This window comes from Streptomyces sp. NPDC054932, assembly GCF_053610205.1.
Window position 1 is genome coordinate 1 of sequence record NZ_JBSGXU010000062.1, and the last position, 40,752, is coordinate 40,752.

General features: G+C 70.8%; 44 protein-coding genes and 2 pseudogenes. 25 read left to right on the forward strand and 21 right to left on the reverse strand.

Going from position 1 to position 40,752, the window contains the following annotated elements:
- The first annotated feature begins 814 nt into the window (after positions 1-814).
- Positions 815-1,909: pseudogene (locus tag ACWGE1_RS18700) on the forward strand (carboxylate-amine ligase).
- Between the two features lie 372 nt (positions 1,910-2,281).
- A complete protein-coding gene (locus ACWGE1_RS18705) occupies positions 2,282-3,094 on the forward strand; it encodes a helix-turn-helix domain-containing protein (protein ID WP_453421591.1) in 813 nt (270 codons plus the stop codon).
- 22 nt (positions 3,095-3,116) lie between these two features.
- Here the strand turns inward: ACWGE1_RS18705 and ACWGE1_RS18710 are convergent, their stop codons facing one another.
- Positions 3,117-3,497 (reverse strand): hypothetical protein, encoded by a 381-nt coding sequence (locus ACWGE1_RS18710; RefSeq protein ID WP_453421592.1) that lies wholly within the window; start codon positions 3,495-3,497, stop codon positions 3,117-3,119.
- Positions 3,498-3,803: 306 nt separating this feature from the next.
- Between ACWGE1_RS18710 and ACWGE1_RS18715 the strand changes: the two are divergent.
- A pseudogene (locus ACWGE1_RS18715) lies at positions 3,804-3,924 on the forward strand (IS630 family transposase); the annotation flags it as partial.
- 523 nt (positions 3,925-4,447) lie between these two features.
- Here ACWGE1_RS18715 and ACWGE1_RS18720 read toward each other — a convergent pair.
- Positions 4,448-5,662: an FAD-dependent monooxygenase gene (locus ACWGE1_RS18720; RefSeq protein WP_453421593.1), complete on the reverse strand. Its 1,215-nt coding sequence runs from the start codon at positions 5,660-5,662 to the stop codon at positions 4,448-4,450.
- A 71-nt stretch (positions 5,663-5,733) separates the two neighbouring features.
- On the opposite strand from ACWGE1_RS18720, the gene ACWGE1_RS18725 reads away from it, so the two are divergent.
- Entirely contained in the window at positions 5,734-6,294 is a 561-nt protein-coding gene (locus tag ACWGE1_RS18725) for a TetR/AcrR family transcriptional regulator (RefSeq protein ID WP_453421594.1), read from the forward strand.
- Between the two features lie 162 nt (positions 6,295-6,456).
- On the opposite strand, the gene ACWGE1_RS18730 is transcribed toward ACWGE1_RS18725, so the two are convergent.
- The 5 genes from ACWGE1_RS18730 to ACWGE1_RS18750 form a co-directional block, all read right to left on the reverse strand.
- Entirely contained in the window at positions 6,457-6,855 is a 399-nt protein-coding gene (locus ACWGE1_RS18730; protein WP_453421595.1) for a hypothetical protein, read from the reverse strand.
- A 398-nt stretch (positions 6,856-7,253) separates the two neighbouring features.
- Complete coding sequence (locus ACWGE1_RS18735; RefSeq protein WP_453421596.1) at positions 7,254-7,505, reverse strand: hypothetical protein; 252 nt, start codon at positions 7,503-7,505, stop codon at positions 7,254-7,256.
- Positions 7,506-8,003: 498 nt separating this feature from the next.
- Complete coding sequence (locus ACWGE1_RS18740; protein WP_453421597.1) at positions 8,004-8,933, reverse strand: 2-dehydropantoate 2-reductase; 930 nt, start codon at positions 8,931-8,933, stop codon at positions 8,004-8,006.
- Positions 8,934-9,037: 104 nt separating this feature from the next.
- Positions 9,038-9,979 (reverse strand): DMT family transporter, encoded by a 942-nt coding sequence (locus ACWGE1_RS18745; RefSeq protein WP_453421598.1) that lies wholly within the window; start codon positions 9,977-9,979, stop codon positions 9,038-9,040.
- 54 nt (positions 9,980-10,033) lie between these two features.
- Positions 10,034-10,771, reverse strand: a complete 738-nt coding sequence (locus ACWGE1_RS18750; protein WP_453421599.1) for an ArsR/SmtB family transcription factor — start codon at positions 10,769-10,771, stop codon at positions 10,034-10,036.
- A 195-nt stretch (positions 10,772-10,966) separates the two neighbouring features.
- Here ACWGE1_RS18750 and ACWGE1_RS18755 point away from each other — a divergent pair, with 195 nt between their 5' ends.
- On the forward strand, positions 10,967-11,809 hold the full coding sequence (locus tag ACWGE1_RS18755; protein WP_453421600.1) for a class I SAM-dependent methyltransferase: 843 nt from the start codon (positions 10,967-10,969) through the stop codon (positions 11,807-11,809).
- Between the two features lie 19 nt (positions 11,810-11,828).
- A complete protein-coding gene (locus ACWGE1_RS18760; protein ID WP_453421601.1) occupies positions 11,829-12,137 on the forward strand; it encodes a hypothetical protein in 309 nt (102 codons plus the stop codon).
- 11 nt (positions 12,138-12,148) lie between these two features.
- Here ACWGE1_RS18760 and ACWGE1_RS18765 read toward each other — a convergent pair whose 3' ends face one another.
- Positions 12,149-13,033, reverse strand: a complete 885-nt coding sequence (locus ACWGE1_RS18765) for an oxygenase MpaB family protein (RefSeq protein ID WP_453421602.1) — start codon at positions 13,031-13,033, stop codon at positions 12,149-12,151.
- 199 nt (positions 13,034-13,232) lie between these two features.
- Here ACWGE1_RS18765 and ACWGE1_RS18770 point away from each other — a divergent pair, with 199 nt between their 5' ends.
- On the forward strand, positions 13,233-13,634 hold the full coding sequence (locus ACWGE1_RS18770) for a hypothetical protein (protein WP_453421603.1): 402 nt from the start codon (positions 13,233-13,235) through the stop codon (positions 13,632-13,634).
- Positions 13,635-13,689: 55 nt separating this feature from the next.
- Here the strand turns inward: ACWGE1_RS18770 and ACWGE1_RS18775 are convergent, their stop codons facing one another.
- Positions 13,690-13,875, reverse strand: coding sequence for a hypothetical protein (locus tag ACWGE1_RS18775; protein WP_453421604.1), 186 nt, complete (start codon positions 13,873-13,875; stop codon positions 13,690-13,692).
- Between the two features lie 162 nt (positions 13,876-14,037).
- On the opposite strand from ACWGE1_RS18775, the gene ACWGE1_RS18780 reads away from it, so the two are divergent.
- Together ACWGE1_RS18780 and ACWGE1_RS18785 are read left to right on the forward strand one after the other, a co-directional pair.
- Positions 14,038-15,234, forward strand: coding sequence for an FUSC family protein (locus ACWGE1_RS18780; protein WP_453421605.1), 1,197 nt, complete (start codon positions 14,038-14,040; stop codon positions 15,232-15,234).
- A 15-nt stretch (positions 15,235-15,249) separates the two neighbouring features.
- Positions 15,250-15,636 carry a VOC family protein gene (locus ACWGE1_RS18785; RefSeq protein ID WP_453421606.1) on the forward strand — a complete coding sequence of 129 codons (387 nt, stop codon included), beginning with the start codon at positions 15,250-15,252 and terminating at the stop codon, positions 15,634-15,636.
- Positions 15,637-15,663: 27 nt separating this feature from the next.
- Here ACWGE1_RS18785 and ACWGE1_RS18790 read toward each other — a convergent pair whose 3' ends face one another.
- Positions 15,664-16,056: a nuclear transport factor 2 family protein gene (locus ACWGE1_RS18790; protein WP_453421607.1), complete on the reverse strand. Its 393-nt coding sequence runs from the start codon at positions 16,054-16,056 to the stop codon at positions 15,664-15,666.
- Between the two features lie 114 nt (positions 16,057-16,170).
- Here ACWGE1_RS18790 and ACWGE1_RS18795 point away from each other — a divergent pair, with 114 nt between their 5' ends.
- Positions 16,171-16,614 (forward strand): MarR family winged helix-turn-helix transcriptional regulator, encoded by a 444-nt coding sequence (locus ACWGE1_RS18795; protein WP_453421608.1) that lies wholly within the window; start codon positions 16,171-16,173, stop codon positions 16,612-16,614.
- A 559-nt stretch (positions 16,615-17,173) separates the two neighbouring features.
- Here the strand turns inward: ACWGE1_RS18795 and ACWGE1_RS18800 are convergent.
- Both ACWGE1_RS18800 and ACWGE1_RS18805 read right to left on the reverse strand, forming a co-directional pair.
- Positions 17,174-18,346, reverse strand: a complete 1,173-nt coding sequence (locus ACWGE1_RS18800; protein WP_453421609.1) for a UDP-N-acetylglucosamine--N-acetylmuramyl-(pentapeptide) pyrophosphoryl-undecaprenol N-acetylglucosamine transferase — start codon at positions 18,344-18,346, stop codon at positions 17,174-17,176.
- A gap of 163 nt (positions 18,347-18,509) precedes the next feature.
- Positions 18,510-19,784, reverse strand: coding sequence for an MFS transporter (locus tag ACWGE1_RS18805; protein WP_453421610.1), 1,275 nt, complete (start codon positions 19,782-19,784; stop codon positions 18,510-18,512).
- A gap of 135 nt (positions 19,785-19,919) precedes the next feature.
- On the opposite strand from ACWGE1_RS18805, the gene ACWGE1_RS18810 reads away from it, so the two are divergent.
- The 4 genes from ACWGE1_RS18810 to ACWGE1_RS18825 all read left to right on the forward strand — a co-directional run bounded on the left by ACWGE1_RS18810 (position 19,920) and on the right by ACWGE1_RS18825 (position 23,848).
- The gene (locus tag ACWGE1_RS18810) at positions 19,920-20,858 is read left to right on the forward strand and encodes a LysR family transcriptional regulator (RefSeq protein ID WP_453421611.1); all 939 of its coding nucleotides are present in this window, start codon (positions 19,920-19,922) and stop codon (positions 20,856-20,858) included.
- Between the two features lie 160 nt (positions 20,859-21,018).
- Positions 21,019-21,450, forward strand: coding sequence for a hypothetical protein (locus ACWGE1_RS18815; RefSeq protein ID WP_453421612.1), 432 nt, complete (start codon positions 21,019-21,021; stop codon positions 21,448-21,450).
- Entirely contained in the window at positions 21,447-23,255 is a 1,809-nt protein-coding gene (locus tag ACWGE1_RS18820; protein WP_453421613.1) for an alpha/beta hydrolase, read from the forward strand. The genes ACWGE1_RS18815 and ACWGE1_RS18820 overlap by 4 nt, the downstream gene beginning before the upstream one ends.
- On the forward strand, positions 23,252-23,848 hold the full coding sequence (locus tag ACWGE1_RS18825; protein WP_453421614.1) for a hypothetical protein: 597 nt from the start codon (positions 23,252-23,254) through the stop codon (positions 23,846-23,848). The genes ACWGE1_RS18820 and ACWGE1_RS18825 overlap by 4 nt, the downstream gene beginning before the upstream one ends.
- Before the next feature lie 115 nt (positions 23,849-23,963).
- Here the strand turns inward: ACWGE1_RS18825 and ACWGE1_RS18830 are convergent, their stop codons facing one another.
- Positions 23,964-24,590 carry an ATP-binding protein gene (locus tag ACWGE1_RS18830; RefSeq protein ID WP_453421615.1) on the reverse strand — a complete coding sequence of 209 codons (627 nt, stop codon included), beginning with the start codon at positions 24,588-24,590 and terminating at the stop codon, positions 23,964-23,966.
- Between the two features lie 293 nt (positions 24,591-24,883).
- Here ACWGE1_RS18830 and ACWGE1_RS18835 point away from each other — a divergent pair, with 293 nt between their 5' ends.
- The 3 genes from ACWGE1_RS18835 (at position 24,884) to ACWGE1_RS18845 (ending at position 27,567) form a co-directional block, all read left to right on the forward strand.
- Entirely contained in the window at positions 24,884-25,816 is a 933-nt protein-coding gene (locus ACWGE1_RS18835; RefSeq protein ID WP_453421616.1) for a DUF1353 domain-containing protein, read from the forward strand.
- A gap of 418 nt (positions 25,817-26,234) precedes the next feature.
- A complete protein-coding gene (locus ACWGE1_RS18840) occupies positions 26,235-26,906 on the forward strand; it encodes a hypothetical protein (RefSeq protein WP_453421617.1) in 672 nt (223 codons plus the stop codon).
- A 154-nt stretch (positions 26,907-27,060) separates the two neighbouring features.
- Entirely contained in the window at positions 27,061-27,567 is a 507-nt protein-coding gene (locus tag ACWGE1_RS18845) for a hypothetical protein (protein ID WP_453421618.1), read from the forward strand.
- A gap of 216 nt (positions 27,568-27,783) precedes the next feature.
- Here ACWGE1_RS18845 and ACWGE1_RS18850 read toward each other — a convergent pair whose 3' ends face one another.
- Positions 27,784-28,548, reverse strand: coding sequence for an alpha/beta fold hydrolase (locus ACWGE1_RS18850; protein ID WP_453421619.1), 765 nt, complete (start codon positions 28,546-28,548; stop codon positions 27,784-27,786).
- Positions 28,549-29,494: 946 nt separating this feature from the next.
- Between ACWGE1_RS18850 and ACWGE1_RS18855 the strand changes: the two genes are divergently transcribed.
- The gene (locus ACWGE1_RS18855) at positions 29,495-29,656 is read left to right on the forward strand and encodes a hypothetical protein (protein WP_453421620.1); all 162 of its coding nucleotides are present in this window, start codon (positions 29,495-29,497) and stop codon (positions 29,654-29,656) included.
- Positions 29,657-29,719: 63 nt separating this feature from the next.
- Here ACWGE1_RS18855 and ACWGE1_RS18860 read toward each other — a convergent pair whose 3' ends face one another.
- Both ACWGE1_RS18860 and ACWGE1_RS18865 read right to left on the reverse strand, forming a co-directional pair.
- On the reverse strand, positions 29,720-29,893 hold the full coding sequence (locus ACWGE1_RS18860; protein WP_453421621.1) for a hypothetical protein: 174 nt from the start codon (positions 29,891-29,893) through the stop codon (positions 29,720-29,722).
- A gap of 161 nt (positions 29,894-30,054) precedes the next feature.
- On the reverse strand, positions 30,055-30,363 hold the full coding sequence (locus ACWGE1_RS18865) for a DUF7677 family protein (protein WP_453421622.1): 309 nt from the start codon (positions 30,361-30,363) through the stop codon (positions 30,055-30,057).
- Between the two features lie 50 nt (positions 30,364-30,413).
- Here ACWGE1_RS18865 and ACWGE1_RS18870 point away from each other — a divergent pair, with 50 nt between their 5' ends.
- Together ACWGE1_RS18870 and ACWGE1_RS18875 are read left to right on the forward strand one after the other, a co-directional pair.
- On the forward strand, positions 30,414-30,887 hold the full coding sequence (locus tag ACWGE1_RS18870) for an HIT family protein (RefSeq protein WP_453421623.1): 474 nt from the start codon (positions 30,414-30,416) through the stop codon (positions 30,885-30,887).
- A gap of 233 nt (positions 30,888-31,120) precedes the next feature.
- Entirely contained in the window at positions 31,121-32,320 is a 1,200-nt protein-coding gene (locus tag ACWGE1_RS18875) for a serine hydrolase domain-containing protein (protein WP_453421624.1), read from the forward strand.
- On the opposite strand, the gene ACWGE1_RS18880 is transcribed toward ACWGE1_RS18875, so the two are convergent.
- Positions 32,295-32,603: a hypothetical protein gene (locus ACWGE1_RS18880; RefSeq protein ID WP_453421625.1), complete on the reverse strand. Its 309-nt coding sequence runs from the start codon at positions 32,601-32,603 to the stop codon at positions 32,295-32,297. The two genes, ACWGE1_RS18875 and ACWGE1_RS18880, sit on opposite strands and share 26 nt — an antisense overlap.
- Positions 32,604-32,746: 143 nt before the next feature.
- Complete coding sequence (locus ACWGE1_RS18885; protein ID WP_453421626.1) at positions 32,747-33,622, reverse strand: arylamine N-acetyltransferase family protein; 876 nt, start codon at positions 33,620-33,622, stop codon at positions 32,747-32,749.
- 268 nt (positions 33,623-33,890) lie between these two features.
- On the opposite strand from ACWGE1_RS18885, the gene ACWGE1_RS18890 reads away from it, so the two are divergent.
- A complete protein-coding gene (locus ACWGE1_RS18890; protein WP_453421627.1) occupies positions 33,891-34,706 on the forward strand; it encodes a S1 family peptidase in 816 nt (271 codons plus the stop codon).
- A gap of 144 nt (positions 34,707-34,850) precedes the next feature.
- Positions 34,851-35,354 (forward strand): hypothetical protein, encoded by a 504-nt coding sequence (locus tag ACWGE1_RS18895; protein WP_453421628.1) that lies wholly within the window; start codon positions 34,851-34,853, stop codon positions 35,352-35,354.
- Positions 35,355-35,444: 90 nt separating this feature from the next.
- On the opposite strand, the gene ACWGE1_RS18900 is transcribed toward ACWGE1_RS18895, so the two are convergent.
- Positions 35,445-36,032 carry a hypothetical protein gene (locus ACWGE1_RS18900; protein ID WP_453421629.1) on the reverse strand — a complete coding sequence of 196 codons (588 nt, stop codon included), beginning with the start codon at positions 36,030-36,032 and terminating at the stop codon, positions 35,445-35,447.
- Between the two features lie 380 nt (positions 36,033-36,412).
- On the opposite strand from ACWGE1_RS18900, the gene ACWGE1_RS18905 reads away from it, so the two are divergent.
- A complete protein-coding gene (locus tag ACWGE1_RS18905) occupies positions 36,413-37,417 on the forward strand; it encodes a WD40 repeat domain-containing protein (protein ID WP_453421630.1) in 1,005 nt (334 codons plus the stop codon).
- Positions 37,418-37,628: 211 nt separating this feature from the next.
- Here ACWGE1_RS18905 and ACWGE1_RS18910 read toward each other — a convergent pair whose 3' ends face one another.
- Complete coding sequence (locus ACWGE1_RS18910) at positions 37,629-38,036, reverse strand: DUF4345 domain-containing protein (protein WP_453421631.1); 408 nt, start codon at positions 38,034-38,036, stop codon at positions 37,629-37,631.
- 83 nt (positions 38,037-38,119) lie between these two features.
- On the opposite strand from ACWGE1_RS18910, the gene ACWGE1_RS18915 reads away from it, so the two are divergent.
- Positions 38,120-38,731, forward strand: coding sequence for a TetR/AcrR family transcriptional regulator (locus ACWGE1_RS18915; protein WP_453421632.1), 612 nt, complete (start codon positions 38,120-38,122; stop codon positions 38,729-38,731).
- Positions 38,732-38,787: 56 nt separating this feature from the next.
- On the opposite strand, the gene ACWGE1_RS18920 is transcribed toward ACWGE1_RS18915, so the two are convergent.
- A complete protein-coding gene (locus ACWGE1_RS18920; RefSeq protein WP_453421633.1) occupies positions 38,788-40,041 on the reverse strand; it encodes an NAD(P)/FAD-dependent oxidoreductase in 1,254 nt (417 codons plus the stop codon).
- A 319-nt stretch (positions 40,042-40,360) separates the two neighbouring features.
- On the opposite strand from ACWGE1_RS18920, the gene ACWGE1_RS18925 reads away from it, so the two are divergent.
- Positions 40,361-40,729 (forward strand): PRC-barrel domain-containing protein, encoded by a 369-nt coding sequence (locus tag ACWGE1_RS18925; protein ID WP_453421634.1) that lies wholly within the window; start codon positions 40,361-40,363, stop codon positions 40,727-40,729.
- Positions 40,730-40,752 lie beyond the last annotated feature (23 nt).

A 40,752-nucleotide genomic window follows, 5' to 3' on the forward strand; every position in this document is an offset into this window, starting at 1 on the left:
GGCGGGTTGTCGCCCCCGGGGGCGGGCCGGCGGGGGGGGCGCGCGGCCGCGCCCCCCCCCGCCCGGCGCGCCCCCCCCCCCGCCCCCCCCCCGCCGGCCAGCACTGCCGCGATGCCCAGCGTGGTCGCCACACGAAGAAGAGTCGTACGCATCGTTACATACCTCCTGATTGGTGGATCTTTTCCCTTACATCCCTAACATGCGGTCAGGTGTTATGAGAAGAAATGCCCAAATTCGGCGTGCCGTCCAGAGACTTCGCCTGACGGTGCGCGCGGGTCGCAGGTCGACGGCCCACCGGACCTGCTCCCCACCGAGACGGCCGGCGTCCCAGGGGGCTGCGGTGGGGCTCGTGTCGGGAGTGTGGCCCTCGGCCCGGAGCCAGGATCGGCCGTGGCCATTCGGTGAAGTCGTCGGACCGGGGAGCTCCCGTGGGAAGTGCCGCTCCAGAATCGCCGCGCAGTGGTGCAGCCCGACAAGGCGTACGTGTGAGCTCCGGCCCGTGCCCGGGACCCTGCCAAGGAATTCCCTGCTCGGCTTGCGGTCACGGGCCGGAGCCATACGGACCGGCAAAGTCTTCGATCGGGTGAGGGCGTGACGAGTGGGGCTGTCGCGCCCTGCCTGCGGGGGATGACTGCTGACCGGCGGGATGAACTCGGTCCTGACAGGAGCCAGTGCGATGCGGATGAGTGATGGGACATGGCGGGAACGTGCTCGAGGTACTGATGGCCGATCACCGAGAGGCCGAGGAGATGTTCGCACGGCTCCAGGCCCCGCACCCGACGCCGTCCATGGTGCATCTGGGAAGCCGCAACAGGTGATCACGGTCGGCGTCGAAGAGGAGTACTTGCTGGTGGATCCAGCGACCGGGCTGTCGGCGCCCTTGGTCGAGGACGTCCGCCGTACGGCCGGGCTCGGACCCCTCGCTGAGGATGCTGAGGTCCAGCACGAGCTGCTGCAGGCCCAGATCGAGGTGGCCACTCCCGTGTGCAGGACGCTGAACGAGGTGGGGGGGCATCTGCTGCGGCTGCGCCATGCGGTCGCCTCGGCGGCAGAGGCGAGCGGCTGCCGGATCGCCGCCACGGGTGCGGCGCCGCTGCGAGGGCCTCTGCCCGTGCCAGTGACTCCGACGCAGCGCTACTTGAAGATGGAAGGGGAGGCCCGGCAACTGGTTGACGAGCAGCTGATCTGTGGGACGCACGTCCACGTGGCGATTCCCGATCCGGAGATGGGCGTCGCGGTGATGAACCGGATCCGGGGCTGGCTGCCGACGCTGCTGGCCATGTCTGCCAACTCGCCCCTGTGGGACGGGCGGGACACAGGGTTCGCCAGCTGGCGCACCATCGTCTTCGGTCGCTGGCCGGTGACCGGTCCGCCGCCCCTTTTCGATGGCTTCTCCGATTATGAGCGGCGCCTGGAAGGCATGGTGGCGTCCGGAGCGATCGCTGACAGGGGGCAGGTGTAGTGGCAGGCGCGGCTGTCCGACCGCTACCCCACCATCGAGGTGCGGTGTCTGGACGTTCAACTCCGCCCCGATGAAGCCGTCATGTTTGCCGGACTTGTCCGTGCACTGGTTGCCACGGCGATCACGGAGGAACAAGCGGGCACGCCACCGGGCGTGAGCCGGCCGGAGCTGCTGCAGGCCGGCACCTGGTATGCGGCCCGGCACGGTCTGAACAGCACCCTGGTGGATCCACGCGGCCGCCCGCACAGCAGCGGCGACGTGCTGTGCTCCCTCCTGCACTACATCACGCCGGCCCTGGAGGGCGCCGGTGATCTGCGTGAGGTCAGCGCCCTCGTCCACCGCCTCCTGCAGGAAGGCACACCCGCCGACCGCCAGCGCCGCGCCTTGACCGAAGGCGGATTTCCCGGGCTGATCGGACTGATCACCGAGGCGACCACCTGTGACTGAAGCCGAGGCATTGCGTCATTCCCCGGGTACACCGCACCACGTTCTCTGCGATGTCACGATGTCACCGTATGGGAACGCCGCTGATCGCCCTCGCGGAATGTTTATGCATTTGTCGCCGTACGCACCCCCTGTATCTCCTTCCAACGTACGCTGGGGACCGCGCCGCTCGTCGTGCCGCGCTTGCCGCAGAAGAGGACGCCCATCGCCATGCGCCATCAGCCGCATCCGGATCCAGCCGGCGGGGCGAGCTTCCGGACCACCGAGGTGGACGTCGCCCGTGACTGGCTGAAAGCGGCGTACGGAACGAGCCTGCGCATGAAGAATCCTGCCCCGCACAGCTCTTTCCGGTATACCCGCACAGCCGCCGGTCCCGTGTCGCTCAGCACCCTGTCCTTGCCGACGGACTACGCCTACGCCACCGGTCCCCTGGGGGCGGTGGCCATCACGCACGTGGTCGGCGGCCGCATGGCCCGGGAGTGCGCGGACGACGTCACCGAAGCCGGGCCAGGCGACGTCCTGGCGATCTCGCAGCCACACCTCCCCTACGCGGGACGCGTGCACGGGGCCGAGCTGCGCGCCGTCACGGTACCGCTCGCCCTGCTGGAACAGCTCGCGGGCCGTGTGCCCGGAGGGACCGCCCGCCCGCTGCGCTTAACCCGCTTCACTCCGGTCTCCGAGGCCTTGGCCGCCCATTGGAAGAGGACCGTCGCCTACGTCGAGGAGAGCGTCCTGGCCCTGCCCGTGGCGAGCGAACCCCTGGTGATGGATGCCGCCGCCAGGATGCTCGCCGCGGCCGTCCTCGTCGCCTTTCCCAGTAACGCGCGCCCCGAGCCCGTACTCGCGGACACCCGGGACGCGACGCCGGAGACCGTCCGCCGGGCGATCGCCTTCATCGAGGCGGAGCCGGATGCCGAAATCGGCCTCGCCGAGATGGCGACAGCCGCCGGTGTCACCCCAAGGGCCCTCCAGTACGCCTTCCGCCGCCATCTCGGGACGACTCCGACGGCCTACCTGCGCCGCGTACGGCTCGGTCTGGCCCACGCCGACCTGGTCGCAGCGGATCCCTCGCGCGACACAGTCACGGCGATCGCCGGTCGGTGGGGCTTCCACCACCAGGGACGCTTCTCCGCCGTCTACCGTGCCGCATACGGGGGCCATCCCCGGAGCACGCTGGCCGAGCCCTGAGCAGGACCCCCGGTCGGCAGCCCTATGTGTCCGCCCCGCCGCCCGCCGGCGCCGTCCCGGGCCGGACGACCCGCAGATGGTTCCCACGGGTGGCGACAGCGAAGCCCGCCTCGCGCAGAATCACCGCGAGGGCAGTCTGGAGCGCCTTGTGAAGGCCGGCCAGAGAGGTGAAGCGGGAGAGGTCCTCCTCGTGGCCATGGACCTGAACGGTCGGCCGCAGCACCTCACGGGCGACCCAGCCCACCATGACCCCCTCCGGGGCCGTCCACACGCGCAGACCGTCGCCCCACTCCGACGTCGTGTCGAACCCGGCTCGGGTCAGGACGTACCGCACCTGCTCGCAGTCGTTGGTGGTTCCGTCCTCGGGGGGCTCGGCGGCACGTGTGGTCGGTGTGGGTGGCATACGCCTACTTCAGCGACCCGGCGACGCCGCCGAAAGCCGCTGCGCGAAGAGATCCGCACACGACGATCCGAATAACGAAGCAGGCAACACATGCGATTGGCTGGGTACCGGCGCGTTCGGCCGGGTGTGTCTGGTCGACCCGGCCGAGGCGAGCTCGTGCAGTGGCCGAGCTGGGCCTGCACCGCCAGGCCGTCGAGGACGCGGTTCAGGCGCGTCAGCGTCCGAAGCGGGAGCGCTTACTGACGCTTTCGGGTTGTCGTCGGGTAGTGACGGTTGATGATCCCTGCGGTATGCCGGTGAGGTGAGGTGTCCGGAGGGTGGGGCCTGACTGCTGAGCGGCGGGCGTTTCGTGAGGGGATCCGGCTTCAGGCCCGGCGAGAGGTTCGCGGCGGGTGAGAAGACCGACTTGTTGCGTTCCATCATGCGCAGGGCCGCCCCGGCGAGCTTGGGGTCGATGTAAGCGACCGCGTCGGCAAGATGTAGGCGTCGAGGCCGAGTAGAGCACGCACTGCTCGGCCACCTGGCCGCACAGGACGACTTGCTCGGCGTCGCCGCGGCCCAGCAGGTAGGTCAAGGCGTTTCGCAGAACGCCGAGTGATGAAATCCAGCAGGTCCGAGTGTTTGCCGGCGAGGGCCGCCTGGACGATCTTGCCGTGGTGGGAGCGCCGCTGGCCGAAGTTGCTGTTCACGGAGATCACGGATGACCCGTCGGTCCGCGCCCGGTGCAGGAGCGCGCGTATGCCAGGAAGACAGGTGCGCACGGACTCGACGAACGATCACGATGAGAGCCGTACGGGCCATGGTGATCGCTTCTCCCTGAACTCGGCGGCTGCCCGGACCCAGGCACGCCAACCCTGAGGGCACGCCGACGCACGCCGCCTTGGTCTCACCGGGGGGTGGGGGCGGAAGACCCTGCCCACCTGCCCACCGTGACCGCCGCCGGGAGCCCCTCAGCTCGACTTGTCCCGGCAGGTGTCTGTCGGTGAGTCGGCAGGGCGCGAACCGGACCGGTTCAGGTGCTGCGGAACCCAGGTGTGGTGTCGAAGGATCATGCGTGTCGAGGCGCGGGACGGTGTCAGCCGCATCGCCGTGTTCCGCAGGGTGACAGCCAGTGGATGGGAGAGCTGCTGGCCCATGCGCCCGGCTTGTCGAGCAGCCCGCGCGACGGCTTGGCTGCGCGGCCGGCGCTCGGCGTCGTAGCGGGCGAGCGCTGCCTCGACGGTGGGTCCGGTACTGAGGGCAGCGGCCAGGGTGACCGCGTCCTCCAGCGCCTGGCAGGCGCCCTGTCCGAGGTGGGGGGTCATCGCGTGTGCCGCGTCGCCGAGCAGCGCGATCCGTCCGACCCTGTACGAGGGGAGCGGTGTGCGGAGTTCGTTGACATCGTGGTGCAGAACGGCTTCGGGCCGGGTCGCGTCGAGCAGGGCGGGGATGGGGTCGTGCCAGGTGTCGAACCGACGGCGCAGTTCGGCCAGTGGGTCGGCGAATCGCGTTTCGGCAGGGAGGCTGAGGACGGCGTGCCACTCGGCCCGCCCGTCCAGGAAGGCGATGTGCCCGAACTCCGCGCCTCGGCCCCAGGTCAGCTCGAAGTCGGTGCGCAGGTCGACCGCGTGCTCGGTGATGGCGCGCAGCACCGTCGAGCCGCTGTAGCTCGGGCCGGGATGGTCCGGGAAGAGACTGCGGCGGACCTTGCTGCCGATACCGTCGGCCGCCACCACCAGATCCGCGTCCAGGACCGTGCCGCCGCAGCCGACTTGAACCGTTCCGGTGCCGACCTGCTCGACCGAGGTCGCCTCGGAGCCGATCAGCAGTGATTCGGCGGGCAGGGAGTCGCGAAGCAGTCGGTGCAGGGTGGAGCGAGGGATGCCCGTGATCGGCGTGCCCACCGCCTTCTCCAACACCATGCCGTCCATCCGGGCCAGCCAACCACCCCGGGGCGTGCGAGTTCCGCCGCTGTACTGGGCTCGCGATGCATTTCGCACCGCCTCCCCGACGCCGAGTTCGTCCAGTGCTCGCAGGCCGTTGGCGGCCAGTGAGATGCCCGCCCCCGCGTCCTCGAGCCCGGATGCGCGCTCGACCACTGTCACGTCCCACCCGATGCGGCGCAGGCCGATCGCGGCGGCAAGCCCGCCGATGCCCCCGCCGACCACCACTGCCGTGCTGCCCATGCCGAAGCCCCGATTCTTCTACAGATGTAGAAGAAGATCCTATCTGAAGCTCTACAGGTGTAGAAAGGGGTATGGCTTCAGATCGGCGCACCCTCCTCGCGGACTCGGCTATCGACGTACTCGCCGACGAGGGAATCCGCGGCCTGACCCACCGCGCAGTCGACCGCAAAGCCGCCATGCCGCCCGGCACCACCTCGGCCTACTACCGCACCCGAGCCGCACTGCTCACCGCACTGGTCACACGCCTGGTCCAACTCGACCAAGCGGAACTGCAAACGATGCCCGAGGAACTACCGCCCCTGCGCACCGTCGAGGACCTGGTGAACGGCATGGCACTGCTCACCCTGCAGCGACTCACCGGCGAGGGCCGCCGCCGCTCCCTCGCCCGCTACGCCTGCGCTGTCGAGAGCGTGCGCGACCCGGAGCTACGCGAGATCCTCCTGCCCCGCAAGAACGCCGGCCGCGAGGCCGTCCGGCTGTTCCTCGCCACGCACGGAGTAACGGACGTCGAGAGCCGCACTCACATCCTGCTGACCTGCATCGACGGACTGGTCTTCGACCGGCTGGTGAGCGGCGGCGGCGACGTACCGCGCGAGGCCCTCGAAGGACTGGTCGCCGCCGCCCTGCGTTAGGTTCCCGCTCGACGTCGACGAGAGCCACCACGATGGCATCCCGAGAGCGGTTCGCCATCAGCCGGCTCCAGTACCTCTACCTGCGTTCCGAGCCCGGCCACATGTCCTGCCAGGCCGTTCAGCGCCGGGCCCGTCAAAGGGGAACCCGGCCGGCGAGTCGTCCTAGTTCGAGGCCTGCGGCCACACGTACAAATTGCCGCTGACCGACACGTCCGTCGTTGCTCCTCCGCTCATGTGGTCGATCAGCGCCATGGCGACCGCGCCGTCGGTGGTCACCGCGCACACGGCGGCACCGACGGTGAAGCCTCGCTCCTTGGTGTCCCGCCGTTCGAACAGGGGCAGCGCGGCGAAGCCGGTGCCCGCAGCCGCCTTGCAGGCCTCGGCGGAGCGGGGAGCACCTGCCCGCAGGAGACCCACCCGGGTATTCGGTAGAGCCCGCAGCACGTAGTCCCCGATCCCCGTGCAGGTGTCCGGCCAGTACAGCAGTTCGGCGCCGCCAGGGTTCGCCACTGCCCCGTTGTCTTCCCGCTCGACGCGGCTATCGCCGGTGTCGAGGTCCACCAGCTGCTGCTCGTGCTGCGTGCACGGGGCGGGCGCCAGACCCCATGTCGCCTTGCGCGCCGGGCCGTGTCCGTCCGGGGGCGTGAGGTCGGTGCCGGCCGATGGTGTGGTGCTTCCGCTCGGGCCGGGAGTCGCAGTTGGGCCGGCGGTCAAGGTCGGGCTCGGAGCGGGAGGCGCTGGGTCCGTAGGGGGCGGTGTGGGGACGGCCGTCTGCGAACCGGTGGCGGGGGCTGCTCCGTCCTCGGCCAGGGCCATGACCGTGTCCCTGCCTGGCGAGGTGACGTGCTGGAGTCAGCGTGTTCGCTGCCGCGGTTCGTGCAGTGGGCACCGTTGGCCGCCGCCGGTCTGGCTGGGTGCCCAGGTGGCGAACTGCGGGCGCGGCGTGGTGGTCTGCTCGTTCATGCTGCTGCCTGCCTTTCTGCCGGTGCGGAGGCGTGGGTGCGGGCGGCGCGCCGCAGCTCGACGCCGCCGGCCCGCCAGGCGGCGGGGGCCGCCCGGTGGGGGTGGGTGCACAGGGTCCCGGAGAGGATGATCGGCCGGCGCCGCAGCGCGGTCGTACCGGCCCCGGCAGGGGCATGTTCGGCGTAGGTCTGCTGCCACGCGCTTTGGAACGCGATCAGGTCCTCGGGGAAGCGGAACGGTGGTCTCACGCCTCAAGCGAAACACCCGTTCGATCTATTCGATGAGTGTTCCACGCCGGTCATCGGCCGTACGTCTTGTACGAAGCGCGATACGTGTCACTTTTGCCGCCTGGACCGCACCACAGACCCCACGCCGACGGGCCGCCGCGTGCCACCCCGCCCCCCTCCCGGGCGACAGCGCCCCCGCGGACTTCGTGGCCGCCCGCCTCGCCTCAGCCCCCACCCGCTACCGCGCCGTCGCCACCCTCCGGGCCACCGCGGAACAGATCCGCACCCGGACCCGCGGCCTCGGCACCCGCGTACGCCCCGTCGACGCCACCACCTGCCGGGTCGACGCCTCGGACGACTCCCTTGCCTGCGGCGCCCAAACCCTGGCCGTACTCCCGGCCGTGTACACCCTGGACGCGGACGACGCGGTCCTGGCACACCTCAGGGCCGCCGCCCAGCGCCTCGTCCAGGCCGCCTCTGCGGACGGCGCTTCCTGTGGCGACTGGAAGGTAGGACACCTCAGGGGCGTCCCGCGGCGAGGCGGTGTTCGTGGACGCGCAGCTGCAGGGCGGCGAGGTCCAGCAGGGGAGTGGGCACCCCCAGCGTGCGGGCGCGGACGGTGAGGTCGGTCAGGACGTGGTCGGCCTCCGTCGGCGCTCCGGCGACGAGGTCGCGGTACAGGGACGGGGTGAGCGGGGAGCCGGGAGTCGTGAGGGTCGAGGTGGTGAAGGCGAGCTCGGCCGCGGTCAGCGGGTGGCCCGCGGCCTGCGCCACCGTCGCGGCTTCGGAGATCAGGGCCGCCCCCAGGGCGGACCCGCCCGGAACGGCGTTCACCTCCCCGACCGTGCCGCGCATCAGGCAGGTCAGGGAGACCAGGGTGGAGATGAAGACCCACTTGTGCCACATGGCCGCGAGGATGTCCTCGGTCGCGGGCGAGTCGATGCCGGCGCCGGCCAGGACAGTACGGATCGAGTCCACCCGGGCCGACGGCCGGGCGTCGAGCTCGCCCGTCAGGATGACCGCGGGCGGAGCCATGCGGAGGATGTCGCCGTCCTCGCTCAGCGTGGTGACCACCTTCGCGACCCCGCCCAGGACCGCTCCTTCCCCCAGGCGCGCGACGAGCGGGTCGAGGTGGGCGACCCCGTTGAGAAGGGGGACGACGGCGGTCCCGGGGCCGACGGCCGGTTCGATGTCCGCCAGGGCGGCGTGCAGGGCGGTCGCCTTCACGGAGAGCAGGACCAGGTCGTACGGTCCGCCCACGGAGTCGGCCGTCACCAGATCCGGTGTGAGGTGGAGTTCCTCCCCCTGCCCGGCCACGCGCAGGCCGCGGGCCGCGAGGGCCTTCGCGCGGGCGGGCCGGACCAGGAAGGTGACGTCCTGGCCCGCTGTCGCGAGCCGGGCGCCGAAGAAGCCGCCGACGGCGCCGGCGCCGACCGTGAGGATCCTCATGAGGGGTGCCTTTCGAGGGGAGGGGCCGGAGGCAGAGGTGATGCGGGAGCGGGGAGCAGCGAGCAGGGGAGCGAGGCCGTCGCGGGGGAGAGGGGCGCGGTCGGTCAGGTCCGGCCCGCACCGAGGGGGCTGTCCGCGACGGCGGTCCGCCGGGAGCGCGGGGCGTACCGGGAGACCGCCACCCCGGCCAGGCAGAGCACGCCGCCCAGAAGGGTCAGCCAGGCGGGCACCTCGCCCAGCAGGGCCCAGCTCAGCAACACGACGATGGCCGGGACGGCGTACGTGGTCGCGCCCAGCTTGCCGGCGGGCATGCGTGCCAGGGCGTAGGTCCAGGTGGTGAAGGCAAGGGCGGTCGGGACCACGCCCAGGTAGACCATGTTGAGGGTCGCGGACACCGGCGCCTCGGGAATCTCCGCGAGCAGCCTGCCCGTGAAGGGCAGGCAGGCCACGGCTCCGATCAGGCAGGCGTAGGTGGTGACCTGCAGTGGTGTGGCGTGGGAGAGCGCGGGCTTCTGGGCGATGACGCCCGTCGCGTAGGCCACTGCCGCGAGCAGGCACAGGACGACCCCGAGCACCGAGGTGGATCCACCCTCCCCGGACGACATGGACAGGCCCACGACCACCGCTCCGGCGAAGGAGACGGCCATGCCCACGAGCAGCCGCGGGGGCAGGGCCTCGCCGAGGAGGCGGGCCGCGAGGAGCGCCATGAGGATCGGCCCGGTGTTCACGAGCAGCGATGCCGTACCCGCGTCGACCAGGCGCTCGCCCCAGTTGAGCGCGATCGTGTAGCCGCAGAACCACACCACACCGGACACCACGATCCCGCGCCAGGCCTCGCGGGGCGGCAGCCCCTGGCGGCGTACCAGGACCAGGACGACCAGGACGAGCGAAGCGGCCAGCAGCCGTCCGAGGGCCAGGGCGCCGGGCGAGTACGCGGCCCCGGCGCTGCGGATGGAAACGAAGGCGGAGGCCCAGGCGAACACCGTGAAGGTGACGGCGCCGACCGTGAGGACGCCGGGCGGGATCGGACTCGAGCGGAACGTCATGACCCCCACCCTACGACCGCAACATTTCGGTGTCGACCGAATTAATGGCCTGGGTCAGCTCCACGCCTCCAGCGTGATCCCCAACAGCTCGCCGAAGGCCCGCTCCCCGGCATCGGTCACCTCGAGGGCCCGCCCGCCGCCCGCCGGGCGCACCACCCATTTCTCCTCCGACGCCCGCGCGCACAGGCGCGCCCCGGCGAGGCCGCCCAGGTGGCGGCGCCGCTCGGTCCAGTCCAGGCAGGAACTCGCCAGCCGCCTGCGCCCTTCGCCGGCGAGGCTGATGCCCGTCTCGGCGCACCAGAGCCGGCCGGCCTCCGTCAGTTCGAACACGTCCTCCGTGCGCAGCAGCCCGCGCCGCGCCATCGCGTCGGTCACGGCCATGCCGAGCCGTCCGGCGAAGTGGTCGTAGCAGGTCCGGGCGCGGGCCAGCGGGTCCGGTGCGGCGACCACCGGCACGGCGTGCGCCGCGTCCCGGTCCGGAATCGCGTGCGAGGCGAGCTCGTCGACCAGGCGCGCGGTCGCCCCGTCGGCGATGCGCACGTAGCTGTGGCGGCCCTGACGCTCGGTCACGCAGATCCCCGCGTCGAGCAGCCGGGTCAGGTGGCCGCTGATGGTGGAGGGTGCCACCGAGGTGATCCTGGCCAGTTCGCCCGCGGTCCAGGCGCGCCCCTCGAGCAGCGTCATGCAGATCGCGGCCCGCGTTTCGTCGGCCAGGGCGGCGGCGAAGGCGGCCAGGAGGGCCGCGGGGGCCGGTCCGCCCACGGACGCCGACCCGGGATGCATCTCGTTCATACGTCCAGGATGCCCCATGATTTCGGTAAACAGCGAATAATCCGTAGGGACTGCGGGCGCGCATCCACCACCACCGCCGACAGGGCGGGGCAGGGCAGGGCAGGGCCGTGGAGGCCCTCTGTCGCGACCGGGGCGTCCCCGGCCACACTGGGTGCCCCGGGGCGAAACGCCCCGTCAAGGGGAGGCGGTGGGGCGTTGTCGTCGGATGACCCTACGGAGCAGCAGGCTCCGGTCGTACGGCCAGAGGTGTGGGAGACATACGGGCCGGCCGACCTCAGCGCCGTTCCGGTATTCGCCGGAGGGTTCATCAACTTCGGCTACTGGAAGGCAGTCGATCTCGAACGGCCGCTGTCGCAGGACGACAGGATCCGCAGCGCGCAGGACCTCTACCGGCACGTCCTCGACGCGGCGGCCCCCGGGGGCGGCCGGGTCGTGGAGATCGGCTGCGGTCTCGGCCGCGGGTGTGCGCTCGCACTTGAGGAGTACGCTCCCGCCGCCGTCACCGGCGTGGACATCCATCCCCAGCAGCTCCAGCGGGCCCGTGCAGCCCACTCCCCGCTCCTCGAATCACGGCCGGACCGGCTGCGCTTCGTGCTCGGGGCCGCGGAGAACCTGCCGTTCGGCGACGCGGAGTTCGACTGCCTCTACAGCGTCGAGGCCGCCCAGCACTTCCCGGACCTGTCCGCGTTCGCCCGGGAGACCGCAAGGGTCCTGCGCCCCGGCGGGCGGGTCGCGGTCACCAGCTTCTTCAGCGTGGAGGGGGCGCCCGAGCCCGCGGAACGACTCGCGGCGCTGCTCGAGTCCTTCGCCGGCGGCCTGGACATCGCCCGGCCCGTGTCCCGGCTCGCCGATGCCCTCGCCGAAGCCGGTTTCGCCGACGTCCGGGTGTCCTCGATCGGCCCGCAGGTCTGGCCGGGCCTGGACCGCTGGCTCGCCCGCCTCCTGGCGCCGGGCACCTGGCCGCGGAACTTCCTGGCCGCCTGGGAGCAGCAGATCCTGGACTACTACCTCGTGACCGCCGCCCGCCCCTGTCAGTGACCCCGCCTATTCTTCCGGCATGTCAGTGAACATCGATCTTGCTTTTACCGTCACCGGGGTCGCCGACGAGCCGCAGGCCTGGGAGATCGTCCGCGCCCTGCAGGAGCTGATGCACGAGGAGGACATCGCCAACCAGGTCACCATCGGCGTGGCCGTGGACGACGACGGCTCGCACTTCGTCTCCGGCGACTCCGACTTCCCGCTCGGCATCTCCCGCTTCTACCTGTGGCAGCCGCACTTCGAGCGGGTCTTCGGGTCCACGGTCGCCGCGGTGGCGGCGGGAGCCGCACCGGAGATCCGCTGGGGTTACCCCGACGAGGAGTACTGAGAGGTACGCCCTCAGCCGGGCGGCAGCGGGGGAGCCGGCGGCAGCGTCCAGCGGATCGCCCGGGTCACGGCGTGGCCACCGGCGCGCGCCGCGAAGGACGGTATCCGGGCGGCCGCGGGCACCTCGTCGGCCACGGCCGCCCTCGCCCACGGCGGCAGCAGATCCACCGCTGCCGCCGCCAGCAGCGCGTACGGCAACCGGGCGGCACCCGGCAGCGGGGGGTCCGTCAGCAGGAACCGCGCGGTGTCCCGGGAGGCGGCCGTCGGCCGCAGACCGGGGCGGTAGCGCGCCATCCGCAGAGCCAGCTCGTGCACGTTCTCCGGCGGCCGGTCCGCACCCAGGGCGCGGGCGACGCGCGCCGTGTCGACGAGGTACGCATCGCAGCCCGCGGGGTCCAACGGGCGCCTGCCGTACCGTTGGTGGGCCCGCAGGAAGCAGTCCACCTCGGCGATGTGCACCCAGGTCAGCAGCTCCGGGTCATCGGCCCGGTACGGCACGCCGTCGGCGGTCCGGCCCCGGACGCGTGCGTGCACCTCCCGTACGCGGGCCACGGCTGTCTCGGCGTCGGCGCTGGTGCCGAAGGTGGTCACCGCCAGGAAGGTACTGGTCCGGTTCAGCCGCCCCCACGGGTCGCCCCGGTACCCCGAGTGCGCGGCCACGGCGGCCATCGCGAGGGGGTGCAGGGACTGGAGCAGCAGGGCTGCCAGCCCGCCGACGAACATCGACGCGTCCCCGTGCACCCGCCGCACCGGCCGCTCCGGAGCGAACCACCGAGGTCCGGGCGTCGTGTGGATCCGCGCCCTGTTCCGCGGCCCGTCCGGCCCGGCGACGCGCAGGAACACCGCATCACCGGCCTGCCGCCTGATCCGCTGGACCGCCGTCGTCGCCCTGTCCATGCGCCCAGTATGTGCTGCGGTTGGTTCGACGTACCGCCGTACGACCACCACGGCGCCTGCGCCGGGGGGAAAACCGAGGACGGCGGCCGCGCCGCACCGCAGGCGCCGGGCCACGCGTCCGGCCTGCGTCTTCGGCCCGATCCGGACTCTCCCCGCCATACCCCGGCGGCGGTCCGGGGCGCGCGGCTACGCTCCGAAGATGGAACGCGCAGAGGTACTCAAGCGAGTCATCGGCATCCTCACCGACGCCCAGGACATCCGCCGGGCCGCCGAGGCGGGGCAGTACGGCGAGGCGGGGGTGAACGGCGCGGCAGGGGAGGACGGCGACGGCCCGGAGCCGGCGGCCGGTGTGGCCACACTGCTCCTGAACGAAATGCTGCCGTCGATCAGGGTGCCGGCCGACGCGTCCCCGCAGGAGGTGGCGTCCCTGGTGGCGGAGGCGCTCGGACCGGCCCTGCACACGATGGTCTCCGGCTTCAGCCTGGCCTTCACCAGCCTCGCGATGGTGCACGACAGCGGGCGGACGGACGTCTCCTCGATCGAGGTCCTGCAGGAGCTCGCCCTGGAAATCGAGGCAGGGACCTACGACGAGGGCCCGTAGGACCTCGCCGCAGCTCCCTGCCCCGCCCTGCACCGGCGCCGTACGGCAGGAGTCGTTACTCCGCGTCGTCGTCGCCCGTACGGGTCATCTTCCGCTCCTGCAGCTGCCTCAGTTCCTCCGGGCTCTTGCCGCTGACCCGCTTGCTGGCCTCCGGGTGCACCGGGTCCGGGCCGGGGTGTTCCTGCGCCTGCTCCTCACGGCCCTTACCCGGCTTCTGACGCTTGCTCTCCATACCGCTCATGGCTGCCGCTCCCTCGCAGATCTCTCATGGACAGGGAATCCGGACACCCTCCGCTTACCCGCGAACGGCCCGGTCACCCTCCTCGCAGACCCATCCTGAAGCGATCGGACCCCGGCGGCCACGCGATGAGTCATCCGGCCCAGCAACGGGAAGGCGCCCCGCATGCCGGAAACGATCAGCAGCCTCGCCACCCGTGTCGCACGCAGCCGCCGCGAGCCGGTCGCCGTCCAGGCTCTGCGTTCCACCGCAGCGGCCGTGATCAGCTACGTCGTCGCCCTCCGCCTGAGCAGTGAGCCTATTCCGCTGACCGCCCCGCTGACCGCGCTGCTCGTCGTCCAGGTCACCCTGTACTCCACGCTGACCACCAGCATCCGCCGGGTGAACTCGGTGGTCGTCGGCGTACTGATCGCGATCGGCTTCAGCGCGCTGGTGGGTCTGACCTGGTGGAGCCTCGGACTGCTGATCCTGGCCTCCCTGGTCGTCGGGCACCTGGTGCGCGTCGACGAGTTCGTCCCCGAAGTCGCGATCAGTGCCATGCTCGTCCTCGGAGTCACCCAGGTCACGGACACCGCCTGGGACCGCGTCCTGGAAACGATCATCGGCGCGGTGGTCGGTCTGCTGGTCAACCTGCTCCTGGCACCACCCCTCTGGGTCGGCCCCGCGGGCGCCGCGATCACCGACCTCGCCCGGCGCATGAGCCGACTGCTCGACCACCTCGGTGAGGACCCCTCAGGACCGACCAGGGTCGAACAGGCCGCCGCCCGCCTGCACGAGGCACGCCGCCTCGACAACGACATCGCCCAGGTCGACGCCGCCCTCCGGCAGGCCGAGGACAGCCTCAGGCTCAATCCGCGGGTGAAGGAGGGGCTGCTCTTCCGGCTGGTGCTGCGCACCGGACTGGACACCCTGGAGATCTGCGCGGTGGTGCTCCGCGTGGCCTGCCGGACCCTGACCGACCTGGCCAGGGCGCGCCCCGACGGTCCGCTCTTCGATCCCGGGACCGCGGCCGCGCTCCAGCAGGTGCTGCGCCACACGGCCGTCGCGGTGGAGAGCTTCGCCCAGCTGATCACCGCGCAGGTCAGCGCCAACGCGGAAGAGGCGGAGGCCCGCCTGACGGGGGAGCTCGCCGTCGCCAGGGCGCACCGCGACCGGCTCGCCGTCCTGCTGCTGGCCTCCGCCCGCGAGGATCCGGCGCACTGGCAGCTGCGCGGCGCGCTGCTCAGCGAGATCGACCGGGTCCTCGACGAGCTGGGCGTCGACAAACGCTCCCAGCGCCTGCTCGAAGAACTCGACCAGCACACCCGTACCCGGCACAGGCGCTGGATGCCGCAGAAATGGCGCCGGAGGCAGGGCGCGTGAGCGAAGGTGGGGGACATGGTGCATGTACTGGGCAGCAGGATCCTGCTGCGCCCCACGGACCCGGAACGCTCGCGCGCCTTCTACGGAGACACCCTGGGTCTCGCCGTCCACCGCGAGTTCGGCACCGGCCCCGAGCGCGGCACGGTCTACTTCCTCGGCGGTGGCTTCCTCGAGGTGTCGGGTCGCGCGGCGGAACCGCCCGTGCCGGGGCTGCGGCTGTGGCTCCAGGTCGGGGACGTACAGGCGGCGTACGAGGAACTGCGCGGCCGCGGCGCGGAGGTGCTGCGGCCTCCGCAACGCGAACCCTGGGGCCTGATCGAGATGTGGATCGCCGACCCCGACGGCGTGCGGATCGCGGTGGTGGAGGTGCCGGCGGACCACCCGCTGCGCTTTCGTCCCTGACCAGGGCCCGGTCCGCCCGGACGCCCTCTAGCGGGCGCTGCCGAGGTCGCGGTCGGATTCGGAGCCCTCGAGCAGCAGGGTGGTCTCCTCGATCCGGCGGAACCGGCCGTCGGGCGCGAACTCGCCGAACAGGTAGACCTCCATGTGGACCGTCGAGCCGTCCGTCTTCGTGATGTGGACGGTGTGCCGGTCCGCGTACGCACTGCCCTCGCACACCTCGTCGTGGACCTCGATGCGACCGTCGGCGACGACGGTGCGCAGGTGGGTGATGTGTTCGATGAACTCCGCCCGGTCGGCCCACTGCCCGTCCGTGCGCTGGCGGTAGTCCGGGGCGAAGTGGCGGTCGGCGGCCTCCTCCACGGTGATGTCGCGGTTGAAGACCAGGTCGGTGAGGGCGGCCGTGATGTCGGTGAGAGTCATGGGACTGGACTGCCTTTCGGGAAAGGGACGCGACGCGGGAGTGATGCGTGCGTCGCGCACGCACTTCCCTCACGGTAACAGCGATGCGTGCGCTGCGCACGCTATTCTTTTCGTGTGGACAACGAGATCGGGCACGAGATCGCAGACGCGCTGGGCATCCTGCTCAAGCGCACGACCCGCACGCACCTGCACCAGCGCCTCACGGACGGCATGGGCGAAGCCGTGGACGAACTGACCTATCCCGTACTCAGCGCCCTGGCCCGGAGCGGCCCCCGCAGTGCGGCCGACCTGGCGCACGACGCAGGGGTCGACCGCTCGGGCGTCACCCGTCGAGCCTCCCGCCTGGAGGCCGCCGGCCTCGTCCGCCGCGAGCCGGACCCCGGCGACCGGCGCGCACACCTCCTCGTCCTCACCGAGGAGGGCAGGCGCGTCGTGGCGGAGCTGCGGGCACGCCTGGCCGCCCACATCACGACGAGCCTGTCCTCGTGGCCCCCGGGCGAGGCCGAGGCATTCGCCCGCCAGCTCCGCCGGTTCACGACCGAAGGCCCCTTCGCCTGAGGCCCGTTGCGGGACGGGCCGGGACCCCCGGCCATTGATGCGTGTGGCCGACCATGATGGGTGTGGGAGTCCTCGGGCCGCCGGACACCCGGGTCGGCGGCAAGCCGGTGCCGGTCGGACGGCGACAGCAGCGGACCGTGCCGGGAATCCTCCCCGCGGCCAGGGCGCGCAGCGTCCCCATCGACCGCCTCGTCGAGGCGCTCCGGGCGGAGGAACCGCCTGCCGGGCCCCGTACGTGGGGGCGACCCTGCCGAGCGGTGCGTACTACCGGAACCTCCTGCCGTCCGGCTCGGCGAGGAGGAACTGGTCACCGGAGCACGCGTCTTCGACCTCGGCGGACCCGAGGGGGCCTCTTCGCCGCGGAGTCCGGGCTCGAGATCCGGGACCCCGCCGCGGGGGCCCGTCCCGGGACGCTCGCCGTCGGCCGCCGATCCGGCGCCGGTGGAGGGAGGGCCGCCGACCCTCCAGGGCCCTGAAGCCCGTCACCGGTATCGGTCTCCACCCGGACCACGCTTGGGCGAAGCCTGCCGAAGCGTGCCCTGTCCGCTCGCCGGGCCGGTCAGCCGTGCGCCGCGGACAGGAGGACATCCACGAGCCGGTCCGCGGCGTCCGGCCTTCCGTACGCCCTTGCCCGCTCCGCCATCGCCGACCGCCGCACGGGGTCGGTCAGCAGCGGGCCGAGGGCGTCCCCGAGGGTCTGCGCCGTGACCTCGCCGAGCAGCGCGACCGCCGCTCCCGCGTCGGCCAGGTGCTGGGCGTTGTGCGCCTGCTCGTTCCCCGCCGAACTGGCCAGCGGTACGAACACGGCCGGCTTGCCCAGCGCCGTCAGCTCGGCCAGCGTGCCCGCCCCGCTCCGGGACACGACGACATCGGCCAGCGCGAGGACGTCCGGCAGCTCCGGACCGACGAACCCGGTGAGGTGGTAGCGGCGGGCGAGGGCCGGGTCCAGGCCCATGGCGTGGCGCTTCAGCTCCTCGACATTGGCCGGACCGCACTGGTGGACCACGTTCGCGTGGCTCAGCAGCCAGGGCAGCAGATCCCGGACGACACCGTTGATCTGCTGCGCACCCTGCGCCCCGCCGGTGACGTAGACCGTCGGCAGCCTCCGGTCGAAGCCGTGCAGGGCCAGGGCCTCAACGGCCTTGTCCGGGTGGCCGGTCAGCACCTCCGGCCGCACCGGGTTCCCCGTGACGACCGCCCGGTCGCGTACGTCGGCCGGCAGCAGCGCCAGCGACGACTCGGAGGACACGGCGATCCGCGTCGCCGAACCCGCCAGCTTCCGGTTGGCCAGACCCAGCCGGACCGTCTGTTCGTGCAGGACCAGCGGACGCCGGCACAGCCGCGCGGCCAGCCCGGCCGGCACCGCGACGTACCCGCCCGTCGCCAGCACGACATCCGGCTCGAACTCGGAGACGATCGCCCGTGCCTGCGCCACCCCGAGCGGCACCCGCGCCATGTCCTTCACGTTCGCGGCCGACAGCATCTTGAGGGGATTCGACGAGCGGCGGATCTTCCCCGTCGTCACCGTCCGGAACGCGATGCCCTCCGCCGGGGCGACACGCGCCTCCAGCCCGTCCGCCGTACCGATCCACAGGACGTCCAGCCTGCCGCCGGTCGCCGCGAGCCTGCCCTGCAGGGTACGGATCGCCGTCAGGGCCGGGTAAGTGTGACCACCGGTTCCTCCGCCCGTCACGAGCAGCCGGAAGGAACCAGGGAGCGAGGAAGTGTCCATCCGGGCACCCTACTGTCCGGGCCGCGCGAAGGCGGCGGGGGAGTGCCCCGGACCGGCCGTGAACAGGGCCCGGCGGTGTCGGCCCGGGCCCGGCGGGCGGAGATTCTCGACCGCGGCGCCGGTCGAGGAGCCGGTCGTGGCGGGCGTCCGTCAGCGCGGCCCGTCAGGTGTGGCTCGGAGTCGGCCCGGACCCGGACCCGGACCCGGGCTCCGGCTCCGGCTCGGGAGGAGGAGTCGGCGCGCGGCGGGGGAGGAGCAGTGGGGACGCCAGCAGGAGCAGGCCGGCCAGACCGATGGCCGTTCGCGGGCCGAGCAGGCTGCCCAGTACGCCCCAGACGGCCGTCAGGAGTGCGGTCGAGGCCTTGGCCGTCACCGCCCAGGCGGACAGCGTTCGGGCGACCCGGTCGGTCGTGGTGCGTTCGAGGCGGTAGGTGGCGCAGACGGGATTGAAGACCCCGCAGCAGAGGATGAGCCCGAGCTCGACGCCCACCACCAGGAACAACCCTGCGGTCCCCGGCCCCAGGAAGACCAGGCCGACGGGCCACACCGCGCGCAGCGTCCCGGCCACGGCCAGGACCCGGTGCTGACCGAAGCGCGTGACGAGCGGTCGGGCCAGCCGCGAACCGAGCAGTCCGCCGATCGAGGGCGCGGCGAAGGCGAGGCCGTACTGCCACGGTGCGAACCCGAGCGGGCCCAGCATCAGGAAGGCCAGCATCGGCTGGGTGGCCATCACCAGGCCGTTGAACAGGGCGGTATTGAGGAACAGCGGACGCAGCGTCGCGTCCGCGAGGATGTACCGCCAACCGTCGAGCAGGTCGCCGGCCCGCAGCCGCGCGGCCTCTCGGCGCCCGGGCCGCGGCTCGTCCCTGCCCATCGCACGGATGCCCAGAGCCGAGAGCAGATGGCTGACCGCATCGGCCACCACCGTCACCACCGGACCCAGGAGGGCGATCGCCGCGCCGCCCAGAGGCGGTCCGATGATCGTGGTCGTCCAGGCCGTCGACTCGAACCGGGCGTTCGCGACGAGCAGGTCCTCGGCCGGCAACAGCGTCTTGAGGTAGGCACCGGAGGCGGCGCGGAAGGTGATGTCGGCCGCCGCAACGACGACCGAGACCAGCAGGAGCTGCAGGAAGGTGAGCACGCCGAGCGCGAACGCGGTGGGGACCGTCAGCAGCGCCGCGAACCGCACCAGGTCCATCGTGATCAGCACCGGCCGCTTGCGTCGGAACTCCGCCCACGGACCGAGCGGCACCGCCACGACCGCGCCCACCGCGGCCCCCACCGTGGACAGCGCGGCGACCTCGCCAGGTCCCGCCTGCAGCACCTGTACGGCGATCAGCGGGAACGCGCCGAAGGCGAGCCACGTGCCGAGCGCGCTGGTTCCGTACGCTCCCCAGAGCCATCCGAACCGCCGCCCCAGCCGGTGTCCGCTCCTCATGCCCGCTGCCCCCTCGCCACTCACCTGTACAACCGATCCGCGACCGGAAGCATCAAAGCGAGCAGCACACCCGGGGATCAAACAACCGCAGGGCCACCCAGCCACAACCAATGGTTGTGCTCGTAGGCTCTCGGCATGGACCTCGATACCGTTCGGACCTTCGTCGCCGCCGCCGACGCGGGGCAGTTCCAGGAGGCCGCCGCCGAGCTGGCGGTCACCCAGCAGGCCGTCTCCAAGCGCATCGCCGCGCTGGAGCGCAAGCTCGGCGTACGGCTGTTCACGCGTACCGCGCGCGGCGCCGGGCTCACCATCGACGGGCAGGCGTTCCTGCCCCACGCGCGCGAGCTGCTGCGCGTTGCCGAGCGCGCGGTCGCGTCCGTGCGCCCCGGTCGCCGGCCGCTGCGCGTCGACGTGATCGCCTCGCGCGTCGCGCCGTCGGGCCTGATGCGCGAGTTCCATCGCACGCACCCCGAGATCGAGCTCGACGTGCTGATGCTGTTCGACATCGAGACAGCCGTCGCCGCCCTCCGGTCCGGTGCGATCGACGCATCCTTCCGCGCCGTCGCCGTGCCCGGCCGGCCCCTTCCCGAGGACATCGAGTCCGTCCGGGTGCTCGACGAGCCGCTCCAGCTCCTCACCGGCCCCGGCCACGCGCTGGCGGGCGCCCGGTCGGTGTCCCTCGCCCGGCTCGCCGGGCACCGCATCTGGATGCCCGGCGTCGTCCCCGGTACCGAGTGGGCCGCCTACTACGACGACCTCGTCGCCGAGTTCGGCCTCACCATCGAGGCGACCGGCCCCAACTTCGGCTCCGACGCACTCCTCGACACCATCGCCGACACCCCGGCCCTGGCCACCTTCATGGGCGCGCAGACCCGCCTCGTGTGGCCCGCCGGCCACGGCCTGCGCCGCATCCCGGTGGCCGATCCGACGCCCGTCTACCCGCACTCGCTCCTGTGGCACCGCGACAACCCCCACCCGGCGCTGACCACTCTCCGCGCCCACCTCGCCGCCGCAGCGCCCGGCGGCCACGACGCCACCGGGACCTGGACACCGGGCTGGGTGACTCCGCGCTGAACCGTCCGCTCCGAACTGCTCGGGCGATTCAGCGCCGGTCTGCCGTAAAGAGTCCACCGGCCGCCCCGGGGCCGAACCGGTTCCCGGTCGCACACACGTGCGTGACCTGCGTTAGTCTCTCGGGGCGCGGAAGCGGAACGCACATGCAGACGGGGGAGCAGTGGTCTATTCGGAGCGCTGGCAGGAGCTGTTCGGACCGATCGACGGCGGGCCTGCGATGAGGCTCGCTTCGGCGGCACCCGACCCCGGCGGCGGCGGGGGCGGGACCGGAAACCTCCAGCACAGCAACGGCCCCTGGACCAGCGCCTCCGGCACCGCCGGCGACCTGCGCACCAATACGGAGACGAGCCGGTCGGCGCTGGGCCCCGGCCACGAGGGCATCGAGGCGGGAGCCGCCGGCCTCAGCTCCGTCGCCGCCCTCAAGAGCGTGCTGACGTCCTGGGAGGAACGCCTCCAGGCAGTGCGGGACGAGTGCGAACACCTCAAGGGAAGCCTGCTGACGGTCGCCAAGGAGATGGGCGAGACCGACAACGCCACCGGCGCATCCTTCAAGGGCGTCGACGGCGCCGCCAAGGCGGACGAGAAGCGATGACCGGAACCCTCACCTGGCAGCAGCTGCGCGATCTCAAGACCTCCGAGTTCACGGAGGCGGGCGACAAGTGGCACGAGGTCGCGGGCCGCTCGGACTCCGACCGCGTACTTGTCGACCGCGCGATGTCCGCGAAGCTCCGCGAGACCCAGAAGAGCGAGTCGGCGGAGGCGGCCCTCGGCCGGCTCCAGCGCCTCAGCCGCAACTTCCAGTACCTGCACACCGAGTGCGGGCTCGTCCGCACGGCACTCAACGGCCTCGCCGGCGATCTCGCCGAGCCTCAGAACCAGTTGAAGCAGGCCCTCGCCGACGCCGCCGCCCTGAACTTCACCGTCCACGAGGACGGTTCCGTCAGCTACCCGGCCACCGAGGTCCAGGACCTGACCGGGGCGAAGAAGGAGGCCCCGGGCAGCAAGGTCCAGGGCAGCTCCCGCCTCCCGCTGGAACCGCCCGGCCTCGGCTCGCAGGGCCAGTCGCCGCTGTACCCCGGCTATTCGGGATTCAAGCCGCTGAACCCGAACGCGGCGAAGGCCCAGGACGTGGCCGACCGCGTCGCCCGGGCCGTACGGTCCGCGCGGGAGATAGACGCCCGGTACGCGAAGACCCTCAGTGGTCTGAAGGCGGAGAAGGGCCTCGACGTCACCGAGGCCACGCTGAAGGACGTCTTCCAGGACACCTCCGACGTCCGCTCCACCGCAGGCAAGTACCTCGGCGAAGGCGTCCCGGAGGACAAGAGCCCCGCCGACCGCAAGAAGTGGTGGGACGGCCTGACCGACGAACAGCGCCAGGAGTACCTCGAGATCGCCCCCGACCTGATCGGCGGCCTGGACGGCATCCCGGCGGTCTCCCGCGACGAGGCGAACCGCAACCACCTGCCGGTCCTCATCGACGACCTGACGCGCCGGGGCGGCGACGACGCGGAGACCAAACTCAACGCCCTCCGCATGATCCAGGACAAACTGAAGGAGCCGAGCGTCCCGCCCATGTTCCTCCTGGGCATCGGAGACGAGGGCAACGGACGCGCCATCGTCTCGTACGGCAACCCCGACACCTCCAAGAACGTCTCGGCGTACGTCCCCGGTCTCGCCACCAAGCTCGACGACGAGTTCGTCAAGGACACGATGAAGCGGGCCCAGGACACGGCCTTGGGCGCCCAGCGCCTTGACCCGTCCAGCGCCTCGATCATCTGGCTCGGCTACGACGCCCCGCAGAACGTGGACGTGATGTCGAAGGGCGATGCACAGCGGGGAGCCCCGGCCTACAACCAGTTCATGGCAGGTCTCTCGGCAACGAACGAGAACGCGGACCCGCACGTGACGGCGATCGGGCACTCCTACGGCTCGCTCACCGTGGGCACGGCCGCCCAGCAGTCCGGCGGGATCCCGGGAGTCGACGATGTGATCCTGGTCGGCAGCCCCGGCGTGGACGCGCAGAAGGCGACGGAGCTCGGCGTGGGCAAGGAGCATGTGTTCGTCGGCGCCGCCGACAACGACCCGGTCACCCATCTGCCCACGAAGGACGAGGCGGCGCTCGGCTGGATACTGGGAGGCCCGGTGGGGGTTCGGGTCGGACGCGACCTCTTCGACATCGACAACGACGACTTGTACTTCGGCAAGGACCCGGCGAGCGAGGCCTTCGGAGCACAGCGCTTCCTGGTCGACGACGGGCCCAGGATGATCCGCGATGTCGGACTGTTCGACGCCCACTCCCAGTACTTCACGCCGGACAAGGACATGACGTCGGCGAACAACATCGCCCGGATCGTCGCCGGACACCCTGAGAAAATCGTGAGGGAAGAATACCGATGAAGCGCATCACCCGGACCATTCGTCTGACCTGTGCGGTGGCCGTGGCCGGCGCGCTGCTCGCCGGGTGCGGGCTGTCGGGCGGCACGAAGGACGGACGAGGGGCAGTGGCAGGCATGGACATGCAGGGAGCGGCGGAGCGCGCCGACGCGATGTTCTACGGGACGGTCGGGGCGATCAAGCCGGAGATCGAATGGGTCCACCACACGACGACGACCGGCAGCTGCGACGTGACGCGCTACTGGACCGTGATGACGGTCGTCTCCCCTCAGCGCCGCGGCAACTTCCTCGGTGTGGTGGAGAATTTCTGGAAGGCGAACGGCTACCGGATCAACACGGTGAATCCGGACAAGGAGATGCCTGAGATCATTGCCACGTCCCCGGACGGCTTCGGCATCAGTGTCCTCTTCGGATACAAGGGGCAGGCCTTCTTCGAGGTCACCAGCCCCTGTGTCGGCGAGTCGAAGGTGGCGGCGCCCACGAAGGTGGCGACCGGCCCCACGTACGAAGGCGGAGCCGCCATCCCCACCCCCAACGTGCACTCCGACTTCTGGTCCGCCGAAACCCCGGCCCCGGGCCCTGCCCCCTCGTCCTGACCGCAGGCGCTCCGTTCACGTCTCAGGACGGACAGCAGGCGGGCACTTCGAGTGCGGACGACGGTCGTCGCAGCGAGCAGATCATCGCGACGGGCCGTCGCCGCCGCTGAACCCGTCAGCCGCTGCGCCGGTCCTCGACCTGAACCCGCAGGTGCGGCCAGGCCGTGGCCAGGCGCGAGAGGTCGTCGGCCGCCAGCACGGTCACCGATCCCAATGACCCGTCCGGCCTGAAACGGACCAGCGTTCCGGTCGTGCCGTCGACCTCGACGGGCTCAAGATCGGTGACGGGGACGCCGTGTTCGTAGCGCTGGGTCCAGGCCCCGTTGAAGCGCCGGTTGGTATGGGCGAGCCACTCGCTGAGCGCCGCCACCACGGACATGCCGCGCCGAGGATGCCCGTCGGGCAGCACCTCGACCCGAGGGAAATCGAAGAACCGGAGATCCTTCGTCGCCATGACCGGCTTCTTCACGCTCCGGCCGTGCTCGTCGACGCGGGTGTCCGTGCCCCGTCCGTCATCCCGTACCGACAGGGAACCGTCGGGATGGAGAACGACGACGCAGTGTCCCCCGCCCGTGCTTGACGCTTCGTCGGCCGCATAGGCAAGTACCTCAAGGACGAGGTGCCAAGGTCCGTCCGGAGCGAACTCCGCGGGACTCCGCCGGATGTGTGCCAGATGATCCTGATCAACCATCCCGGACCAGTCATGCGTGGTGTTGGCCCAGGAAGCCCTCGATACGTCCATCGGGCAAGTATCGCGCCCGCCCGTTGCCGACATTCCTGAGGGCCGCCATGCCATCCCCCGGCCCGAGCGCAGACATTGGTGAGAGCACCTCGTTCGGAGGACGGCGGTGAGCCGCATGAGTGACAGATCGTCGGGACGGCGGATGGCGGCGGCCGATCTCAGGAAGGGAAAGGGGTGTGAGCCCATGTGGTGAGGGAGGTGCGCGTGTCCGCAACTGAAGGCGTCCTCGGGTCCGGTCGCCTGCCCGGGCCCAACCGGAGCAACGACGACAACAGCGCCCACGAGGTCGCGCGATGAAGCGCGAAGCCGAGCAGTCGATCACCCCACAGACGTTGCGCTTCTACGACGGTGGCGTCGACGCCGACGAAGGGCAAGCGGAAGTCTCGCCCGAGCCGGGCTCCAATGCCCGGATCGAGCTGGTCCGGCACACCGATGGCGGCAGCGAACAATTCGAGATGCGGCGCCGCATCGCCTACGACGACCGGCAGCTCGGCGAGCTGCTGGTGCCCCGGAGGACCCGCACCTTCCGCAGCGATCTGACCTCCGTGCCCGCGCTCTTCACCTGGCTCGTGCCGAAGACCGGGGAACATCTTCCTGCCACGTTGCTGCACGACGGTCTGATCCACCCACCGGGCGATCAGACGTACACCTCCACCAGAGGCCACGTCGTGCGGCGTGTGGAGGCCGACCGAGTATTGCGCGACGCGATGGCGGACGCCGGCACCGCGCTGATCCGGCGGTGGCTGATCTGGTCGGCCGTGGCGACGGCGACGATGCTCGACGGCAGGGGAACGGGCTGGTCGACAGGGCGCAAGTGGTACTACCGAGTGACTGCGGCCGGAACCCTCTTGCTGATCTTCGCGCTCGGCGTCTACGCGTTCTTCGACCTCTTCGACGGGATCACCGGTGGCGCGACGCTGCCGTGGATGGGCGACCGGCCGTGGTTCGTCGAGATCGTCGGCGGGCTGTCGGGCGCGGTCGTGATCCCGCTCGTGCTCGCGCTCGTGTTCTGGGGACGCTTCCGGATCGCCGGAGCGGTCGTGGGGGTGAGCCTGGCCGTGCTGCTCCCCGCCACGGTCGCGCTGCTCGTCCCCACCGTCATCTACCAGTTCCTGGAATTTGCGGCGAAGGCCCCGAGGATGGCACTCGCGCTGGCGGGCGTCCTGGTGACAGGGGCGCTGGCGGTGCTCTGCGTATTCTCCGGCGCGGCGCTCTTCCAACGATGAGGCCAGGCCACCATCAAGGCGTCGGTGCCCTGGGTAAAGGTGAGGTCTGCCCCGTGCATCGATGGGCCGGCTCCAGTGCGGACGGCCTTGCTGCCCGTCGTCCTGGGCTGCTTAAGAGCAGATCAACTGAACCTTAAGGCCGTCTTTGGCCTCCGCGCCCGGCGCGTCGATCAGGACTGCCGGTGTGAGCGCAGCGCACGCGTGCCCCGCGTGCGTCCCGACTGTGACCTGCTTCTTTGACGGCGGTCCATGAATTGCGAGCCTCCCGTGATGCGCCCATGCAGCACCTCAAACCTCCTCGCGGCGGGATTTGTAATGCGACGACAAGGAATGAACTCGCCTGTGACGCCGGGCGTATCCAGGACGAGGGGGACAACGTCCATCGGATCGAGGAGTGTCAGTGTCCAGAAAACGGACTATGAGTCTCAAGAAGAAGCTCGTGCTCTCTGTCGTGGCCGGAGCCCTGGTGGCCGGAGGGGTCGTCGTCACAGTGGCGACCAGTAATGCGGCAGTCCCCGACGTCGTATGCCAGGGCTCCACGGTGACGTTGTCGGGTGAGGCGGGTGCACCGGCGGCGACGAGTGGGACGTTCCCGGTGGGGACGAAGTTGAAGGTGACGAATCTGGACAACGGTCAGGCGACGACGGTGACGGTGAGTGGTGCGTCGGGTAGTTGTGTGCTGCTGAACAATGCGGCTTTTGAGAAGGTGCGGGAGCCGGGTAAGAACCTGATCCGGCGGGCGCGTATCGAGCGGGTGTCGGGTGGCGCAGAGGCACCGGCGGGTGCTGCGGGTGCGGCTGGTGCGTCGGGCGCGGCTGGTGTGCAGGTTCCGCAGGCCACTGGTGAGGTGGTGTGTCCGGGGTCGACGGTGACGTTGTCGGGTGAGGCGGGTGCGCCTGCGGCGACGAGTGGGACGTTCCCGGTGGGGACGAAGTTGAAGGTGACGAATCTGGACAACGGTCAGGCGACGACCGTGACGGTGAACGGTGCGTCGGGTAGTTGTGTCCTGCTGAACAATGAGGCCTTCGAGAAGGTGCGGGAGCCGGGCAAGAACCTGATCCGGCGGGCGCGCATCGAACGCGTGAGCTGAGCGACCAGAGTCGAAACGGCACACCGAAGCTACGGCGGGGGCGCGGGCACATCGTCCCCGCCGTAGCCTCGGCAGCCTCCCTCTCCGCCCTCTCCTCCAGCGCCGGGGTGTACCTGCCGTTGCTGCACAGGGGCGGCAGGTCAAGCAGCGTGAGGTGCTGCACGAAATCGAAGACCTCGAAATCGAGGCGAACCGGGTGTCCCGCCGACCGGAGAGGGATTCCGCACCCCCGGTCCTGGTCGAGGTCGATCTGGCAGTGGACGGCGACCCGGTGCAGTACGCCGACAGGCTGCGCGGAGTCCTGGGCGCGGTGTTGAGGATCGCGGCCTCGGAACCCGTCTGCCGAGGCGGAACCACCACGGAACCCTTCGCGACCGAGGGGCGGGACCGCTACCGGGCGCGGACCGGTGGCGAACCCTGGGAGCTGCAGAACTGGCTCTCGCGCTTCGATCCGGAGCTGGAGGTACGCGGCTGGGCCTGGTGGGACCTGACCCGGCCGCCCGCCGGGGAAGGCCGGTTGCGGCTCTGGGCGGACACCTGGGGCGAGCCGTCCTTCGCCTGGGAGGACCTGCGCTGGCTGCTCTACACGTGCGGCGCGCGCACCGTCGCCGATCCGGTGATCGTGCAGCCGGAGACCTGGGCCGGTGAGGTGTCCGTCTGACCGGCGGTCCGGTCCGGACCGCGTCCGGTGGATCCCGGCGCCCCCATTACGTACAGCGCGAACATCCTCCGGGAGAGACCGGTCGGAGCGGTGGGCATGGCGGTGTGCGTGGTGGTCACGGCGGCGACGAGGGCCGTGTGCCGTCCCGGCCGGCCCACGCAGCGGGAGTCGATCCGCTCGAGGGCCGGCCGGCGTCCCGCGGCGCGATGGCCACGCTCAGTCGGTGGGGACCGTCCCACGCAGGAAGTCGGTGAGCAGCTCCGTGACCGCGGTGGGCCGCTCCAGACCGGGGAGATGGCCGGCCCAGGGCAGTTCAAGGTGGCGGGCGTCGGAAAGCAGCGTCGGCAGCTGGGCTGCGATCTGCCGGAAATCCACCACATCCTGATCACCCGACAGGGCCAGACAAGGTGCCTTGATCGCCGACAGGTCGACCTCGTACTTGACCCGGCCGGCCCCTTCGGGAGCCGCCAGCTGCACCTCGAAAGCACGCCGCTGCATGGTGCGTACGTGATCCCGAACCGTCTCGTCGGCGTCCGGCCCCAGCCAGGTGTCCACGTTCAATTCGACGGCTCCCGCCACATCGCCCGCTTCGAGCAGCGCGTCCTCCTGCTCGGCGAACGCCCTCAGCTCGGCGCTGGGTTCGTGTTCCGGCAGATCGGTGCACAACAGAGCCATGGCGGACACCCGGCTCGGTCGGCGGGCGGCGATCTCCAGGGCAACACGTCCGCCGTACGACGAGGCGATCAGCGCCGCGCGGTCGATACCGAGCACGTCCAGCAGGTCCACGACATCGTCTGCATCGTTGTGGCGCTGCTCGGTCAGGGGAGACTGGCCGAAGCCCCTGAAGTCGCAACGCACCACCCGGTATCCGGCTTCGACCAAAGCCGGCCACAGCGGGTCCCACATCCTGCGGTCGCACACCCCGGAGTGCAGCAGCACCAGGGCGGGACCGTCTCCGGATTCATCGTAAGCGAGAGTCATGCGGCAGACCTTAACGGAGAGTGATCGCAATACCCAAGGCGCCGTCGGCGGGCGCCATTTGCTGTCCGGCGGCTCCTGCCGGTCTCCTCCCTGCAACGTCCAGCAGAGGCTGAGTGACTCCTATCGGGACACGTCCCCTGCCGTGGCAGCAGGGTCCGTCAGCCGACCGACCACAGCCGGTGCCGTTCGTAGACCACGCACGGGCTCGCGAAGCGTCCCGGAGGGACAGGCGGATGTGCAGTTCCAAGGTCTGGTTCACGACGGCTTTGCGGTGAGCTTCCCGTCGGGAGTGAGAGTGAAGACGGTGCGGCTCATTCCGCTGGTCTCGCGGACCGTCTTGCCGTCCGTGTGGAGATGGATCTCTTCGGCTTTGCCTCAGTGGACCCGGGCTTGGGCGGCGTGCGACCAGCGGTTGACCCTGACGTGCGTCGACCAGCCTGCCATCTGTTCGTTCCTCCAGCCTCCCCAGCTGCTTTCCGGAAGGAGCTCCGGCGTCTTGCCCTGGAAGAAGGACACGGCGGTGAAAGCGAACAATGCGGCAACCAGGAAGCCAAGTGCAGCCGCACGGGAGCGGTGACTCGATAACGGCACGGTAGGTCTCCTCACGGTGCGGATGGAGCAGCCGGGCCGTGAGCCCGCCTGTCCGACTGTGGCGATGGCGCCGGCCAGCTAGACGGACGCCGACGCGGATCCGTTCCACTCCGGCGGCGGTCCGGACCGTGCCGCTTGGTGTCATTGGCTCGCCTACGAGACCCGGAACGGCGTCATCCGCGCCGATCCGACCCTTCTGCCGGCTGCTGAGTCCCGACGGCAGAGTGCACGCCCACCACTGGGGGGCGCGGACATCGGTCCGTTCCGGCTCGGCCGCTTCGCGTGCAAGCAGGGCCACGAGTTCGGTGCGTTCGACTTCCTGCAGCACGGGATCCGGAAACACGGACAGGAGTCGGTGAGGGCGGTCTTCGAGCTGAAGAACGCGGCCTTCCTCCGCGTCGACCCGTACTTCGCCGTCAACTGCGCCACCTGCGAGCAGCCCATGGAAGACGGCATCACGTACGAGGGCGACACCTGTGCCGGGTGCTCCTACCCGGACCCGCCGGTCTGTGTGTAGGCGGCTCTCCGGCCTCGTCGGCCGTCCGTACGAGCCAGAGGGCATCCGTCTCTCGGCTCGTCCTCAGCGGCGGCGGCCGTCGGGGGAGCGGGGCGGGATGTAGGAGTGGCTGAATACGGGGGAGTACTTGTCCAGGCGGGCCTGCTGTCGGGCGTTCTCCTCTATACGGAGCCCCTCGAGGTTCCTCGTCCGGGTGGCCTTGTCACGCCAGAGGAGTAATGCGACCAGTGTGACCACGGGCAGAAGGAAACACGCGTAGACGGTGACCATGCCGTTCGAACCCCCTGGCGAAGATCAGCAAGTGCGTCGAGTCTGCAGGCGAGTTGGCGAGCCGGTCAAGGAATTTGGGGTCGCCGGTCGTTCGTCCGGGGCATCGCGGTGCGCTCTCCGCTGCTTGGTCAGGGGCCGTGAAGTTCGGTCTCCCACGGTTCGAACGGGGGCTCCACCTCGTACCCCGGATCACAGCGCTCACGGATCCACTGAGCGGCGCGGTACTGAGCATCGCCGTCATTGAGCGTCTGCCCGTCGTCATCGACTTCGAGGACGTTGGTGAAGACCGCGAAAACCATCTCGAGATCCGAGCCGAATTCGAGGAGGTGGGCACGGTAGTCGATCCCGTCCAGCAGGTCGACATCCAATGTGCCGTTGCCCAGGTAGAACGCGAAGAATCGGAGAGAGGCCCGCACGTCCTTCGGAAGGTGTGTCACGGGATCATCTTCCACGAGAGTCCGGTGTGGTCGCCGTGTAGCTTTTCGGCATGACTGATGACTGGCGGACGGACCGGATCGGGAGTGCGCTCCGGGGCGAGAATCCTGCTGTGCTGCGGCGCTTGGACGCGGGGTTCGCGGTGGTCGGGGACGTGCAGTTCCTGCCGGGCTACTCGGTCCTCTTGGTGGACGAACCGGATGTGCAGCGGCTGTCGGATCTGCCGAGGGCCAAGCGGCTGCGTTTCTTGTCCGACATGGACAAGCTGGGCGAGGCGGTCGAGCGGGCCTGCCGTCGGCTGGATCCGGAATTCCGGCGGGTGAATCTGGAGATCCTCGGCAACACCGACGGGTTCTTGCACGCGCACGTGTGGCCGCGGTACGAGTGGGAGCCGGCCGATCTGGTGCGGATGCCGGTGTGGCTCTATCCGCGCGAGCGCTGGAGCGACGAGCAGTTCAAGCTCGGTCCCCGGCACGATCCTCTGCGCGAGGCGATATGCGGCGAACTGGATCGCTTGCCGTCCTGAGTCGGCGGACCGGACCGGACCTGACCTGACCTGACGGACGGACGGACCAGCCCGCCCCGGGTCTGTCCGGGCCGGTCGGCGAGCCCCGTGATGAGATGCGTGCGAGCCCGACGTCCACCGGCCTTCGAGGGCGGTCCCCGGCCCTGGTCGAGCCCGTGCTGGGGATACCCCCCTCCCCACACCTGGGGTGCGCCGGATTCTCCCGGTCCCGGCGGCGAACCTAGCGTTTCGCCATGACTTCGACTCCGCGCACGCTCCTCGCCGTGGTCCTGGCCGCCACCATGCTGCTCGGTACCGAGACAGCCACCGCCGCGGCCCGGCCCGCGCGTTCCCCCGTCGCAGACCAGTTACGCCGGGACACCGAGGCGATCCACGCCCTCGGTGTCAGCGGCGTGCAGGCCCGCGCGGTCACACCTGACGGTCGGCAGTCGGTCGCCACCAGCGGCACGGCCGACCTGCGCACCGGCCGCCCGGTCTCGCCCGACGGCTACTTCCGCATGGCCAGCACGGCCAAGACGCTGGTCGCCACCGTGGTCCTCCAGCTGGAGGCCGAGGCCGCACTGTCCCTGGACGACACCGTCGAGCACTGGCTGCCCGGAGTGGTGCGGTGCCACGGCAACGACGGCCGCAGGATCACCGTCCGTCAGCTGCTCCAGCACACCAGCGGCATCCACAACACCCTGCCCGGATACACCACGGCGGCGGAGTACTACGAACAGCGCCACGACGTCCACGGCCCCGAGCAGTTGGTGGCCCGCGCCATGGCCCATGCGCCGGACTTCCTGCCCGGCGAGGGCTGGGCGTACTCCAACCCCGGCTACATCCTGCTCGGCATGATCATCCAGCGGGCCACCGGCCACCCGGCGCACCGGGAGATCGAGGACCGGGTCCTGCGCCCGCTCGGGCTCGACCAGACCCGGTGGACCGGGACCTCCTCCACCCTGCCCCGGCCGCACGCCCGTGCCTACCAGCTCTTCGGTCCCGGCTCCCGGGTGGACGTGACCGATCAGATCGCGGTGGACCGCGAGACCTCGTTCGTGACGACCACGCGGGACGAGAACCGTTTCCTCCGCGCGCTGCTCGCGGGCCGTCTGCTGCCGCCGCGGCAGCTGGCCGAGATGAAGCGGACCGTCCCCGTGAGCGCGGAGGTCCAGCAGATGTGGCCCGGTGGCCGTTACGGGCTCGGCCTGGTCGAACGCCCCCTGACCTGCGGAGGAACGTACTGGAGTCACGAGGGCGGGGACGGCGGCTACATCACCCTCAACGGTGTCACCGACGACGGCCGCCGCAGCGCCGTCGTCTCCATGTCCGAGGCGCGCGGCGACACCTTCGAGCACATACTGGCCCAGGAGAACGCGGCCGCCACCCTGATCGACAACGCGCTGTGCGGCGGAAGCCGCAACGCTCTCAGTACTCGCCCTCAACACCCGTGACCGCTGGAGGCCCGAGGGGCGCGTCCTTCTCCGAGAACCCGAGCTCCTCCAGAGCGGCGGCCACCAGGCGGACGGCGTCGGCCTCGGCCGTCGCCCGGTCCGGGGCCTCGACTTCGAGCCGGACGGAAAAGGTACCGCCCTCGTGGACCGTCAGCAGTTCCACGTCTTCCGTCTCGCTCAGGTCGGTGTGGTGCGAAGCCAGCCTTCTCGCCAGCCCGGAGCGTGCTGCATCGTCGACGTCCCTCAGGAACGTGCCGGGCACGGTGATGACGTAGGTGGTCACTGCTGCCTCCTGTCGGCTGGCAAGGCTGAGCCTCGTTGCGGATGCCCAGGTGTCGCGTTTCGAACCCCCTCAAGCTCACCAGATCGGACGGCCGGATGCCGCCCGGCGGCCCCGCCCCGGCGTGTCCGGGCTGCCGGGGCGGGTCAGTGCGACGACCGTTCAGCCCCGGGGTTCTTGCGACGGGCTTTCCGGGCCTGATGTCTGGCATGCACGTCGGTCCACAGGGCGGTGCGTTCGGCTGTCGTGGTGTCGTCGAGGGTGAGGCCGAACACGTCGCCCAGTGCGCCGAACCAGTCGCCGGCGGTGTCCAGTTCCCGCTCGGTTCGTCCGGCGGCGTCGGTCCTGCTCAGGATGCAGCCCTCGATCGCATCCACCCCGTGGGGATCCCTGCGCATGACAGAGACAGTGCGGACGAAGCCCGACTCCGGCGACGTCGACAGCTGCCGGTGCCACGCCGTGAAGTCGCCGGGGCCTGCGGGGGCCAAGGAGAAGTCCATGCCGACGAACGTGCCGCGCGGATCGTGATCGAACCGCCAGCCGCCCGGTTCGACGCCCGAGCGCGTCATCCGGTAGGTGAAGGGGCCTTGCCGGTACGTCGCCGCGCACAGGGGGAGTGGTTCGTGCAGTGCATCACCGAGACCGACATCGATGAGCCATGACCGGTCTTCGCAGGCCACGACGAGAGTGAGATGGTCTCCGGTTACTCCCGGCGGCGGCGCCTCCGGCCTGCTGTGGACCCCGCCACGGTGCCAGGAAACGCAGTATCCGAGTGTCTGCAGAAGGGTGGCGAAGGCGCCGTTGAGATGGAAGCAGTACCCGCCGCGCCCGCGCAGGATCCGGGCGACGGACTCCTGCGGATCCACGGTGGTCGGCCGCCCCAGGTGGATCTCCAATGTCTCGAAAGGTACTCGTTCCACGTGCGCCGCATGGAGCGCACGCAGGCCGGCGACCGAGGGGACGCTGCCCGGGTCCGGGATCCCCAGGAGCTGGAGGTAGCTGCGCACATCGGCTTTCTGCATGGTTGCGACGCTAGCCAACGGCACGGAACCCCGGCCTCGGCTGTGCGGCGGACATCCGCCTGCTCCGTTTGACGTAGGACCGGCACCAGCACCGGCAGCAGCACCGGTGCGAGCGCGGGGGCGGGGGAGCAAGGATCCGGGCAGGGGGCTACCCCTACCGCCCCGGTACCGCTACCCGGTCTGCGCACGGGCCTGCTGCCTCGGTGGTCCGGTGGATCTTGAACGAGCAGGCTGGACGCGTCCGGATTCCCCACGATTGGAATGCCCTGTGTCCCCTGAGAAATCGGTGCGCGGCCGCGCGGCGCGCGCCGCTGCCGTCGCTGCACTCGCCGCCACGGTGTGCGGCACCCTGATGACCGGCAGCGCCGGAGCGATCGTCAACGGGGAGGACGCCACCGAGCGGTACCCGTTCATGGCGACGATCCCGGAGTCGGCCCCGGAACTCGGACTGCTCGACGGAACCTGCGGGGCGTCGTTGATCGATCCGCAGTGGGTGCTGACGGCCGCCCACTGCGTGCAGGGAGAAAAGCTCGTGCTCGACGGCACCGTCCGCGTCGGCAGCGATCACCGGAAGTCCGGGGGAACGGTCCGGGCCATCGACCGGATCGTCGTTCATCCCGGCTATGTGAACGGCTACCAGGGAGGCGCCAACAAGGACGACGTCGCCCTGGTCCGCCTCGACCGCCCGGTCACCGAGAAGCCGATCCCGCTCGCGAAGCGGGCCGGACGGCCGGGCACGCCGACCCGGATCCTCGGCTTCGGCACCACCTCCGACACGGAGATGAAGTTCGCGGGCCGGCTGCAGGAGCTCGAAACCCGCAGGGGCAACCGGGCCGAGTGCGCCCCCGGATACGCCGACCCGAGCCGGCTGTGCACCATCAGCCGCGTGCCCGAGGCCATGGCCTGCTTCGGGGACTCCGGCGGGCCGCAGCTGCAGAGGGGCAGGTACGGGCGCTGGGAGCTCGTCGGCGTCACCTCGGGGCCCGGCGCTCCGGACCTCGCGTGCTCGGACGGGCCGGGGCTCTACAGCAACGTTCCCGCCTACGCGGATTGGATCCGGCAGACCATCGAGCGCGACGCCTGATCGCCGGCGGAGCCGACGGCTCGAGGCCCACGCCTCACGCGGCGGCTCCGCCGGAGGCCGCGGCGCGCGCCGGGCACACTGCCGCACCGACGCACTGCCTCCCGCGCGGCCTCTCCCGCGGCGGCCGTACGGCATGCTGTGCAGGTGAGTGATTCCGAATCCGCATGGCAGGCTTGGCTGGACAGCCTGGACGCGCCCCGAAGAGCGACCGGCGAGTCGCTGCGCGCCCGGTTCGTCGCACTGGGGGCGGCGGACGCCGCCGACCGGGCCAAGTCGGAGATCTGTGAAAACCAACCGCACCTGGCGCGGTTCCTGCTGCTGCGAAGCCTGTGGCGCGGCGCCATCGACGGCTGGGAGGATCCCGGTGCATTCGATCAACTCCCCGCTGCGCAGCGGCTCCTCGCTGCGGGGGCGGACCGGGCCGATCTCGCTCGCCTGGCTCGCGCTGTCGCGTACGAGGCTGTTTTCGCAACGGTCGACGAACTCGACGCCGGCGGCGACGTGAACGTATCGGGTGTCGATGTCGGATGGATCGTCATGGAGGCGGGCGAAGACGGCACTCCGACCGGACGAGCCCTCGCGGGTCTGCACGAAGACCTCCTGACGATGGATCCGAGCGGGCGCGACGGAGCCGACCTCTGGCAGTAGGGGCTGCGCCTCGGAAGCCCGGCAGAGGCCCCGGTAGGGGTACGGCCTCAAAGCCGCAGCGCGGCACTCCGGCGTGGCGTCGCCCTCGGGTCACGTCCGATCGGCCTCGTAGCCGGGAGGGCGCAAGAGACGCAGAAGTTCGTCCCCCGTCGGGCGGTGCGTGTGGGTGAGGACGTCGCGGAGAAGGCTCACGTCCACAGGACCGTCGTAGCCCCGTACGGTGATCAGGAGATTTCCCGCCTCCTGGTACAGGGCGAGAGCCGGGTCGCTGTTGTCGGTGTCGTGCGTGACCACTTGACGCAGACCGGGACCGAGATCCGTACAGGTCACGATCTTCGTGGCGCCGCAGCTCACGATGTCCACCGGTTCCGAGCCGTCCTTCTCCTTCCGATGCATGGCGTACTCGATCATCGGACCGTGGCCGCCGACCTGAGGTCCCTGCCGGAAAACCACCTTGAAGCTGCCCGAGTTCGCCCGGGCCGTCGCATCCGTCTCGTTCCGGACGGCGTCCGGGACCAGGAGGGCTTCGGTGGCCAAGGGCAGAGAGCTGGTGAGGGCGTGGAGGTCTCGCCGGTCCTTCGCTTGTCGGAATTCGGACGCGAGCCACTGGTAGGTACCCCAGCAGGCCGCGAGCACGACGAGGAGGGTTACGGCCAGGAGGCGGGTACGGGTGGACACGGCACAAGGATGCCAACCGGGCGGGAACGGCTCGGGCCCGGGGTGGGATGCCGACCGCGGTCGTGCAACACGTACCGGCCGGACGTCACATACTGAAGACGAGGTCCGAGGCCGTGACCGCCGGTGAGCGGGCACTGCCCGGGGGTTCACGCTGGGAGGCGTCTGGTGAACACGCAGGCTTCGCCACCACCGTGGTCGCGGATGGAGCCCGCCCGGGTGGCCGGGATCGCCCGTGAGGCCGCCGAGAACGGGACGCTCGACGAGCTGCTGACCGAGGCGGAGTTCTTGGTCCATGCCGACCCACAGCTGCTGCAGCCGCTCCTGACGCGGGCCCGCGGTGCACCTGCCCGCCTGGCCTCGGCGGTCTATCGCACCTCCCTGTGCTGGCACACCGAAGCCGGACCGGAGGTACGGCGTGGCTGCTGGGCCTGGACGCGGTCCGCTGGGGTGCCCGGCAACTGGCCGCGGATCTGTCCCGGCCCACCGACGTGCGGTCCCGCCCCTTCCCGTGGTCCGTCGGCTGGGCCACCGGATCCCAGCTCAGCCCTCGGTTCATGGGCTTCCTGACCGGTCACACCAGTCCGGTGGCGGCCGTGGCCACGGCGGCGGTCGACGGCCGGCCGGTCGCCGTCACCGGACACGCGGACGGCACCGTACGGCTCTGGGATCTCCAGACCATCGCCCCGATCGGTCCACCCCTCACCGGTCACGCCGGCGCGGTGGAGGCGGTGACCACGACCGAGCTCGACGGCAGGCCGGTGGCCGTCACCGGCAGTCGCGACGAGACGGCGCGGATCTGGGACCTGCCGGGCGGGGCGCCGGTGGGCCACCCGCTGGCCGGTCACCGAGCTCCGGTAACGGCCGTGGCCACGGCCGTGCTGGACGGCCGGCCCATTGCCCTGACCGGCGGTGACGACTGCACCTTACGAATCTGGGACCTGCGCGGCCAGGAGCTGCTCGGCCGCCCCCTCCCCTGCCTGATCCGGGGCGACTGGCTGGACGATGCGGGCTGGGTCATGGCGACGGTGCTGGACGGCACACCGGTCGTCCTGGTGGGCAACGAGGAATGCGCCGTGAGCATCCGGGACCTGCGCACCGGCGAGCAGCGCGGCCGCCCGGTCAGCAGCCGCGAAGTCCCGCTGCCCGGCTCCGGATGGGTGAGGGCGATGACCACGGCAGTGGTGGGGAACAGCCCCGTCGTCATCGCTGCCCTCCCCGACGACCGCACGGTGCGCGTCTGGGACCTGCGCTCCGGCGAACCGCTCGGCGCCCCTCCGGTGTTCCCCCAGCCGGTCGCCGCGCTGGCCTGGCACCCCGACGGTCGGCTGGTGGTGTGCTTCCGCTGGGAGGTTGCCGTCCTGGAGATGAGCCGCCGGCCGTGCTGACCCGCGGGGTTGTTGCCATCGCGCGGCAGGGGTTGTCGGCCGCCGAGGGTTGAACGTCGAACGTGCGGCATCGGAAAGCCGGTTGGGACTCCGTCGCGGAGCATCGAGAAGAGGACGTCACCCCGAGGACGGCGTCGAGCCGGTCGGCGGCCGCGGGCTCCAGCTGCCGCCGCACCGGCCCGTTGCCCCTCGGCTCCGCCGCAGGCCCTTCTCAGGCCGGGACCGCGGTCCCGGCTGCCCGGTGTGCCTTCTCGTCGGCGTCCGCGAGCCAGAAGTACAGCGGCGGCATGACCAGTTCGACCACCGTCAGAGCCACTTGGAAGCCGTCGGGCCACCCGTGCACCGCGAGCGAGAGCAGCCGCCCGGCCGCGCCCAACAGGAACACGGCGGCCAGCCACCGGACCACGCTCGCCGGGATCGGGGATTGGCGGGCCGCCCAGATCCAGGCCAGTCCGTAGCCCGCGAACGTCGCGCCCAGGAACCGGCCGAGGCTGTCGACCGTGACGCCGGCGTCGCCCGCGCCGGGTATCGCCGCGTTCCCGAGGACCACGTGCGCAAGCCCGATCGCCACACACGCGAAACCCATCACCAGTACGAGCCATTTGAGAGTCCTGGCCACGTTACGACCTCCCACCCCAGATAAGTAGACGTGTGTCTACTAGTAGCGCGCACTAGTAGACGTGTGTCAAGTAAGGTGGGCTCGTGCCTCCCCGCCGACGACTCAGCCCCGACGAACGCCGCGCCCAGCTCCTCGCCGTCGGCGCGGAGCTCTTTGCCCGGCATCCGTACGACGAGGTGCTGATGGAAGACGTCGCCGAGCAGGCCGGAGTCTCCCGCGCCCTGCTGTACCGCCACTTCGCAGGCAAGCAGGAGCTCTTCGCGGCCGTCTACCGGCAGGCGTCCGACCGGCTGCTCGAACAGGTTCCGCTCGACCGGCCCGGTGACCTGCTCGGCCAGGTCAATGACGGTCTCGACGTACACCTGGACTACTTCATCGCCCACCGCCACACCGTTCTTGCGGCGAACCGCGTGCTCGCCGGCGACCCGGTGGTCCAGACGATCATCGACGGTGAGCTGGACGTCCTGCGGGCCCGGCTCCTTGAGGTCCTCCCGCTCACGGACGACTCCGTCCGGGCAGCCGTGGCAGCGATCCTGAGGAGCTGGCTGGTGTTCGTCCGGGTGCTCTGCCTGGACTGGCTCACCGTGGAAACGTGTACACGGACGGAGCTGCGCGACACCTGCGTCGGCGCCCTGCTCGGTGCCCTCGGTCCGTTCCTCCGCGCGGACACGGCTCAGCTTGCGCCGGGGTGCTGACGCGAGCTGCTGACCGACGGGACAGTGCATCGGGTGGACGGCGTCAACGCGACCGCTCAGTTCGAGTCGGCGCGGTGCCTGATGTTGACGGCCGAAGCCTTGGCCAGCGCTGCAGGGTTCAAGAAGCGGAACGGACCGATCAGCCGGGATCCGAACTGGTGCATGTGCCGCGCCACCGATGCGTCGCGCGCTGCCGCCGAGAACATCAGCCGCTCCATGGGATTGAACGGACGGGACTTGGCGAAGTCGGCGGCCAGGTACTGGTGACCTTGGAGCCGGCGCCGGTGTCCGCGTGCGTAGTCCACGAGCGACCTGTCGAGGTCGCCCCGACCGGTTGCGGCCGGGCCGACCGCCTCCGCCAGCCATTGCGCCGACTGCAGGGCCCACCCGCATCCCACTCCCCACAAGGGGTCGCCGGTCAGGGCGGCGTCCCCGATGAGCGCGAGGCCCGGTGCGCTCGGCCTGCGGCTGTGAAGAGGGTAGTTGACCGTGCCCGTGATCTTCGTGACGGGTTCGGCGGAGTCGATGGGCGGGGCCTCGGGCAGGGCGCGGACGAAGTCGAAGAAGCTGCCCTCCAGGTCTTCCCGGAAAGCGGGCAGCCGCTTCTTGTCCGGGAGCACCGCGACGACCGTCACCCCGTCGTCGTTCGGGAAGGCGTACGCCATGTCCGGCTCGAGGAACCAGGTGTGACTGACCCCGTCGTGCAGCGGCAGGTTGCGGAAGTGCGCGAAATAGCCGAACCGCCCGTTCTCGTACTGCTGAGCGGGTATCCCGGCGTACTTCGCCACGGCCGAGTCCTTGCCGTCGGCGCCGACCACCAGGCGGGCCCGGATCTCCCGCTCGCCCTGCGGTGTCGAGGCGCGCACCCCCACGGTGCGGCCGGCCTCCCGGAGCAGCCCGTTCACCTGGTGACCGAGCAGCAGATCCACGCCGGGCGTCTGCTCCGCACGGGACCTGATCAGCGGGTCGAGGGTGCTGCGGCGGATGTTGTACCCGTACGGCAGCTCGGGGCCGGCGGGCGCCGACCTCGGCTCGATCCATCCCCAGCGGGTGTGCCAGCGGGCGAGGTTGCGGACGGCCCCGGCCTTCTCCAGAGCGGGGACGAGGCCGAGTTCGTCCAGGACCGGGTAGGCGTTGGCCGTGAGGGAGTGGGTGCAGAGGACCTTGTACGCCCCGGGGTCCGAGCGGCGTTCCAGCAGCGCGACGCGGACACCGCGTCGAGCGAGCAGGATCGCCGCGGCGCTGCCGGCGAGGCTGGCCCCGCCGATGACGACGTCGTAGTCGTATCCCGAGCTCTCAGGCCTGGGCATGAGCTGAATCGCTCCTTTCGGATCGTGCTGCCGTTCGGGGGAGTGGTGCAGTGCCCACTCGTGTCAGGTACATGAGCAGCTGTCAAGAGTTGCGGACCGGACGAGGCGTGATCCGGCAGCGGCGGCCTGAAGACCCCTGGCCGCATCGGTGGACGCGTACGCCGTCACGGAGCGCCCGCCGGGCCGTGGGGGCTGATCGCGGTAGCTGAATTCGTACGTGTGGAACGGGAAGGCCGGGGCACACGCGCTTCCGAGGTTGTCGAGAAGGGCGGAGGAACTGCCTCACCGTCCTTTCGTTTGTCGGAGGAGTTGTTTTCGCGTGACTGAGCATGTGTGGAGTTACAAGTCGACGTCGGGCCACCTCGCCGGTGCCGACCTCACCGGCTACAAGGTCGAGGCGGTCGACGGCAGCATCGGGAAGGTCGACAAGCACTCCGGCGAGGTCGATGACGCCTACCTGGTCGTGGACACCGGCGTGTGGATCTTCGGCAAGGAGATACTCCTGCCTGCGGGCACCGTGATCTCGATCGACGCGGACCAGCGGACGATCTACGTGGACCGCACCAAGGAGCAGATCAAGGACTCCCCGGAGTTCCACCGGGAGAAGCACCTCGGCGACGCGGGCTATCGCGAGCAGCTGGGCACCTATTACGGCGTCGGCGGGCCGTTCGGCGGTCCGATCGCCTGACCGGGGAGGACACAGGGGTGGGG

Bases quoted from the DNA above. Each gene is read 5' to 3' on its own strand.
- ACWGE1_RS18725 (WP_453421594.1), top strand. From the start codon at position 5,734: ATGGCTTCAGATCGGCGCACCCTCCTCGCGGACTCGGCTATCGACGTA.
- ACWGE1_RS18760 (WP_453421601.1), top strand. From the start codon at position 11,829: ATGTCAGTGAACATCGATCTTGCTTTTACCGTCACCGGGGTCGCCGAC.
- ACWGE1_RS18850 (WP_453421619.1), bottom strand. From the start codon at position 28,548: ATGACTCTCGCTTACGATGAATCCGGAGACGGTCCCGCCCTGGTGCTG.
- ACWGE1_RS18750 (WP_453421599.1), bottom strand. From the start codon at position 10,771: ATGAACGAGATGCATCCCGGGTCGGCGTCCGTGGGCGGACCGGCCCCC.
- ACWGE1_RS18805 (WP_453421610.1), bottom strand. From the start codon at position 19,784: ATGAGGAGCGGACACCGGCTGGGGCGGCGGTTCGGATGGCTCTGGGGA.
- ACWGE1_RS18710 (WP_453421592.1), bottom strand. From the start codon at position 3,497: ATGCCACCCACACCGACCACACGTGCCGCCGAGCCCCCCGAGGACGGA.
- ACWGE1_RS18885 (WP_453421626.1), bottom strand. From the start codon at position 33,622: ATGCAGAAAGCCGATGTGCGCAGCTACCTCCAGCTCCTGGGGATCCCG.
- ACWGE1_RS18810 (WP_453421611.1), top strand. From the start codon at position 19,920: ATGGACCTCGATACCGTTCGGACCTTCGTCGCCGCCGCCGACGCGGGG.
- ACWGE1_RS18740 (WP_453421597.1), bottom strand. From the start codon at position 8,933: ATGAGGATCCTCACGGTCGGCGCCGGCGCCGTCGGCGGCTTCTTCGGC.
- ACWGE1_RS18875 (WP_453421624.1), top strand. From the start codon at position 31,121: ATGACTTCGACTCCGCGCACGCTCCTCGCCGTGGTCCTGGCCGCCACC.
- ACWGE1_RS18765 (WP_453421602.1), bottom strand. From the start codon at position 13,033: ATGGACAGGGCGACGACGGCGGTCCAGCGGATCAGGCGGCAGGCCGGT.
- ACWGE1_RS18825 (WP_453421614.1), top strand. From the start codon at position 23,252: ATGAAGCGCATCACCCGGACCATTCGTCTGACCTGTGCGGTGGCCGTG.
- ACWGE1_RS18840 (WP_453421617.1), top strand. From the start codon at position 26,235: ATGAGTCTCAAGAAGAAGCTCGTGCTCTCTGTCGTGGCCGGAGCCCTG.
- ACWGE1_RS18790 (WP_453421607.1), bottom strand. From the start codon at position 16,056: ATGACTCTCACCGACATCACGGCCGCCCTCACCGACCTGGTCTTCAAC.
- ACWGE1_RS18830 (WP_453421615.1), bottom strand. From the start codon at position 24,590: ATGGACGTATCGAGGGCTTCCTGGGCCAACACCACGCATGACTGGTCC.
- ACWGE1_RS18820 (WP_453421613.1), top strand. From the start codon at position 21,447: ATGACCGGAACCCTCACCTGGCAGCAGCTGCGCGATCTCAAGACCTCC.
- ACWGE1_RS18745 (WP_453421598.1), bottom strand. From the start codon at position 9,979: ATGACGTTCCGCTCGAGTCCGATCCCGCCCGGCGTCCTCACGGTCGGC.
- ACWGE1_RS18785 (WP_453421606.1), top strand. From the start codon at position 15,250: ATGGTGCATGTACTGGGCAGCAGGATCCTGCTGCGCCCCACGGACCCG.
- ACWGE1_RS18770 (WP_453421603.1), top strand. From the start codon at position 13,233: ATGGAACGCGCAGAGGTACTCAAGCGAGTCATCGGCATCCTCACCGAC.
- ACWGE1_RS18920 (WP_453421633.1), bottom strand. From the start codon at position 40,041: ATGCCCAGGCCTGAGAGCTCGGGATACGACTACGACGTCGTCATCGGC.
- ACWGE1_RS18835 (WP_453421616.1), top strand. From the start codon at position 24,884: ATGAAGCGCGAAGCCGAGCAGTCGATCACCCCACAGACGTTGCGCTTC.
- ACWGE1_RS18780 (WP_453421605.1), top strand. From the start codon at position 14,038: ATGCCGGAAACGATCAGCAGCCTCGCCACCCGTGTCGCACGCAGCCGC.
- ACWGE1_RS18870 (WP_453421623.1), top strand. From the start codon at position 30,414: ATGACTGATGACTGGCGGACGGACCGGATCGGGAGTGCGCTCCGGGGC.
- ACWGE1_RS18720 (WP_453421593.1), bottom strand. From the start codon at position 5,662: ATGGGCAGCACGGCAGTGGTGGTCGGCGGGGGCATCGGCGGGCTTGCC.
- ACWGE1_RS18800 (WP_453421609.1), bottom strand. From the start codon at position 18,346: ATGGACACTTCCTCGCTCCCTGGTTCCTTCCGGCTGCTCGTGACGGGC.
- ACWGE1_RS18775 (WP_453421604.1), bottom strand. From the start codon at position 13,875: ATGAGCGGTATGGAGAGCAAGCGTCAGAAGCCGGGTAAGGGCCGTGAG.